The sequence below is a fragment of the Alkalihalobacillus sp. CinArs1 genome (genome assembly GCF_947387515.1).
In the GTDB taxonomy this organism is placed as follows: domain Bacteria; phylum Bacillota; class Bacilli; order Bacillales; family Guptibacillaceae; genus Guptibacillus.
Genome location: NZ_CANDOB010000004.1, coordinates 1 through 56,343, shown reverse-complemented (window position 1 = coordinate 56,343; position 56,343 = coordinate 1). Strand labels below are relative to the sequence as shown.

Sequence of the window (56,343 nt, the reverse complement as noted above, 5' to 3'; positions counted from 1 at the left end):
TCTAACCTATCCCATTGGGTTTGTCAATCACGTTATATGGGAAAAATAAAGAAGGGCCTACTATAAAACTAAAAATGCCATCGAAACACCTAGTAGGAGAAAAAAGATTGCGAACGTCCCAAACAGAAATGCGTTTCGTTTCTTTTGTATTATTTGTTCCGTATAAAACGAATATTTTCGAACCATCAACAAGCGATTCACAGTTGCCAATAATAGTAGACATCCTACTGTAATAAGAGCAAAGATAAACCCAGCCATACTTATGCCTCCTATCTACCCTTCGTGTCTTACTAAAAGATATATGTACACTTGAATCATTTGATGACCGTGATGAGAGTGATAAAAAAAGAAGGAATTCAAGAGTGTTTGGAGAACTACAGTCATAGAAGCAGAGGATTGTCAGGAAAGGATGAAAGCATCATGGGAAAAACAAAAGCGCTAGCGACAGGATTTTTATTAGGTGGAGTGATTTCCGCCGCTTCAGTTCTATTGACGACCCCGAAGTCAGGGAAGGAAATGATTACTGACGCTAAGAATAAAAGTGATGAGATAAAGGAAAGCTTTACAAGATTGAAGGAAGATTTAAATGAACTAACAACCCAAGTCAAGCAGCTTTCTTCTGAAGGGAAACAAATCATAATCGAAGTTACTTCAGACTTAAAACGTTCGATCTCTTCATTCCAAGAAGATATTGAACCGAACCTTACTCGTCTGAAGGAAGACATTGAAGAAATGCAGCAGTCTATCGAAACAGTTAAAAGTGAAGTTAACAAACCGGCTCCAAAATAGCCGGTTTTTTTACAACGTGAGAACAGTATTCTAATATAGATTTCCCAATAAGGTTGGGAATTGTTAAGGAGGCAAATATGAAAGATAGTCAGGGTATATCTATCCAAGAAGCTATGATTTTCAGCCACCGAATCGGTCAATTAAGCAAGGCGCTTTGGAAATCGGTTGAACGAGATTGGCAGGAATGGTTAAAACCCTTTGATTTAAATATTAATGAGCACCATATCTTATCGATCGCATATCACCTTGATGGCTCTTCGATTTCCGATATCGCCAAGTTCGGTGTCATGCATGTCTCAACAGCTTTTAACTTCTCGAAAAAGCTTGAATCACGTTCCCTTCTTACCTTCTCCAAAAAAGAGAATGACAAACGGAATACATATGTACAGCTAACAGATGAAGGAGAGAGACTCCTGAAACAAACTTGGAAACATTACTCCCCAAACAGAGATAGTGTTCTAAAAGCATCGATGCCACTAAGAGACCTGTATGGTAAGTTTCCGGAATTCAATGAAATGATGAGCGTAATAAAAGGCCTTTATGGTGATGACTTCTTGGAAATATTCCAGAAATCATTTACGAAGTTAGAAGAAGAATTCTCCGAAGAAGAGAAATTCGTAAATGAAGAAAAGATTTATTGATAGTTTGGAGACGCTGAGAGAAGTTCAGTCATTAAGTTTTCATACTTCTCTTCTTGAGTCTGTATCGCTTTTATCGTAGGGATCGGTTTTAATTTCATATCTAACATTCCGACAAAATGTGTGAGCAACGAAGTTCGGCTAAGAAGCCCCTCTTCCATCTGCTCATGCATTTTTTGTTGGATTTCTTCACAAAGCGAAAAAACGCCCTTCACTTCTTCTTCCGTAAGGCCATGCTCGATTACAAGAGTATAGAAAGGATACTTTCCTTCCTCTTCGTACATCCTAGCAAGTAAACGATTATGATACTCTATTTTGTCTAGTCGTGCTTCAATAGATTCCATTCAAAAATAACTCCTCACTCTGCGATCAATTGTACTTATATTTTAACGGACTGGGGTAGGAATGAAAACGTCTTTTCCAATTCAAACCAATGCGAAAAAACGAGTATTTTGTCTAAAATTTTTTGACATATTTCAATTCTAAAAAACGTATTGATTTCTTCAGAAAATCGCTGTACAGTATACGAGTATTCAACATAATTAACATCTTAGACGGAAGCAGGTGATCCTTATGAATTGCTGGAAATCAATCTATTTAAATCGCGAATTCGGAGTACACCGACTTACGATTTTCTCTACTCTATTAACACTACTCTACTTCATTGCTTTTTACCTTACGTTCAGTATGTTCTATCCTAATACAGAACACGCGATTGTGCCGATTCTTCCTTTTCTAGGGTCGTTGGCAATTCTTTTCCCTATTCATAAGCTTCTACACTGGCTTCCTTTAACATTTGCTGGGATGAAGGCGACGATGCGATTAGAAAAGGGGTTAGCAATCGTTCCGAAGATGCATTGCGAAACATGTAATCCGATTTCTCGTAATCTTTATTTGATCGCTTCTTTAAGCCCAGCCGTTATTATCACAGCTGGTGCGACTGCATGTTCGATCGCGATGCCTCAATATGTATCGTTTTTCTCAATACTCGCTGCTATCAATCTCGGTTTTAGCTTTAGCGATTTTCTCTATGCTTCACAAGTAATAAAAGCTCCAAGACATGCTTTTGTAGAAGATCGAAGCGAAGGGTTTCACATTTTGATCAAGAGAGCATCTTGATTCTCATATTAGAAATTAAACAGAGCGCTCTCGTTAAGCGCTCTGTTCTTTTACATCTAGCAAAAAGCCGGCAGTATTGAATTCTTATAAGACTTCCTTCATAATAACAATAGAGCACAGATCTAGTTAATTGGATAGTAAGCATCAAAAATAATTTGATCATTCGGTAGATCAAATGATTGAGCTCTTAATTTCATACCATTCTTTAACTCTAGATCGCTAACAGCCATATAGATTGTTCCTTCGTCGGCATCAATCGTAATTTCAGGCGGTAACGATGCCTGTTTTTTTATAAACGAAAGTACTTTGTCACTCGGCAGCTCAAGAATTCCAATTTGAAAAGCCTTTTCTTTTAATAAGAGATCGCCATTTGGTTGGACTTGAGGTTCAAATTTAAGAAAGAAATCGACTTTCCGATCAAAAATCGTAAGATAGCCTTGAAAAGTTGCAAGCTCATTTAGGTTCACACTGTACCCAAGATTTTCTTGCTTTTCACTATACTTTTCTAGCTCGTTATTGATGATTTCATTTAGTTGGTCTTTCTTCATCTGAATAGAAAAAGTCGTTTCAAAGGACTCTTCTTCTGAAGTCTGATCTGGGATTCTAGCAAACTCGCTTTCAGGGAAATAATAGTGATAGGACCCAATTAAAACCACTATTACGATCAAGACTACAGAAGCAAGTGCAATAAAAGCGGTCCGCCATTTGTTCTTTAACATTCTAACCATCTCCTTGTGGGACGAATCTTTTTCATCATACTACGAATAGACAGCTTAAGGAAATACTGTTATACATTTCTTCGCATTATCGAATTGGACTCTGGGAGGTTTTCAAATGACAATTATAGGGTTGATTTTCATCCTGTTCGCTACAATGATCTTGCTTGCATTTAACTCAATGACAAATGCATTGTGCACGAAGAAGAATATTCCAGAGGAAAAGCAGCCTAACGTCTTTCGAACGATCAATGTTTTGATCACTATTCTGCTTATTTCATCCTATGTTGAAATTCTCTTCACATAATAAAGCAAATTTGATGGGGCTTATGCCCTATCTTTTTTATTATACTGAATGATTTCGCTTTCATTGTAATATGTAAATTCTCTCATATTTCTCACGCAATTTAACTTCATCGTACAATTTGTGCTATAGTATTAATTGTGACACAAAAATGTTAAATTTAACTAACGCTTAGGAGTGTATGCTTGATGAAAAAAACGTTCATTATACTCACTGCTTTCATCACAATGCTTGCTATATCAGCATGCAGCAATGATTCAGGTGATGATTCAGAAGTAGTAGTAGAAACAAATGCCGGTAACATAACGAAAGAAGAATTTTATCAGGCTATGAAAGATCAGGCTGGTGAAACTGTACTTAGCGACCTTGTTCAAACAAAAATCCTTGAAGATAAATATGATGTTTCAGATAAAGAAGTTCAAGCTGAGCTTGATAAGATTAAGGAAAATTTCGAATCCGATGAGCAGTTAGAGCAAGCACTACAAGCTAATGGCTATAAGGATTTAGATCAGTTTAAAGTTGATGTACGTAAACAACTTCTTGCTCAAAAAGCAGCTACTGAAGGCGTAGATGTATCTGATGAGAAGCTTAAAACGTTCTATGAAGAAAATCAAAATCTATTCACAGAGCTAGAAGCAAGTCATATTCTAGTTGACGATGAAGAAACAGCAAAAGAAGTGAAAGAAAAGTTAAATGACGGTGGAGACTTCGCAGAACTTGCGAAAGAGTATTCTAAAGATGGATCTGCCCAAAATGGCGGTGATCTTGGAATCTTTAAGAAGGGTGACATGGTTGCAGAATTCGAAGAAGCTGCATTCGCTCTTAAAGAAGGAGAAGTCAGTGACATCGTTCAATCACAGTTTGGCTATCACATCATCAAGCTAAAAAGCAAAACAGTCAAACCTTTTGAAGAGTCTAAAGATGAAGTTAAAGAGCAATATCTACAGCAGAACGCAAAAGACGTTCCAACTGTAATCGACGAACTGATTAAAGAATCTGATATCAAAGTTAAAGACGATCAGTTTAAAGATCTTTTTAAAGAAAAAGAGCAAGAGCCAGAAGCAAATGAAGAAAGTGCTGAATAGCATAAAAGCCGAGAGGGAACGCTCCCTCTCGGCTTTATTTGTTCATTGTCCGCTCACACGAGCTTTTTTTCTTCTCTCCCTCTCATCTTCCATCCGCTTCACATATACCTTTCCTTCCTCTTCAATGTGGATCTGGTCGACTTTTCGATCTTCGACAGTTAATGTCATTGATTTATACCCGCTGTAGATGATCCCTGCTAAAACGAAATAAACCCACCAAGGTAAACCTGAAGCAAACGCTGTAACCGCAGAAAAGATCTCTGTAAGCTGTAGAATACTAATAATAAATAAGACACCAAGTATGACAAGAATTCCTTTTCTCACCTTTTGCCCCTCCCCTTCATTCACTTCTAAGTACAAGCTCTTCAGATTACTACACTTTATGAATGAATAGAAAGGAATATACCATTGTTTCATCATAGAACGCTTTGATGGACCACTTCTTCCTTTGCCTCTCTTAATCGAAACATCACGTAATACAATAGTGCTGCGATAATAGCTAATAAACCGATGATAGAGAATGTCCACGTAAACCCTACTAGAGCAGTTAATGGGATGGCTAGTGGGGCAATCGTTCTACCGATCGTAAACCGGAGACTAGCTGCTGCAAAGTATTGCCCTCTCATATGTTCTGGCGCTAACCTTGAAACAAACCCTTCCTGAATGCCGACAACCATAAGCTCCGCCATCGTAAACAGGAACATCGCAAAAACAAGCACCCATACGTGGGTGGTAAATCCAAACACAAGCATACTAAACGTATAAATAAAGCAAGAAGCAATGAACACCGTTTTCTCTTTGAAGTGATTCATTCTTGTAGTCATATAGACAGTTAATAGCGCAACTAGTAAGCCGTTTTCAGCAATGAGCCATCCGAAGATTTGCTTCCCATCTGCTTGAATATTGAAGAGTACAGATTGTTCTGGTACAGACTCACTAAGGTAGACCGCGATCAAGAGATCAAGTTGCATAAATGTCTGCGCAACGAAAATTCCTGCCAGAATGAAGAGTAGAAACACTCTGTCCTGAACGATAACCTTATAGTCTCGCAACTGCTCTTTCATAAACCCATACCACTTAGTAGATGAATCTTTCACGAGCTTTTTATCCATTTGCTCTGGAGCCGTTTCTCGAATGAATGTACTAATCACCACAGCAATCCCGAAGCTCACGATCGCAGCCGTGAGCAATAGTCCGAATCGATACTGGAAGAAGAAAATTCCGCCGAGTATTGGTCCCACTACAACGGATATATTCAATGCAGTATAGAAAACGGCGAACACCGTATTTCGATCCTTTTCATCCACAACGTCAGCTACCATCGCATGACTAGCAGGCCAATAGAGTGCGCCGAAAATGCCAAGTATAGAGAAACTGATGAAAGTTAGCATAGGGGAATCGAGCCAAGGAGAATTTGCATAAGCAAAGAGTAGGAACGTTATCCCTTGTCCGTACGCGGCGATTACCATCATTCGTTTACGACCATACTTATCTGCACAATAGCCTCCTACGAGATTTGCTAGGACACCAAATACTTGAGAAAGCACAAGAAGTAGTCCTGCCATCCCTTTCCCAAATGAATCAGAAAAATAGATCGCCATAAAGGGGAAGAACATCCAGAACAGAACGTTGATCATCCCTTCACCAAACAGACGAATTTTTAAATTTCGATCCCAATCTCTTAATTTCATCTTCTTTTCCTCCATACATCCATACAAATGATTAGACTTGCTCACAGTAAAATAGAGAAACGCTCCTTAGCGTTTCTCTATCGATCTACAACATTATGATTTGGCTGTTTCCTTTTGGACTGTTGCCGGAGTATTCGGTTTATAGAATGAACGATTATCAAGTGCAAACACACGATCTGTGAATTCGCCTGGCTCGACTTTATCTAACGCACGGTCGAGCATGTTCATCTTTGCATCGATGTTATCGATCATATGAAGCATTTCTGCTTCTCGAATCATAGGAGGCTTCGGACTGCCCCACTCTGCCTTTCCGTGATGGCTAAGAATCATATGTTGAAGAAGCGTCACTTCTTCTCCATCGATTTCTAGTTCTTTTGCGGCTTGTCCGATCTCGTTCACCATGATTGAAATGTGTCCGAGTAGCTTACCTTCCTTCGTGTAGCTCGCTGCTACAGAACCTGATAGCTCGACGACTTTCCCAAGATCATGCAAGATGATGCCTCCATACAATAGATCCGTATCAAGGGACGGATAGAGAGTCGCAAGTGACTTAGCGAGGTCTAACATCGAAACGACATGGTACGATAACCCTGAAACAAATTCATGATGGTTTTTTGTCGCAGCAGGAAAAGTTAGAAAATCATTTTGGTGTTTTTTTACGAGATGACGCGTTATTCGTTGAATGCGAGGGTTACGCATTTCAAATATATATTGAGTGATTTTTTCCATAATATCATTTACTTCGAGTGGAGCCGATTCAACAAAATCCCCAACTTTTACTTGATCCATTTCAGTGGCTAGACGAATGGTTTTAATTCTAAGCTGGTTTCTACCTCTATAGCTGTTCACATCCCCAGTGACTTTAATGATTTGTTGAGCATCAAAGCTCTCTTCATCTTCTGGAGAAGCGTCCCATAATTTCGCTTCGATATCACCCGTTTTATCTTGGAGAATTAGCGTAAGAAATGGCTTCCCATTACTTGCTACTCCTTTTAATGATGATTTGATCAGCACATACTGATCGACCGGTTCTCCTACTTTATAGTGCCCGATTCCTTTTGATTCCTTCATCTTTCCACCTCCGTGTCAACATCTATTTTCTTAGTATAGCATAGCAACCAACTGGTTCGATTCAATTTAGTTTCAATCGATGTTCACTTTTTTTGGTATGACGATAGAGAAGGTTACACCGTCCTCTTCATTTTCTACTTTTGCATACCCCTGATGACGTTCTGCTACCTTCTTCACGATTGCTAGGCCGATGCCAAACTGTCCTTTGTCACCCTTTTGGAATGGTTCAAACAGTCTTTCTTTTTCTCCAGATTTAAACGAGATCGGTTCACCGTTGTTACTGACGCTGATAACCGTCTTTTTTTCATCTTCTCTCGCTTCGATTTGTATGTCACTCTTTGCATATCGAAGGGCGTTCTGAACAAGGTTATCGAGCGCAGTCAGCATCTGCTCTTGAACAGCCGTTAACAGGACGTCTTCCCCAGTTATCGAAATCTCTACATCGTCTCGTTGATACATGAAACGTTCCCTAATTTCTTCAGCAAGCCCTCCAAAACGAAACGTTTCATATCTGCCTTCAGGCTCATCGATCGAATCTAGTTTTATATAGGTGAGCATCGATTTCACTCTCTGCTCCATCCGGTCAGATTCGTTCAATATAACGTCCATTGTATTCTCCATCGAATCGGGCATCACGCCGTCTTTAATGGACTGCGCGTAGCTTTTTATAACCATAATCGGCGTTTTTAACTCATGTGACGCATGTTGGATAAACGTCTTTTGAGTTTTGTCATACCGCATCAAGTTTTGTCTCATCGATTCGAATTGATTCGATAGCTTTTGGAACTCTTCATCGCCTTCCCAGACGAAAGGCTCTTTCCAATTTCGGTTTGCGATTTGATCAAATCTTTCTCCTAGTACAGTTAGTGGTCTTCTTAAGTATCGCGCGATCCACATCGCAGGGAGTAAACTTAGAACCATAGCGAACGCCAATATGATGATGAGTCTCCACCATAAACGCTCGATCATCTGATTACGATACGTATCCCACATATAGGAGATGAAGTATGCTTCCTGACTATTAACTTGAACTTTTGAGATCACGTAAAAAAGGGACGCCTGATTATTGTACGTAAGTTCATATCTCGCTTTTGGCGTCTCTTGTTCAAGAGCGTTTTTACGCATTTCAACGATTACGGCATCAGGAATTGGGTCTCCTTGTAGTGGCCCTCTATATAATCTAGTAATGAGCGTGTGTCCTACAGAGCGAGAGGCATCCCTTCGTTCGATGAAATCTTGATCTGTCTCAGGAGGGAGAGGGGCGTCCCGGTCAGGGAACGTATACCGCTGCTGTTCAGATTCAATAATCTGATACGTTTCTTCAGTAAGTGTTCCTTTGATCGACAAAGGATAAATAACCGCAATGACGACACCCACGAGTAGAACGAGTATCATAAACGACAGCCATATACGTTTCGTTAAATTCACGCGAAGCAAATTCATGTGATCAACCGGTAACCAAGCCCGTAAGAAGTCTCTAGATTCATGCGAGGCATTTTCTTCCGAACACGTCTAATCACATCATCCACCGCTCGATCTGAACCGAAATAATCTTCTCCCCAAACATGAGTTAGAATTTGTTCTCTAGATAACGTTTGATTCACGTGCTCTACTAAATATAAAATTAAATCCATTTCTTTCGTCGTTAGTTCGATCGGTTCTCCTCGATCTGTAACTTTGCGAGTAATTGGATCTACTTGATATTCGGATACTTCGTATTTCTTTTGGGATGCTTGCTGATAGACTCGATTCAATAGCTTTTTTGCTCTGATAATCAACTCTCGTGGCATGAAGGGTTTAGCGATGTAGTCATCGCTTCCAAGTTCAAGCCCTACAATTCGATCGAGATCTTCATCTCTAGCCGAAATAAAGATGACCGGAACATCCTTCTCCGCTTTAATCTTCTTAAGTAACTCATACCCATCTATTCCAGGAAGCATGATATCGAGAATCCAAAGGTGACACGAATCGTGGATGTTGTCCATCGCATCTTCACCACTCAAAAATGTCTTAACTTCAAATCCCTCTTTTTCCATATACGTTTTCAAAATTTGGACAAGGTTTTCTTCATCTTCTACTAGATTGATCTTATAGGTTTCTTCCAAATCCAATCACCTCATTTTAAAATACCTTCCTAATGGAAAACACGCTCGAGCTTTATAACATGATCATCGATGCTATCTAAAGTCGTTTGATGGCAAGTTAGCATCAACACTTGCTGTTCTTTTGAAAATTCTTTTATAAAACCTTTCGCCACTTCGGTGCGCTTTTCATCGAAATTCACGAAGATATCATCTAATATTACTGGTAATTTTATCGAAGTGACTGAAACAAGGGCAAGCCGTATACAAAGATAGAGCTGTTCCGCTGTCCCTCTGCTTAATTGCGAAGGAAGATAGACCGTACCATCTCTATGACGAATTTGAAAACCATTCTTGTCTTTAGGAGCATGAATCGCAGTGTACCTTCCATCCGTTATCGCTGAAAAATAGCGCTCAGCATGGTGTAGCACAGCTGGTAGGCGTTCTTCTTGATACTTCGCTTTCGCTTTTTGTAAAAGCTCTGAGGCGACTTTAAACACTGCCCACTTTCTCCCTAATGAATGAAGCTCGTCTTCCTTTTGCTGACTTTTTAAAAGAAGATCTTCTAACGTTCCATCTTCTGTAAGTGTACGAAGCTGTTCCTGATGCGTTGCAATATCTTGATAAAGCTTTTGTTGTTCTTTCATCAAGACACCTTCCTCTTTCTCAATCCCAGCCTTTTCTTCTTCAATCTCTTCAACTGAGGAATGGTTTATACCGGCATCTTCAGCTCCGTCCAGTTGTGAATCAACAATTACTTTTTGACTCAACAGTTCCCTCGCTTCTTTTTGCGCATTACCCTTAACGCGAAATTCTTCTTCTGTATTCACTTCAGCTTCGACGAATAATTGATCGATCTGCTTGTTATATGAACGAAGCTTTGCTTGTTCATTTTTTTCTTTTTGCTTAAGGCTTGATAGCTTATCATGCAGTTTTTCAATGTGCTGCATGGTCTCCCTTTGCTTGTCTGCTACTAACAAGAGTTGCTGAATGGCTGTCTCTACGTCGTGAAATTGGACCTCGACTTCTTCACATTTTTTCTTAATTCCATCTTCAACTACCCGCATCTCATAGTCAAGTTCCTCAATTTGCCTCTCAATAACCTTAGCGTCTTGTTTCATCTGCTTGATGACGGCAACCTTTTCAACTAACTCGCTCATCAGTTCTGGTGATAGTTCAATATGGAAGGAATAGTCTGCTTTCCATTTTTCAAACGCTTCATCCAACTGGAACCTTTCTAGCTCCCATTGATCTACTTTTTCTGCGGCTTTCGTATACGTCCTATTCAACCGCTCGACCTGCTCTTTCACACTCTCTGAACGCCTTCTCAGTTCGCGCTGTTCTGCATGTTCTTCATCACTTTTCTCACCGGTCAACCTCATGACTATGGCCCCAACTATTACAATCACTGCTGCACCGATTGCTAAAAACCAGTTTTCAATAATACCGATTCCGAGGAAAAGTATTAATGAAATGAAGAGCATGACATTTGAAGATCGATATGTTGATTTTTTTGTTGAATGCTCTTTGGGACGGTCACCCTTTCTTCGAGCGAGTAGCCTTTCGTACTCACCTTCCTCCCTTTCAAGTTCTTCACGTGCAGATAATAGTGAGTCGTTCAAATAATCATACTGTTGATCAGACCGCTGATAACGCTGAACGAGTGCTTTTAGCTCTTCTTTCGCACTAAACGACGTGACCATCTTAATTATTTGATGTTCTGATAGCTCTACTTCTTTCAAACTCGAATGAAGCTTATTGTCTCTCTCCCATTTTTCCTTTTCTAATCGCTTCTTCTCGTCTTGTTTCGTTCGGTATACAACCAATTGCTCATTCAACTGGCTCACATGATGAAGGAGATCATGACGACCTTGAAGTTCCTGAGTTGTGATCTCTTTCTCAACCTCTGCCTGCTCGGTTTGAACTTGTTCGATCTCACCGGAAGTAATGACGACTCTCTCTTTCCATTTATCTAGTTGTGAAAGCCCATCTTCCGGAAATGGAGTATGTGAAGGAAGAGACTCTAGCTGCCTATGTAACTTTGTTTGTTCTTTTACTAAAGGCAAGATTGTCTTTTCATAATCTAACTCTCGGCGTTTCTTTTGATAAGAGATCAACACTACCTTATTTTCTTCGATTCTTTTCTTCAGTGCTTCGATCTTATCTACCGTCTCGTTATACGTACGATTTCGCTTCTCTAGTTCATAAACACTTTTCTTAGTGTTTTCCCATTCCTCGAGCTTTGCATTGATAAGAGGCTTTCTTCCATTAGGCTTGAACAGTTCACTCTGACGCTTCTCCAATTCTTTCTCGATCGTAAGTAGAGATGCGCCCCCTGTCATCCCTGCTTCATAAAGGATGCTGTTCCAGCTCTCTTCACTATGATCAGTATGATCATGTAACGTGTTCAGATTACAAAAGAAAAGCTGTCTAAATGTTTTTCGATCCATCCCTTTCAACAATCGAGCAAGGTCCTCTTCACTACCTATTGTGCCGTCGAAGTAATGAATCATGACATCTCCAGATGCTTTGCCTCTCGTACGCTCGATCGTTATTGGGCTTCCATCGAGTTCAAAGTACAAACACCCACCAGTGCGAGAATACTTTTTCACAAAATAGCTCTCTTCTTTTCTACTAGAAAAACCAAATAAAACATTCTCTATAAAAGCGATTAAAGTCGACTTACCAGCTTCATTTTCTCCATATATCGTCTGGAGCTGATCTGATAAGGTGGAAACTTTGTAGTCCTCAAATTTGCCAAATCCATAAATATGCCACCCGATCAGTTTCATGATGACCGCCCCCCTTTATCATCTACTAGATATGAGAGCAGCAATTCTTCAGCCTCTTCCACGACTGTACTTTGATCTTCGATGGGAGGAAACGCTTTTTTTGCTCTTCTGTGATGATAGAGAGGAGCGATGCTTTCTGTTACATCCTCAGTGCTGTACGAGTCTGAAACGTGAAGTAAATCTTGTAAAAATCCATCCTGCTTTCTAAGCTCATTTCTATCCCAGGATGGCTGAGAATGAAGTGAAAGCTTATAAGGCCATACGAATCCATCAAGCTCTCCTTCTTTTCCAATTTGAAGAGCCTGCAATAAATCATCAAGTACGTCATCTTGTAATAAGTGATGATGAAGAGTGCTGATTCCAATGAATTCAAACTCGACTAAGTGGCCACCAGAACTGTACGTCTCATCATGAAGGCGTTCCTCACAAATCCGAAGAAGATCCTGAATCGTTTCGATCTTTGATAGATCGATGGTTTCCTTCTGCCATGTCACATCAGAAGTAGAGTGAAAGGTTGTCGTAATGTTCCCTTCGTCCATCGATACGATATAACACCCTTTTTCCCCAACTTCTTTTCGATGAGCACCTTGTATATTTCCTGGGTATACGATCGGTGGATTTTCTACTAAAATCGTTCGAACATGAATATGACCGAGCGCCCAATAATCAAAGTTTTTATCGATTAAATCGCTTAAAGTAAAAGGGGCATAAGACGCATGGTCCGTGTTTCCTTCCACGTTTCCGTGCAGCATTCCGATCTGATAACTTTCATCATCCATTCGTTCAAAATAAGTGGACATATTTTCACTAACATGCCGACGAGGATAACTAAACCCATGAATATCAGCAAGCTTCTCATTTCCTCGATAGAAAGGAACAGACTCTACTTCCGGTCCGAAAAAATAGCTGCTCTTAGGCCAATCGATCGCGTTCCACTCCCCATCGAGAGCGTCATGATTTCCATGAGAAAGAAAGCTACGAATTCCTGCTTTATCTAGACGTTGAAGTTCACGGTACAAAACCATCTGAGAGTGCAGGCTTCGATAACTGCTATCGAAAAGATCTCCTGCAAACAAAACAAAATCAACGCTGTTCTCTAAAGCTACATCGATCAGTTTATGTAACGATCGATGTGCACTATCCTTAACAAAGTTATGTATATCTGGAGGCAAGCTTTGTGCTCCAGAAAAGGGTCTGTCTAAGTGGAGATCCGCACAGTGCAGGAATGAAATTTCTTTCATTGCTTACCACCCTTTCTATTGCTATCTACCTTTAATTTTACCACATTAGGTAGAGCGCACGTTCGCATTGTATGTTTCTTCATAAAAAAACCCGTTCAAGAAGTACTTGAACGGGCAAACATCAATTATCTTTCTTAGATAATTTAAGTGCTTTTCCAATGTCTTTAATAGATGATGATTTTCCATACATCAGTACGCCACCTCTATAAACTTTTGCACCGAGGATTGCAAAGAACACCGTCGTTCCCACTAAGAGAACAAGACTAAGTGCGATTTCCCAAAACGGTACAGAAAGCATACCTATTCGTAAGAACATCACGACAGGCGTAAAGAATGGGATGTACGATGTCACTGTAATGATTGGTGCAGATGGTGTCGATAACCCAAACATTGCGATGAAGAACGCAATGATAATTAAGAATTGCACAGGCAGAATGACTTGTTGAACTTCTTCAGCCCGACTTACGAGAGATCCAACCATGGCAAGGATCGTTGCATAAAGCAAGTAACCTAATACGAAAAAAAGTACGGCATAGATAACAAGTGACGCTGATAGATTGCTAAAGTCGAGAAACGACATAAACCCACTTGTTGTAAAGTCATCATCCTTGAACTTCAGGAATAAATAACCACACAAAATGATGACAGCATACTGAGTTAATCCTAATAGCGCTACCCCTAGTATTTTTCCAAACATTTGTTTAACAGGAGATACGCTCGAAATAAGAATTTCCATCACTCTAGAAGATTTTTCTGCTGCTACTTCTACCGCAACCATGTTTCCATAAAAGATGACAGAGAAGTAGATCACAAACAAGAGGATGTATACAAATACTCTTGCTTGATTCAGTTCATCTTCGGTTTTGGCTCCTTTTTCAAGTGCTATCTTTTCAAACATTACTGGTTGATCGATCTTAAGCAGTTGCTCCTGGGTGACCCCCGCTTGTTCTGCTGCGATCGAGCTCTTTATTTGTTGAAGGGCAGACTGCAGAATTTGCGGGGTTTTTTGCTCCGCTACTGTTTCAGCCTTATAAACTCCTTGAGGATTCCCGTCCTCTGTACTTTCTAAAACAAGGTAACTATCGATCTCACCTGAATCTATTGCTTCTTGTGCTTCTTCCTCACTTCCTTCGTAGGGCATAATCTCGATATTGGACTCCATCAGAGAGAGCTGTTGGTCTAAAAGAGAATAATAAGACTCTGAGCTCATTACGCCTACACGGTCAGCTTCATCTTTATCGAACGAATCCATAATGCTTGGAAGATTTGTGATTAAGAAAATAAAGAGTATCGTTACTAATGTCGTAATAATGAACGGTTTGGATTTTAATCGGTTAAAGTAGGTTTGAAACAACACGATGAATAGCTTATTCATACGAAGCACCTACTTTCTCAATAAAGATATCATTCAGAGAAGGTTCTTCTAACGCAAAATGTCTAACAAAACCGTTCTTCATCAATTCAGTTAGTACTTCTTGTGAAACAGCTTCATTTTCAATCTGTATGATCGATTGATTGACCCCGCTCTTTATCCGAAGGACACCTGGTATGTTTTTAAGAAAAGCGAGATCAAAATCAACGTTCACAAGAAGGTTTTTCTTACCATACGATTGCTTGATCTCTTTTAAATTGCCATTCACCACTGGTTTCCCTTTATGTAAAATACACAAGTGCTCACATAATTCTTCAACATGCTCCATTCGATGACTTGAGAACAGAATCGTCGTTCCCTTCTCCTTTAGGTCGAGAACAGCGTCTTTTAGTAACTCTACATTAACAGGATCAAGACCACTGAAAGGCTCATCAAGAATAAGCAATTCTGGTTTATGGATTACTGCCGCTATGAACTGTATTTTCTGCTGATTCCCCTTCGATAAGTCCTCGACTTTTTTATTCGCATTTTCTGGCACACCAAAACGTTCGAGCCAATTTTTTATTTCGATCTCAATCTCTTCTTTCTTCATCCCCCTAAGCTTCCCAAGGTAAATCAATTGCTCTCTAACCTTCATCTTTGGATAAAGTCCTCTTTCCTCAGGTAGATATCCGATAAGATGACTTTTATTGTATGATATGTCATTATTCTTCCATGAAATCATTCCATCCGTTTGATCGATCAAACGCAGCAACATTCGAAACGTTGTCGTTTTACCCGCTCCGTTTCCCCCGAGCAACCCGAACACTTCATTTTCTGGAATCGATAAATTCAACCCATCGACTGCTGTAAACGAACCAAACTTCTTCGTTACATTCTCTAAACGAAGCATCTACTTCCCCCCTATTTCGAAAATCGATTATCCACTCATACTACTATAACGTTTCTCACTCTTAAAAGATTCGTTTTTTCTGAAAAAAGTGACAATACCAAATCGAATCGGTAGAATAATAACTATAACTAGTAGGAGGGACAACACATGGAAAAGTACATTATCACAGCATTTGAAAAAGACGGAACCACCATCCTAGACGACAGCTTCGAAGCCCAAAACGACAAAGACGCAAAAAAAATAGGCCAAGAAATCCTAAACGAAAAAGGCTTCGAATCCAAACCCGCAAGAGTCGTTTCCTCAACCGGTAAATTGATTGTATTGCAAAGATGAAAAGCGGAAGTGGGCGCTTAGGCCCGACAAGCGCTGGAACCTTTTCGAATGAACACGCTCTTTGTGTTCAATCGAAAAGGTGAAGCGATCGAGGGCCTGCCCACTGCAGCTGGACATTCGAAAAGCGGAAGTGGGCGCGTTTTAAATCCGTAGGATGTTGGAGCCCGTGAGGATGAGACGATTTTGGTCTCAACCGAGGGGGCGAAACAGCCGGAGGATTTAGCCCACTGGAGCTAGACAATGAAAAGCGAAGGCGAGCGTTTAGAAACGGAAAGAGTGAAATCTCGCAGTTTCTGCGGACGCATCAGTCCCAACAGCCTCTCGAATCTTTTAAAATGATCAAAATCAAAAAAACGCTAGTCCAATTCGGACTAGCGTTTTTGTTATTAAACTTATTTAAGGTTGATCCACACGCTCTTAACTTCAGTATAGTTATCCAACGCGTAAGAGCCCATTTCTCTTCCGATACCAGACTGCTTGTATCCTCCGAATGGAGATGCAGCATCGAATGCATTGTAGCAGTTCACCCAAACTGTACCTGCTTTAATGCGATTCGCTACGTAGTGAGCAGACTTCAAGTTCTCAGTCCATAGTCCAGCTGCAAGACCATAGTTAGAGTTGTTTGCACGCTCCACAACTTCATCTAAGTCCTCAAACGGCATAGCTGCTACAACTGGCCCAAAGATTTCTTCTTTTGCGATCGTCATCTTATCATCAACATCTGAGAAGATCGTCGGTTGAACATAGTAGCCGTTCTCATAAGGAACTTGTCCACCAGTAAGAAGCTCGGCACCTTCATCTTGACCTTTTGAGATATACTCAAGAACTTTTTTATGCTGCTCATCTGAAACAAGAGGTCCCATTTCAGTAGACGGATCAAGACCTGAACCTTGCTTAATCTTCTGGCTGTGGCTAACGAGGTCAGCCATCACATTGTCATATGCTTTCTTTTGAATAAAGAGTCTAGAACCTGCACAGCAAACCTGTCCCTGGTTAAACATAATACCGCTTAGTGCTCCAGGAATCGCTTTTGTCATGTCTGCGTCTGGCAGAATGATATTAGGTGACTTACCACCAAGCTCAAGAGTTACTCTCTTAAGGTCGTTTGACGCCTGGTTCATAATATACTTACCTACTTCAGTTGAGCCAGTGAATGCGATCTTATCAACGTCAGGATGCTTTACAAGTGCATCTCCTGCTGTTTCTCCGTAACCAGGAACGATGTTGACAACCCCTTCTGGGAAGCCTGCTTCTTCCATTAGCTCTGCAAGATAGAGCACAGATAGAGGCGTTTGCTCAGCTGGCTTAAGAACAACTGTACAACCTGTTGCAAGAGCAGCACCAAGTTTCCACGCAGCCATTAGTAACGGGAAGTTCCAAGGAATGATCTGTCCAACAACGCCAAGAGCTTCATGACGCGTGTAGTTGAAGAAAGGACCGTTTACTGGAATCGTTTGTCCCATAATTTTTGTTGCCCATCCAGCGTAGTAGCGGAAATGCTCAATCGCTAGAGGCACGTCTGCATTTTTCGTTTCACGGATCGGCTTACCGTTATCAAGCGTATCAATCATCGCTAGCTCTTCTTTGTTTTCTTCCATAAGATCAGCTAGCTTATAAATTATTCTGCTTCTCTTTGAAGCTGACATTTTAGACCAAGGGCCGCTATCGAATGCCTTTCTAGCCGCCATTACCGCTTCATCAATATCTTCTTTTACTCCTTCACTTACTGTTGCAAGCACTTCACCTGTTGAGGGGTTGAGCGTGTCGAAAGTTCTTCCTGATAACGAATCCTTAAACTGACCATTGATATAAAGTTGTTTCTTACCTTTCAAGAATTCAGCTACCTTAGGATTCATGTCGAGAATTTTTTCCATTAATAACCCTCCATAATTTCAAAATTATCAAACATTATACTTATTAGATATTTTTCTTTGAAAGCCTTTTCATTTTGCGAAAATGCGTCAAAAGTCTCATAAAAAAAGCGCTTATCTCCTCGAAATTGAGGAAACAGCGCTTATTTTTGCCAATAAGTGTTGAAAAACTACCTTTTAAGTTGAAGGCGCATTTGCTTTCTAAACACTTCTTTCACCATGTAAGAAACCCCTTGCTGGTCGTTCGATCGTGTGACCCAGTCCGCTAACCTCCTTATTTCTTTAGGAGCATTCCCCATCGCGACACCGAGCCCAGCTTGATAAATCATCTCTTTGTCGCAATCTGAGTCACCTATCACTACCATACTATCAACAGAGATTCCAAGATGATCTCCTAAAAGACGAAGGCTCTTCGCTTTAGAGACACCTTTAGGAATGATTCCGAAATTACACTTCGTAGAGCGAACAATTGAAATAGTAGGGATGAGGTCTTCCAAAATTCTTTTGGCTTCCTCGCGTTCATCTTCGTTAAAAAAGTGCGCATCGATCTTAGGTGGTGACAGCTCTTTCTTCTCTAAATACTCACTAAGCGTCTCAACAAAATTAACAGGATAGAAAAGCGGATCTCCGATTCCGAGCGTCATCTTCGCTGACAGGTAATGGTTCTGATTCACCCGGTTTCCAACCGCTAACCGTTCATGAATGATACGAATATGGCAATCAAACTTTTCGAGTATATGAATGATGTCGCGAACATCATCTTTACTGATTCTTTCTTGATAGATCGGCTCTTGTACGTTTTGAGCGATAAATGACCCGCTATGAGTCACTATGATCGAGTCATCTAACTTAACGGATTTTGCGATCTTTTTAGCAGAGGCGAAATTTCGACTAGTTATCAGCGTGACATAAACCCCTTTATCTTTCACATACTCAATGGCTTCCTTCGTTTCCTTGTCGATTTTATGATTAGACCTAAGCAACGTACCATCAATATCTAAAGCCAATAGTTTATATACCATGTCGTCCCCCCTTTTCACCTGAAAGTCGTCCCTATGTCATTTATTTTTATGAAGGGTGTAATTTGTCCTATCACAAAATTTTCTCTAGGAAAATCTCTTTAGAAAAAAGCGTTTAAGTTTTTCTTCTCGTGGGAACTTCTACTATAAATCCACTTATATTACAAAATTATTACAATAAAACTACCATGAAAGGGGTATTTGAAATGACAGAAGGCAAAGAGAGAATCAGATTTGATTGTGTAGGTACGATTACTCAACCACATATATACAAATGTACGACGTGTGATCATGAATTCAGAGGAAAAGTTCAGATTGAAAAACACGAGCTTCAGTGTCCTGAATGTGAGTTGGAAGAACGAATCATCACTCAACCGAAGCAGTTTGAAGTAGTCGGAGTAATTGAAAACGTTGCGTCATAAACATAGCTAGAGTCATGATAGTTTGCTCATTTCATGAGAGTGACGTGAGTAAACCTTCACTCAAATAAGCAAGCTATCATGATCGAATAAAAAGAACTCCCGCAATGATTTGCGGGAGTTCTTTTTGTCTTATTGTTGAACGTTGTCTTCGTCAGCTTTACCGTAAAGGTCTTCAAGTGGCTTCGTAACGATCTTGTTGATGTCTTGAATCACTTGGCTCATACGCTGCTCTTGCTGCATAAGCTGGGAAATCACTTCGTGCTGTTGAACAAGTTCTACTTGCTGTTGAGCAGTTTGCGCTTCCTCTTCAGTGATTTGCTGACCAGTCATTTGCTTCTGTTGAAGCTCCATCTGCATGTTACGGAAGTTATCGAATAACTTCTTCGCAACTTCATCCTGGTTTACTTGATCGTAAAGTTCCTTAAGTTTTGTGTAGTCCTCATGCTCGCGCATAGCACTTTCTAGCTCATAAGCTACATCATAAAGATTTTTTTCAGCCATGATATATACCTCCTTAGATTATAAGGATTATTTTCGCTCTCATAACCCCGTACCTACCCACTATAACAAAGACCGACCAAATCATCCAATAATCGTAATAATGATTCCCTGAACAACTCCGATCAATCCTCCAAGAACAGCCCCAAGGTACGTGATCATCTTAAATTCTCTTCTAGAAATTGACAGAACCATTTCTTCGATTCGTCCAACCGAGAAGCCTTCCACCTGACTCTTTACGATTTCAGCAAGCTGTAGTTGTTCCATCAACGGCTGTAATTGGTGACTTAAGTAATTTCCAGCTGCATCTACGATTCTTGGAACAAAGTCTTCAATGATTCGATCCTTAAACGGTTCGATTGCTTTCGACAGCGGCAGTTCCATGATCTGGTCGATGGGAAGCTCCTTTACAATCGCTTCAGAAAGATCGTGTACGACATCGTTCAGATTCACCTTATCTTCAAACGTCTCAACTTTACTTTCCTTTATCGAACTCCACTCTTTTTCAAGCATCGTGACGATGACTTGTTGAATATCTTTTTGTTTTAACAAACGAAGAAGTTCAGGCTGGACCTTATCAACGATCCTCGTATTGGTAAAGAACATATTGATCATGCTTCCTAGTGTTCCTCGTTCTGCAAGATAAAGATCGATCATCACCGATAATTTTTCTTTACCTTCTGGCGAAGCGATATAATCACTGACTTTCGTTAGGATCAAATCAGAAAACGGTTCGATGCCACTATCGACTTTCGAAACAAGCCTATCAGGCAGCACTTCTCCTACTTCCTGCGCCTTCAATTCGTTTACCTTCGCTTCAAGCTTTCCTTTTATATACGCTCTCGCTTTTTCCTTCGTCACAGTAGATGGTGATTCCATATGGAGACCTTTTGAAATCAGCTCCTCGATCGTATCTTCTTTATCAAGATACTTCATGACTTCTTTTTGAGCATATTCGACCATCGTTAGCTTAAAAACAGGATCATGCATTTTCTTCTGAATGCCTTCTGGTGTTAATAAATGTTCTACAACCATTCTACCGAGTTGTACCGCCAATTCATCTCGGCGCTTAGGGATAAGACCAGGAGTAAACGGAACTTTCCACTTCCCAATATATAGCGGTTTATATGGTCTGAATAGCATTTTTATCGCTAATGAATTCGTAAATCCACCTATGATCGCTCCGATAACGACCATAAATAGAATCGTAATAATAATGGACGACATAAACAATCAACCTTTCTATCTCACGTTTTCACAAAGAAAACTCCATCTTCATAGTATACGTTATCCGCAATTGCCTATCCAGTTTAAGGAAGGCAATCTATCGAAAAAAATAGTTGAACGAGGGTTTCTATGAAACATACACATAAAGTGATCTTACACCCTTTACTCGAAGAAACGGGTAAAAACCGACTAATTATTCCTGAGTACCTAGCTACTAGATGGCACATAGAGAATACAGACGTATTTTTTAAATGCGGATCTCTTCAATATCCAGTTCACCTGGAGAGCTATGAAACAAACTCTGATCAAGCAGTGTATTGTTCAGAAGAGATCTTGTCACGCCTTTTCATTCCTAAAAACGAACTACGTGTTCTACTATCCTTTTGTAAAGAAACTAGCGTGATTACGTTAGGACCGATATTCTGCCTGACTACGAATGCGCAAGGAAAGGAAGACACTCCTTTTTCTGCTTATACTGATTTTTGTTTAGAAATTGCAAAGTACTGCGAAGAACACCATATCTTCTTTTTTGTTAACACTTTAAAAAGGTGGGACAACAACTCAGTAATCGGGAAGAGATGGCAAACTGACCAATGGATTGAAGCCCCACTCCCATTACCTTCCATCATCTATAATCGCATTCACTCAAGACGGTTAGAGAATTCAAGTGAAATAGAGAGCTTGAAGGAATTATGGCGAGAGCTCAACATACCTTATTTTAATGAAGCATTCATAGATAAATGGGATGTTCACGAAAAACTACTCTTATATGAGGAGCTCGCTCCCTACCTCCCTGAATCAGACATACTCGATACGATCGATAAAGTTGAACAAATGATGAATAAGTACAACACCATCTACCTTAAGCCGATTAACGGTAGTCAAGGAAGGCACATTTATCGGATCAGTAAGAGTCAAGATTGTTATTTGCTAGGCTATTCGAGTTTTAGCGGAAACAAGGTACTAACCTCCCCTACATTATCAGGCCTCTATCCTGCTATACGAGCGAGAAGCAAAAAGGTGCCATATTTGATACAACAGGGCATCCCCCTCTTTGAGGTAGGAGATTGTCCAGTTGACTTTCGCATTCTATGTTTAAAGGGACCTGGTGATAAATGGAGGGTTGTTTCAACAGTCGCGCGAGTATCTCAGTCGAAAGATCAATTCGTTTCGAACATTGCTCGAGGTGGACTCATCAAGTCAGTAGATGACGTTCTCTCACAATTTGATAAAGTATCCCGAAAACAAATCAAACGAATTCTTCCAGAGCTCGCTCTAGAAGTCTCTAAGGTAATCGATGGTGAAACGGACGGGATGTATGGAGAACTCGGTATCGATTTAAGCATAGATAAAGATGGGCATCCATGGATAATCGAGGTAAACACAAAGCCTTCAAAAACCCCTGATCACCCTTCGAACACCAACTGCCGTCCATCTGTAAAAGCATTGATTCAATTCGTTTATTGGTTCACTTCTAACTAAGAGAGGTGAAGAAATGGCTACTCTCGGAATCATGCAAACCTCATTTCGGCATGAGAAGCGGTATATGCGTGAACTCGCAAGAGCTGGTACGACCTGTGGTTTTATGGTGTTTCGATTTCAACCAAGTGGGCATTTACGATCGACCCTTCAAGGATTACACTACGATCATGGTCATGATCGATGGAGGAAAGCGACATTTGAAGTTCCAAATTTTATCTATGACCGTTGCTTCCATACAGCTCCAACAGAGCAATCCCTTACGTTCATTAAAGAGCTCAAACAATACTCGAACACCGTTTTCCTTGGATATGGCTTGCCAGGGAAGTGGGCTGTTCATAGCGTTCTAAAAAACGACAGTGATTTGAACGAACACCTTCCTCTAACGTTTCAGCTTAACCATCGAACGGCTATGAAAGTCATTCGAAGCTTATTAGATGAGAAAGCGGAACTGTTATTAAAGCCCATTACTGGATCTCAAGGGAATGGCCTGGTCCATATCACACAGCGTGATGACGTTTTTCATTTGATAATCAATCATAAAGGAGACATTCACCGTCATAATTATGATACAACAAGGTCTTTTCATACTTTCATTGAGAACTTACTTTCAAAAAAGGAGTATATGGCACAGGAGATGCTTCATCTCCGAGATCAAAATGGTCGTCCATTTGACCGAAGAGTGGTGATGAAAAAACAAGCGGATCTATGGAAGGAGCTTGGTCGAGGAACGCGGGTTGGATTGCCTCATTCGTTCGTTTCAAACCTTCATAGTGGCGGAGTGATTAAACCATACGCTGACCTTGGCTTAAGTAAAGACCTTCTAGCAAGAGCAGATGAAAAGATTTCTGAGCTTTCCTTAAGAGCAGCTAGACTGTTAGAGCTGCATTTTCCACCTAAATTTGAGCTTGGACTCGACTTTGGTATTGATCAAACAGGACATGTTTGGCTTCTAGAAGCCAATTCAAAACCAGGACACTCTATACTTCAAAACAAACAAGATCTCCACCTCCTTCCTTTTCAATACTGTCGATACCTCCAATCTCAAAAGAAAGGGGTAAACAAATGATGACAGATCCATGTCCTTTAACAAAAGACACCACATCTTCTGGGTGTTTGTATGTTCCCCCCTCAACGTTTAAGTCGTATGTTGAAAGGGTCTCCTTTCCTAACAAGCTTTGTTTTGGCACGAGGACATCTTTTTGCGCTGTGTCTCCACACCCAGACAACAAGGAAGAATATATGATGTCTGAAGATTTGTGGAAGATACTCGGTATCCCTGAGAAAACTTCTGTTCACCTATTTCAACATGGAGACTCTCTTCATATTGGTCCTCTTATCGGAGTATTCACAGCTGGCTTTACAAAAGATAGTATGCGTCCGATCGGTGAACGAAGCATGTACTTTGCGAAGCTAATGACTGCAGCGAGGAAATGCGGTGCTTTTGCCTTTGTCTTTGGTGCGCATCAAGTGGACTTTAAGGATCAGTCGATCAAAGGACTCATGTATAACAAAAAGGGTTGGAAACAAGTGAAAGTCCCGCTTCCTGACGTGGTGTATGATCGGCTGCCGAATCGAAGCTCAGAATCCCTAGAACAAGTGGCATCTACAAGGCACAAGCTACAATCTCAGTATTTGATCCCGTGGTTCAACCCTAGCTTTTTTGATAAATGGAAGGTGTTTGAGAAATTACAGGAAGATGATGCCGTTCGTCACTATTTACCAGGAACGATACTCAATCCAAAACAAGAAACCCTCGCAAAGATGCTAGAAGAGTATGAACAGATCTATATTAAGCCAGCTAACGGTAGTCTTGGTTTAGGGATCCAGCAAATCCTTAAGCCGGCTAACGAAAATTATTACTATTGTCGCTTCCGAACTGGCAAAGAAAACAGACTAAGGAGCTATAGCTCACTATCAAGATTAATCAAACAACAGTATCCTTCTGGGAAATTAGATGGATTCATTGTTCAACAAGGAATCGACCTTCATAAAATTAATCAGAGGCCAATGGATTACCGTGTTCATACAAATAAGAACAAGGATGGGAAATGGGAAGTTAGTGCGATCGCTGCAAAAATTGCTGGAGAAGGCAGTTTAACGACTCACACGTCATCTGAAGGCACAGTAAAAACCTTAAATGAACTCGTTACAGATTACGGTTTTAGTAAAGATTATGAAAAATCATTGAGTGAAGCAGCATTAAAACTTAGTCATTCACTCGATGATAAAATACCTGGTTTCATCGGAGAGTTTGGTTTCGACCTCGGTATTACCAAAAACGATGAGATCTATCTGTTTGAGGCAAATTCAAAGCCAGGAAGAAGTATATTTGGTCATAAAAGATTGAAGGCAGAAGAAATGAGTACACGGGTTCTTCCGATGGAATACGCGATACACCTTGCTAAATCTGCAATTGAAAAAGCTCTGGTTCACCACAGATGATCACGCTATATTATGATGATGAAACGAAAAGATGGTCTCAAAGAAGTACGTATCAAACATTATATTGGGGGAATGAGCAACGTCCGCTCTTCCCCCCTTCAACTAAACTTGCTAAATCGATCATCAAGATCTACTCAAGTAAAAACGGCATTCGCCCTTTGGTTGGTATTCTTGCTGGAGATAATGCAAACCACCACTTTAGTGGAAATGCAGCGATCTTCCATTCGATTCAAAAAGAGATCACCAAACAAGGTGGTTTATCTTTCGTTTTCACTCCTAGCAGTTTTTATAAGAACGATATCCTAGGTTATATCTTTGATGAAATAACACAAAAATGGACAGGTTATCGGTTCCCTTATCCGAACATCGTCTATAACAGAATTCCAAATCGAGATGAAGAACGTTCTATGTCAGTAACCAACATACTGAATTATTTAGATAAAAAGAAGATTCCATACTTCAACAAGCGTTTTTTAAATAAAGCGGACCTATACGAGCTTCTAAAAACCCATGAAGAATTGAAACCACATTTGCCACCTACAGAAATTCTGACAAAAGACACACTAGAACCTTTCCTACAACAACACCCAATCGCATACTGCAAACCTTCTGCAGGAAGTAAAGGTCACGGCATCTTTAAGCTCGAGAAAATCACGAATGCATACAAATATAGTGACCATGAAAAGACACATTTGTTTGAAACGGTTAACGACCTTAATACCTATTTGAAACCACTCCTTAAAGAAGTGTATTTAATCCAAAAAGCTGTCTCACTTTGCACGCATGGCAGCTATCGATATGATTTCAGAGTTTTGCTCCAAAGACCTTTTGACGACTGGTCCGTGACTGGAATTGGAATACGTGCAAATCACAAAAGCCGTTTAACAACCCACGTTCCAAGAGGTGGACGCATCCTGTCTTTCACAAAAATTGCGAAACCTATGGATGAAGAAAAGATCAACCAGTTAGCTATTTCTACTGCATCACTTCTTAAGAAAGAAGGGTTTTTCGCTGAGCTTTCAATGGATATTGGAAAGGATGATAATGGACAGCTATGGATTTTTGAAGTGAATGCCAAACCTATGCGTTTTGACGAACCGACCATCCACAGAGCTTCGATGTCTTCCCTTATTTCTACGTTCCGCACGTTTTCAGCGTATTAGCTTGATGTGGTATGATAGAAAAAAGCGTTTTCAAATAGGGGGAGTTTAGATGTTATCGCATTTTCAATATAAACAAATAGGACCAAAAGTTCGTAAGACGAAATGGGAAATCTCCTTCTTTTATCAAGGGACTTATTATCGTTCACTCTACCTTCACAACGGAGAATTCGACTGGTTTGAACCATCACCTAAAGAAGAAGATAAAAAGAAACTACAATCTCAAATTCATGAACTGATGCTCTTTCACGTTTATGAAAACTCAACTAATAAATAGCTTCTTTCCAACGCATACTAACCCTATAGAACCTTTATAGGGAGTTGAAAAAGCGATGCCGAAAAAGCAAACTGAAGGATCACAGTACGAGGGTCGAGACAAGTTCGACATGGATATTGACCGGATGGTGAATGAAGGAATGGCTGGTGGAGCTGTTCATCAAAGCTATAGACAAGCCCAAATCGAAGAAGCGATACCAGTCATGGAACAAGAACCACCACATCGATGTGACGGATAGTATCTTGATGGTATAATAATGAGAACCTCTGCTATGTACAGGGGTTCTTTCTTATTGAAGGCCTTAAGGAGGTTCAGAAAATGAACAATTTATCAGAACTATATGGTGAAGATTATGCAGTTACATCTGAACAACCTGAACGATACTATTGGTACAAAACAGCTGGTGGAGAGCGCTTCGGAGTTCGAAAAGCACGCCTCTCAGATGAAGAACATATGCTTCTTTGCACCCTCTTTTATCACGAGGTTGACAGCGACATGGAAGATCCTGTTCAACAAAAGTGGGTATCTGTCCTTTTCGATGAGAATCTTGACGTTTCCACAGTAACCGAGAAACCAGTAAGATACATTCATTTTCATTTAAAAGAAGTTCCCTCCGACTTTACTGAATTTAAAGAAGCGATGATAGGTTTATTCTCCACTGAAGTCATTTTTCTTTTTAAAAATGAAAAAGAGGGTCTTATGGTCCAAGAAAATACTGAAGGCGAACAGCTCGTTGAAGAATTGGAACAAATGGCAGCAGCGTTAACCGCCGACTTTTTTATCGAGATGTCTCTTTTCGTTGGGCAGGTTATTGAAGACACTACCCCATCGAACTTACTGAATACGTATCAAACTGAGAAGAGATGGTTCACTTCTGGCATAAAACTTATACCATCTCAATTGGTGTTCACTCAACCTGCTATTGTACCGGCAATCTTATTTAGTGAAGCAAGTAAGGAAACAATTCACTATATAAAAACCTTGATTGAACCTGTGAGTGAAGACGCTGAATTACTGAAAAGCATTCGTGCTTATTTAGAAGCGAACTTAAACATCACCATGGCTTCTAAACAGCTTTACGTACATAGAAACAGCTTGCAATACCGAGTAGATAAATTCATAGAACGAACCGGGATCGACGTTAAATCCTTCAAAGGAGCCGTTATGGTTTACTTGGCTCTTCTTACTTACGAACTGCGTTAAGCGACGCAGTTTTTTTGTGCCATTCGTTCATTTTGCACAAAACAGCTATCAATTTTTGTGCAGCCTCCCAATTTACGACAGCGTTTTCATAACGTACACTTAGAACTATCAAAAGCACTTCACTTACTAGGAGGCATAACATTGGCTGAAATTAAGTTGAATCACATTTATAAAAGATATGATAACAAATTCGAAGCTGTAAAAGATTTTAACCTTGATATTCAAGACAAAGAGTTCATCGTATTCGTTGGTCCATCAGGTTGTGGTAAATCAACAACACTACGTATGATCGCAGGACTTGAAGATATCTCTGATGGAGACCTCGTTATCGGTGATAGACGCGTGAACGACGTTGCTCCAAAAGATCGAGATATCGCAATGGTTTTCCAGAACTATGCTCTTTACCCGCATATGAACGTATATGACAATATGGCATTTGGTCTAAAACTTCGTAAGTTCGACAAAAAAGAAATCGAGCGTCGCGTAATGGATGCTGCTCGTATTCTTGGGCTTGAGAACCTACTCGATCGTAAACCAAAAGCACTTTCCGGTGGACAGCGTCAGCGTGTTGCACTAGGACGAGCAATCGTACGTGATCCTCAAGTATTCTTGATGGATGAGCCTCTTTCTAACCTTGATGCAAAGTTACGAGTTCAGATGCGTGCTGAAATTTCTAAACTACACCAGCGCCTTCAAACGACTACAATTTATGTAACGCACGACCAAACGGAAGCGATGACGATGGCAACTCGAATCGTCATTATGAAAGACGGCGTTATTCAACAAGTTGGTTCACCTAAAGAAGTATATGATGCTCCTGATAACGTCTTTGTAGGTGGATTCATCGGGTCTCCGGCAATGAACTTCCTTCGTGGCCAATTAGAAGACGGCTACTTCACGATGAACGATGTTCGAGTGAAAGTGCCTGAAGGAAAAATGAAGACGTTACGTGACAACGGCTATACGAATAAGGAAGTCCTTCTTGGTATCCGTCCAGAAGATATTCATGACGAGCCTGTTTTCATCGAATCTTCTCAAGATACAAAGATCAAAGCAGCAATCGATGTTGCAGAATTAATGGGTGCCGAAACTTACCTCTACTCAAAAGTAGCTGACCAAGATTTCATCGCACGTGTCGATTCTCGTTCTGATATTCATAGTGGTCAACACATCGACCTTGCCCTAAACATGAATAAATGTCATTTCTTCGATACAGAAACAGAACAGCGTATTTATTAATTTAAAATCGAAAGCACCCCTCTGAGGGTGCTTTTTTGTTTTCCATAAATTGCATGAACTTAAGGTTTAAAGTTAATAATGGTTCATGATTGACTTTAGAGCAAATGCTCACTAAAATAAAACCTGTAATTCATATCAATTTTGTAGGGATTTAAGGAGGAATTAAGTTTGAAAAAGACATGGTTAGGAATTGTTTTGGTATTAACTCTAGGCGTACTTGCTGCATGCGGTGCAAATAGTGAGAATAAAGAAACGTCAGAAGAGAGTGGTGAAAAGGAAACACTATTAATCGGTACTGAAGCGACTTACCCACCTTTCAGCTACCGTGATGAAAACAATGAGATCACTGGATATGATGTAGAAGTAGCTCGTGAAGTTGCGAAGCGTATCGACATGGAAGCTGAATTTAAGGCGATCGAGTGGAAAGGGCTTCTTTCTTCTCTAGAAACAGAACGAATCGATATGGTCGCAAACCAAGTCACGATCACCGAAGAACGTAAAGAGAAATTTGACTTTACGACACCATATACCATTTCAGGTGGACAGGTCATCGTTCATAACGATAACGAAGACATCAAGAGCATCGACGACTTAGAAGGAAAGACGGTTGGAACAACCCAGGGTAGTAACTATGAAAAAGCAGCAATTGATGCTGGAGCAGAAACAAAGATTTACAAAGGTGCGAATCAAGCTTTAACTGATCTAAGTAACAAACGTGGAATCGATGCAGCTATGAATGATCGTCTGTTCATCCTTACTGAGCTTCCAAAAACCGAATTTAATGTAAAAGGTGTAGGCGAGACGTTTAATGAAACAGAAATGGCCTTTGCATTACCTAAAGGAAAAGAAGACTTGGCTGAAAAAATTAATGGTGCACTTGAAGAAATGAAAGAAGATGGAACACTTGCAGACATATCCGCTAAGTATTTTGACGGAGAGAACGTAAGTGAGTGAACTAGCTAACGTATTATGGGACGCTTTGCCCTTTCTATTAGATGGGGCAAAGAATACCCTTTTGCTGAGCTTCTTCTCGATTTTCGGTGCACTCATCGTCGGGTTAATCATCGCACTTCTTAGAATCTCAAAAATAAAGATTGCAATCGGATTTGCTAAACTATATGTATCGTTCTTTAGAGGCACACCATTGCTAATCCAACTATTTATTTTGTACTTCGGACTCGTATCCGTCGACATTCAATTAACTGCATGGCAAGCAGCGTATACTGGACTCATTTTACACTTCGGTGCTTATATATCGGAATCATTGCGTGCAGCTATTCTATCGCTATCAAAAGGACAATGGGAAGCAGCGATGTCACTTGGAATGAATAAGTCCTTGATCTATAGAGAAATCATCATTCCTCAAGCTTGGAGAAGAGCCATCCCTCCCGTGTGGAATTCTTTGATCGACATCGTGAAGGCATCTTCTCTTGCCTCTGTTATTACAATATCTGAGCTTACCTATAACTCTGACCAGATAGCAGCATCTAGTTATGAAGTATTACCGATCATGCTTACGGCGGCATGCATCTACTGGTTCTTTACAACGGTGCTCAATCTCATACAAGGCTTTCTTGAGAAACGCCTATACATCCCATCCTCATAAAAGGAGCTGTCATCACGACAGCTCCTTTTTAGATCATCCATTCTTCAATTAGATAGACGACAGAAGTTCTACATTCTGGACATGATAAAACATGGGGACACTCATGGTCCTTTTCATCTAATCCATACCCGTCCGTCATCTTCACTGATTCAAACGATTCATACGGACTATAGTCATCATAATAATCCGCTTCCCTTCCCTTATCTAAAAGCGCACTACCGCAAGTTGAACAAGCAAGCTGGATAGATGTATAACTATTACAAAGAGGACACTCGAACGCCATTTGATCACTCCTCATTCTATATGTAGCAATCAAAAGAAGGGATGGACTCGTCCACCCCTTCACAGCCATGGTATACAATTATTTTTGGTATCCACCAAGTTGTTGTTCAGCCATCTGAACTAGACGCTTAGTGATTTCTCCACCAACAGATCCGTTAGCGCGAGCAGTAGAATCTGGACCAAGTTGCACTCCAAATTCAGAAGCGATTTCATACTTCATCTGGTCGATAGCTTGAGCTACACCAGGTACTACAAGTTGATTTGAGCTTTGTTGTTGTTGAGCCATGTCAATCACCTCCTTTGTACAACTAGTTTGTGATTTCTCGTTTTTTATATACTATATTTTTTTGGTAAATGTTTCTTGAAAAGCGGAGGTGGGCGGTTAGAAACGGAGATATTGGAACTCTTGAACTTGAACACGCTTTTTGTGTTCAGGTGAAAGAGTGAAATATCGCAGTTTCTGCCCACCGCAGCTGGACATCTTGAAAAGCGAAGGTAGCCGTTTAGGACCGACAAGCGCTGGAGCCTTTAGGAAAGAACACGATCTTTGTGTTCATTCCTAAAGGTGAAGCGATCGAGGACCTGGTCACTGCAGCTGGACATACGAAAAGCGGAGACGAGCGTTTAGAAACGGAGATATTGGAGCTCTTGAAATAGAACACGCCTTTTGTGTTCTGTTGAAAGAGTGAAATATCGCAGTTTCTGCGAGTCGCAGCTGGACATACAAAAAGCGGAGGTGGGCGTTTAGACCCTGACTAGACATCTTGAAAAACGAAGACGAGCATTATGGAGATATTGAAACTCTTGAGGAACTCTCAAAGAACTATTGAACCTCTCAACCCCAAATCCTCCCCAAACAAAAAAAGCACGAGGGTCTCCCCTCATGCTTCCTAACCAATGATCACTCGTTCAGTTGGATAATGATATCTTTCTCGTAATACAGTCCCTCTGATTAAGAACAAGAAGGATAATATCCCGATCCGTCCGATAAACATCAAACAGATAGTAACGATCTTTCCGAAGGTACTGAGCCCCGGTGTGATTCCCATCGAAAGGCCTGTAGTTCCGAATGCAGATGAAACCTCAAAGACAATCGCCACGAGCGGATAAGGTTCAGAGAATGAAAGCATGATGATTCCCGTGCTCCAAACCATAACAGCAACGGCAAATACGACAAAGGCCTTATGAACATCTTCTGGGTGAAGCTCTCTACCGAATACTTTAATCGAGCTTCCACCCTTTGCGAAAGAATAAATAGCGATAAGCACGATAGCAAAGGTGGTCGTACGCACACCGCCCCCTACACTACTTGGTGATGCACCAATAAACATCAGTGCAGACATCAATAATTGAGTAGGTTCTTGAAACTCGTTAACATCCATTGTCGATAGTCCACCGCTTCGAGTCGTGACAGATTGAAACATCGCATAGAAGAACGACTCATGCCATGACTTATCAGCAAAAAATGTTGTCGCTTCAAACGCCCAGATCAATATGGCTCCTAGCACAACTAGAACAAAAAATGTCATCGTTGTAAGCTTCGTAAATAAAGAGAATTTATAACGATACGTATTCTGCCGAGAAAATAAGAAATTTTTAACTTCGATTAAAACAGGAAACCCAATCGCTCCTGTAATAATCAAAAGGATATGAATAAATTGAACAAAATAATCTTGAGCAAAGGGCTGTAGTGATTTACCCGTGATATCGAAACCTCCGTTAGTCGTTGCACTAACTGAGGCAAAGAACCCTTGTAGATATGCCTCTTGCCAAGTTTCAAAGAAACGAAGATAATACGTTCCTAGCACGACGGCTCCAACTAATTCAATAATAAAAATCAGTGCTAATATTTGTTTCATCAATTGTACTAGTCCAGATAATGTCGATTGGTTTTGATCCGTCATGATGAGCTGTCTTTCTTTTAACCCAATCTTCTTACCCATTACTAGCCATACGAACGTCCCAAGCGTCATGATACCGATCCCACCGATTTGTAGCACAAATGCAATGATGATGATACCTGTGACACTAAACGTATCAGCAGTCGTGACCACCGTAAGACCGGTTACGCTAACAGCACTTACGGCTGTGAACAGCGCATCAATGAATGAAAGTTCTTTCCCTGGCTGATGAGCGACGGGCAAACTTATTAATATTGTGGATATAGTCACTGCTAGTAAATAAAACAAAACGATTAATTGTACGGATGTTAATCGTATGCGTCTAAAACGAGATCTTAACAAAGCACCCACAGCCTTTTCATATAATTACATTCCCTATCATAAACCAAATGAATGATCTGTCAACGTTTGGCACAATCATCCTCATTATTGAGAATCTTCATTCGTTCTCTTTCTTATACCCATTTTGTCATAGTGGATGTTCATTTTACACACAACAAAAAAGAACCGTAGTGATACGGTCCCGTCCAGTATGCTATTAAAATGCCCTTTGTTTCCCTTTGTTGATCAATGCTTTCATTTCAAATTGACACACTTTTGCTTCTTTATGACTGATCGCATCTCCCACTCTTGACTGTAGATCCATCAACCTCTGCATTTCATCTTTCGTTAAATAAACGGGTAGTGGACCATTGGTCGTCATGACTCCCTTAACTGCTGTATCTCCAGTATTTTTAACTTCCTCATCGTAGTACTGTAGGTTCTCAGTTTGTAAAAGCGCTGTGCTTTGTTCTTGAATAGCATTGATTTTTGAGTCGATGTAACGTTTTAAAAACGCACTGCTTCCGAAGCCAGTCAAAATCGATATATACAATAGATTTTCTACGTTTTTATATGTCTCAAAAAACATGAGCGTCATTAATAACGCTCCAATTCCTCCTATTAGAGGTTCTTTTAAAGAACCGATACTATAATAAACGCCTTGGCCTTCGCTTTTTACTTTACGCCACAGTCTGAATTCACCGGAGAGGAGAATATTGCCTAAACCACCTAATACTCCAGCAGAAACCACAAACAGAACATAAGTCCAGAAGCCCGGGAATGGCGCTCCTAACGCAATGTCGCTCATCACAGATACCTGCGATGCATCTTCTTTCCATCGTATGAGAATACAACTTCTTTTTCTTCTACCATCGTTTCCATATGAACAGGGCGGCCCCATACTTGATGAATGTAAGGCAGAACGCGCTCTAAATATTGAAGATCGAGCTCAGTATCTTCGTAAGAGTGTTTGATGTACATCTCTCCAGCCCTCATGTAGTCCCCATCAACTACTGTTAAATATGGAAAGCCTCCGTTTACTCGCATTGTTACGAGCTGATCACGGATCATTTCCCACTCTTTATCAACAATTTTATAATCTCTACCTTTTTTCTGGAATAAGTACAAATCTTCTCTATGAACAAGATCTTTTGTTAAATAATTTCGAATGAACGAGATATCAGCCTCTACCTCTCGAACTTCAAACATCTTCTCTCTCCCACTACCAGGCTTTACTCCTCTCATTAACATCTCTTCCGTAGGGTTATCATGGACCTCTTCAATGTTTTCAAAAATCTTCAGTCCTAAGTAGTATGGGTTTATTCTTGTTCTTGAAGGTTGAACAACATTCGCATTTAAGGAAGCAAACTCGATTGATTCTTCAGTTGTTAAATCCATTTCACGTAAGATTCTCTGATGCCAATAACTCGCCCATCCTTCATTCATGATCTTTGTCTCAAGCTGTGGCCAGAAATAGAGCATCTCTTCTCTCATCATCGTCATGATGTCACGCTGCCAATCTTCGAGCTCTTTACTGTATTCCTGTATAAACAATAAGAGGTCCTTCTCAGGTTGAGGAGGGAATTTTTTTCTTTGTTTCGGACGCTGCTCGTCCTTCGTGTCGTCACCATCTAACGACCATAGATCGTTATAAGGTGAATCGTCTTTTACCACCTTCACCTCTTCATCATCTTCACTAAGGTCATAAGCTAACTTCGCACGCATGATGGAAGGGTCGATGTGCTCTTGTATCGAAAGCACTGCATCTAGGAAATTCTCAACTTCTTCTTTTCCATACTGATGCTCATAATTCGCAATTCGTTCTGCAGTCGCAGTCATGCTTTCCACCATATCCCGACGTGTGTTTGAAAATCGGACGTTGTTTTTAAAGAAATCACAGTGTGCAAGGACGTGCGCAATAATCAACTTATTCTGAATCAACGTATTTGTATCTAACAAAAATGCATAACATGGATCTGAATTAATAACGAGTTCATAAATTTTGCTTAATCCTAAATCATACTGCAGCTTCATTTTGTGAAATTGTTTCCCGAAACTCCAGTGCGAAAACCTTGTTGGCATACCATATGCCCCGAACGTATAAATAATATCTGCCGGGCAGATCTCATAACGCATTGGATAGAAATCAAGGCCGAACCCCTTGGCTATTTCTGTAATCTCTTCGATAGCGTAAAAAATCTCTTTCTCAGCACTCATTTCCTTCCCTCCTAAAATATTGCTTATTAATATGTATGTGAGGACAAACCACTTCATGATTAAGGCAAGGAAATAGAGGTTTTTAGAAAAAAACATAAAAAACTGCCGGAAATCCAGCAGCTTTCCATCTTCCACATTCAATTGTACAGTTGAGTGATTCCCGATGTAACTAGATAGCCCACTAGTAAGCCTAAAACGATCGATGTAACGATATAGGACCTTGTCGAGCTAAATTCGATCGCTGGTCCATGTGTAGGTTCATAGAACCAGCTGTACTGAACGAACCCTAACATGATAAAAAATATGATTCCATAAAGAAAACTCGTCAATCGATCCCCTCCTTTTTCATTCCAAGTACCAGACCATTCAATAAAACGAACGACTCAGCGAACGAAACCCCTAATAATTAGCTGGTACCTATTGCACTGAAGATACCAGCTCTTCCATTTTGTCTTTACTCATTGGTCCAACTAATCTCTGTTTAATTATACCATTTCTGTCAATGATATAGGTGGTTGGAATTGTAATTGTTGCAAATTTTTCTGCTTGTTCTCCTTCAACATCTAAAAGAACGGGGAACGTTACATCATATTCTTTTACGAATTCTTCAACTGAATCAACGGAATCATTTGAAGTGAGGTTGACCGCTACAATTTCTACTTCCTCAGAATTTTCTTCATAGAAATCTTGCATATGAGGCATTTCAGCCTTACATGGAGGACACCAGGTAGCCCAGAAATTCAAGAATACGACTTTACCTCTATAATCAGATAGATTTGTTTTTTCACCTGAAAGGGTCTCTAATGAAAAGTCAGGTGCAAAGTTCCCATTTTGGATACCTTCCTCAACTTGAGCTAACGCCTGTTGACCAGCATCCCTTTGTGGAGACGTTCCGGAACCATCCGTAAAAGAGGATACTGCCGCATAAATGACTAAACTAACTACGACGATAATGCCGGGGATCAAACGCTTCATCTAGCTTTCCTCCTAAACACATCATATTGTGCCCAAACAGTATAAACGGCCACGAAAAGATACAACCATTGCTGCTTTGATAGGTGAAACATCACATCTTGCCTTATCATACCCACGATGAAGATAAGAATACTGCCCCACAACATTAAATCGAGGAAGCGCCATTCGTACGATTTCCAATAAACCATCAATAACACCATCGATAGTAATAGCACGATGAGGAGCAACGAGCTCTTAGTAGGAAAGTGAAAAGCTTCATAGCCTATCGTTCCAATCAGTAACCCGAATCCAAGTAGGTATAGATTATTTTTGCGGTTATCGCCCTTTAGCTTCCAATGAAGGTAGACCATACTAATAAAAAGCCCAATAATATAGCCCGTCTCACCACCCGTAAAATATAAGAGCGATAGAGGAGACTCAACAACCAGCAGCGGACTCACTATGATTAGACTCGCCTTCCAAGCGATAATAAAGGTAACGACCGTTTCGAAAGCTAGATCGGTAGCATTGGATGATAAGCTTAGGATTTTACGAATAATAGCGATACTAAAAAGTGCGAGGGCTATACTTGCCCCCATCAAAACGAGATGTTCTGGTACTGATACGTTTCCTATTTGCACAACTTAACTCCTTAGCGTACTTTGAATAGTGTAATGACGAAACTTAACGACTCTTAACAAGGAGATTCACTGCTTCTTTTACAACTTCTTCAGTCGACTCCCCTTTATCGAGCTGCATTCGAATGCACTCCTCTAAGTTAGACCCTACGATTAACCCGATTGTACGATCGATCGCTGTTCTGCTTGCGGATAGCTGGGTAATGACATCTTTACAATCTTTTTCTTCCTCCAACATGCGCAAAACGCCGCGTATTTGTCCTTCTACTCGTTTAAGTCGGTTCTTCATCTCATTTGTATATTCCATACTCCGAACTCCTTTCCATTAGGCTAAATCTATTTTAAAAGCATATACTTTTTTATAAAAGATTAAACACTTGCGCCTTCTCTTCATATATTGTAAAATAAATCTTAATTTAAGGATAGGAAAAAGGGTTATTTCATTTAAAGGAGGCAGGACCTTTTGGAGTTATCCGAAGATGATAAACGATTATCTAAGATTTACAGAAAAATTGTAACTTCAAATGAATACAAAGCAGGAAAGATTCTGGAAAAATTGGATAATGAGACGAAAGATAAAGTATTTAAGCTCATTCGAATGAACAAAGCTGAATACGAGGCACAATTAAACAAACAACATTTACATCAATAATAGAAAACCGGCCTTTAAGCCGGTTTTCTTTTGTTTTTCATGAAATAACCAGGACGAATATCGTCCTGGTTATTTTCTGTTATAGTCGTTCGTTAACTTTTGACATAACGGAAGATCTCAGCGCGTCTAGTTTTCTTTCGCTGTCTTCAAGGCTTGTACTGTTTACTCCAAAATAGAACTTAACTTTTGGTTCAGTGCCTGATGGTCGTAAACAAAACCATGAGCCATCTTCAAGCTTGTATTTCAATACGTTTGATTTAGGTAGATCGATTGTTTCACTACGGTTATCCTTCATATACGTACGTGTACTCGTTTGGTAGTCTTCTACAATCGCAACGTTTAATTCTGCAGTTTCTGATGGTGGCTCTTCACGGAATTGAGTGAGGAGTGAATTGATTTTCTCCGCACCTTCCTTCCCTTTAAGCGTTAGGGATTCTAGGCCTTCTTGATAATAGCCATATTGCTCGAAAACTTCTAGTAATCCTTCATACAACGTCATCCCTTTTGATTTGTAGTATGCCGCTACTTCTGCCGCTACTAAACATGCTTGAACCGCATCCTTATCGCGAACAAAGTCTCCGATCAAGTAGCCATAGCTTTCTTCATAGCCAAATAGGAAGGTGTGTTCACCAGAAGTTTCATATTCTTTAATTCTTTCCCCGATAAACTTAAAACCTGTAAGAGTATCATACGATGTAAGTCCGTTATCTTCTGCGATTACTCTACCGATTTCAGAAGTTACGATCGTTTTCAGCACAGCACCGTTTTCAGGAAGTTCACCTTTTTCCTTCTTTTGAGTAATGATGTAATCCAATAATAGTGCACCTGTCTGATTGCCTGTAAGCACAACATATTGACCTTCTTTATTCTTAACCGCAACACCTACACGGTCTGCATCCGGATCAGTTGCAAGTAAAACATCAGCATCTTCTTTCTCGCCATATTGAATGGCAAGTTCAAATGCAGCATGTTCTTCAGGGTTTGGTGATGATACTGTTGAGAAGTTCGGGTCTGGTAATTCTTGTTCTTTAACGACAGTGACATGCTTGAACCCATATGCTTTAAGTCCATCACGAACAGGATGGTTAGCAGTTCCATGCAATGGCGTGAAAACGATTTTAAGCTGATCTCCCATCTCTTCTAAGAGAGATTCATTCACGCGTAGCGTCTTTAACTGTTCAATGTATTGATCATCAATTTCAGAACCGATCATTTTGATGAGTCCCTGACTTTTTAAATCAGCTTCTGAAGAAACGTTCACCGCTAATTCGTTTTCTACACTGTTAACATATGAGATGACTTCCTCTGCTACTTTAGGAGGCAGTTGTCCACCATCTTCACCATACACTTTGTAGCCGTTATACTCAGGAGGGTTATGACTAGCTGTGATAACGATTCCCGCGAAAGCATTCAGCTTCCTTACAGCAAACGAAAGCTCCGGTGTTGGCCTTAGTTCTTCAAATACGTATGTTTGGATACCATGACTAGCCAATGCTTTTGCAGATTCCATCGCAAACTCTGGTGATTTATGACGAGAATCATAGGCGATCGCTACTCCTCGTTTCTTAGCACTTTCGCCATTCTTCAATATGTATTGAGCAAGGCCTTCTGAAGCTTTTCTTACCGTGTACGTGTTCATTCTGTTAATACCAGGACCAATTTCTCCACGCATGCCACCTGTACCAAACTCAAGGTTCTTATAAAATGCATCTTCTAGTGATTTCTCATCACCCTCAAGCATCGTAAGGTCGCGTTTTAACTCCTCATCAAGGTCAGTTGCTGTATTCCATCGTTTGTATTCGTTTTTCCAGTTCATCTCTGCCTCCTGTGTTGTGTCTAGCTTCTTTTAGCATATATTTGTCTTCTATGTAATGAACAAAATTCCTTCTCTCTATAGAAGAAAACCCTGCTCTTAGAGTTTATAATAATATGGATTCCAACGAATTCCAATAAAAAAGTGAAAGGTAATAAAAAAAGAAGCAAGCCCTGGAAGGCTTACTTCTTGTAATGAATCTCATATAAGTCTTTTCTTCTGTCTCTTAATTGACGAACAGTACCAGATTGGCGCTGTCTTCTTAATATTTCGAGGTCGACATCACCTACAACGACCGTTTCGATGTTAGGGTGACACTCTCCAACAATACCATCTCTTGAAAACGCAAAATCAGATGGCGTAAAGATGCCAGATTGCGCATACTGTACGTCCATATTCTCTACCTGTGAAAGGTTTCCGATCGTTCCTGCTATAACGGTATAGATTTGGTTCTCAACCGCACGGGCTTGAGCACAATAGCGTACTCTTAAGTACCCTTGTCGATCATCCGTACAGAACGGTGTGAAGATAATGTTTGCGCCCTTGTCTGTCGCAATACGACCAAGTTCAGGGAATTCGATATCATAACAGATTTGGATTGCGATTTTACCGCAATCTGTATCGAACACTTCGATTCCATCTGAACCGTGTATCCCCCACCAACGTCTTTCGTTTGGGGTCACATGTATTTTATATTGCTTCTCAATCGTACCGTCTCTTCTGAAAAGATACGCGATATTATAGATCTTCTCATCTTCTAAAACGAAGTGAGAGCCTCCGATAATGTTCACATTGTATTTGACGGCAAGGTCTGTAAATAGTTCGATGTATGGTTCAGTATAGTCCGTTAAACGTCTCACAGCTTTACTAGGAATGTCTTCATCCATAAACGACATGAGCTGTGTCGTGAAAATTTCAGGGAACACTGCGAAATCCGATCCGAAATCAGCTGCAACATCCACATAATATTCAACTTGATTAGCAAATTCATCAAATGAGGAAATTTTCTTCATCGCGTATTGGATCGCACAAATTCGAACTGGGAATGAAGATCTGAAATGACGTCTCGTCTTCGCTTTGTATTCAACGTTATTCCATTCCATAAGCGTGGCATAACGTCTTGAAGCTTTATCATCTGGTAAGTAGTTAGGATTGATCCGCATCACATTAAATCCATTCATAAGCTGGAATGTAAGGACAGGATCATAAATGTTTTGGAATTTAACTTCCTCCACATATTCAGATGGTTTCATCTGATCGGCATACTTATGATAGTTAGGAATGCGTCCGCCGATGATGATACTCTTTACATTTAATTCTCTTGCTAAATCTTTTCTGGCATCATAGAGACGTTTACCAATTTTCATTCGTCTATACTCAGGATGAACCATTACCTCGATTCCATATAAGTTATAACCATCTGGGTTATGGTTTGTAATATAGCCTTCGTCCGTGATGTCATCCCACGTATGTTGATCGTCATACTCATCGAAATTCACCATTAAGCTCGAGCAGGTACCGATGATTTTCCCTTCATATTCAACACAAAATTGACCTTCGGGGAAAACAGCTAGATGACTTTCTAAGTGCTCTCGCTTCCATGGATCCATACCTGGAAAACACTCATTTTGTAAAGCGAGTATTTCGTCGATATCTTCTTTTCTGATTCCTCTTAGTTCCATCTTTTTTTCGAATTTAGAAACATCTAATTCAGACATCTTATCAACCTCCACGTAACTGCCTATCTTACTATGTACCCGACTTTATCTTCATTTTATCATAGAGGTAACAATTTTCAGAATAAGAAGAGGCTGACATCAGCCAGCCTCCACATCGTTATGCTCGAGTTGTACCGTTTTGAGAAATGCTGGATAAAGCTGGGCCAGCTTCCTGTTGATCCGGTGTTTTCGTAGCAAAGTCCCCAAGCGAAACCATTCCGACTACCTGGTTGTTTTCAACGACTGGCAGTCGACGGATTTGATTTTGTGCCATTAATGCTGCTGCTTCATCTGCTGACATGTTAGGGTTCGCTGATACACAGTTGTTCGACATACACTGTCCAACCTGTGAAGTTGCTGCCCCGCCACTAGCAGTCGAACGCGTCGTAATATCTCTATCGGTAATGATTCCACACAGTTGCCCATCCTTCATTACAGGAAGGGCACCGATATTATGCTGACTCATCAATGCGGCTGCTTCCTGAACAGATTGTTCTGGTGTAACAGATACGACATTTCTGGACATGACGCCTTGCAGATTATTATGCACAAACATTCCTCCCAGTTGATAAATGGTAAAGACTCAAAAGACGAGGTCTTACACAAACTAGTCTGAGCTTCGTTTGCTCAAATTATTTTTCCTTTTTTTGACCCGTATGAAAAACGATCCTTTCCCCATCGCTTTTTGCGATAATTGTCCCAAGTTGGTCTGTCCTGAAAATGGGGATCTTCATCGTACTAAGCGTTTTTAAAACAGATTTATCTGGATAATGATAAGGATTGTTTTTGCCAACTGAGATAACGGCTGCTTGAGGAGCTACAGCTTTTATAAATGGTTTGGTTGAAGCAGAATCAGCTCCATGATGACCGATCTTAATCACATCTGAAGGGAGTTTTTTCTTTGCATCTGCTAATATCTCCTTTTCAGCTTGTTCACCAGCGTCTCCCATCAGCAAAAATGAATTATTGTGATGCCTTAATTGAACGACTGCGCTGTAGTCATTAAAATCCTCATATTCCGCATGTCGGATGGGCGAAAAAAAATGAAGCGTGATTCCCTTCCCAAACCTTGCTTTCTTTCCGCTCTCAGCAACACTAACCGGTATCTCTCTCTTTTTGATCACCTTCATTAAAGAGCGGTAATGACGAGTGGGGTAAGATACATCAGGCATGATCACTTTTCCTATTTTGAAGTCGTTAACGATTTGATCCATTCCCCCAATATGATCGTGGTGCGGATGGGTCGCGATCAGGTAATCTAATCGTTTGATACCAAGATTCTTTAAATAACTCGAAACTTTGTCACCATCCTTATTATCTCCAGCATCGATGAGCATTGCTTTTCCTGCTTGCAGTACAAGGATACTGTCAGCTTGTCCGACATCAATGAAATGAAGCTCTGCGCTAGCTTCATCAGCAACCGCAATGAAAGGTTGAAATAGGATAAGGATGAAGAAAATAAATGCTAAGGAAGCACTCTTCATAAGCAATCCTCCATTTTTGTTGTTGATTTTAGTATGAAGCTTCCTTTTCTTTTCATGCTTCCAAAACAAAAAAATGGTTCCCCTGGTGGGAAACCATTACGAATGAACTTCTTCCTTTTTGAAAAAACTCTTCATTGCGTGGTAAACATCCTTCTTCTCTTTCAAAATATAGTGTCTAAACATTGGATCATGGATATTCTTATAGGCACTCATCAATGTTGAGTGGCGATTGTAGGCATTAACTTCCCCGTACCCAAACATATTCGATACTTTCATGATCTGATTCACAAGCTTCACACAGCGTGAATTGTCGGAAGTAAGGTTATCACCGTCTGAGAAATGAAATGGATAGATATTATAGCGAGCTGGTGAATACTTTTCTTCAATCAGTTCTAAAGCTTTACGATAGGCAGATGAACAAATGGTTCCACCGCTTTCACCTTTTGAAAAAAAATCGTCCTCAGAGACGACTTTCGCTTCGGTATGGTGAGCAATGAACTCGATCTCCACAGTTTCGTATTTCGAACGTAAGAAGCGTGTCATCCAAAAGAAGAAGCTTCTCGCCATATATTTCTCCCATTTACCCATTGATCCACTCGTATCCATCATAGCAAGTACAACAGCTTTTGATTCTCGTTTTATTTCTTCGTTCCACGTTTTAAAGCGAAGATCATCTTGATAAATCGGTGCTATTCCTGGCCTTCCTTCGATTGCATTTCGTTTGTAAGCAGAAAGAATTGTTCGCTTCTTATCGATGTTACCCATCAAGCCAGTTTTACGAATATCATTAAACTCAACTTTCTTCTTCACAACTTCAGCTGTCTCTTTTTCACGTAAATTAGGTAGTTCTAGTTCTTTAAAGAGAATTTCCTGCAGCTCCATCAATGAGACTTCAGCTTCATAAAAATCATCGCCAGGTTTATCCCCAGCTCCTTCGCCTTTACCTCCACCAGGCTTCTTCTCACCTGATCCGTCACGGGCGATAACATCTCCAACCTGACTATCCCCGTCACCCTGGCCAACATGCTTCGATTTGTCATAGTTATACCGAATTTTATATTCATCAAGAGAGCGAATTGGTATTTTAATTACGTCACGACCGTTAGATAGTATAATGTTCTCCTCACTAATTAGATCTGGTAAATTATTTTTGATAGCATCTTGAACCTTCTCGGAATGTCGCACTTGATCCTGATAGCCTTTTCGGTGGAGGGACCAATTCTCCTGAGAGACAACAAAGTTTTTGGTGTTCCTGTCTTTCATGCCATATTCCCCTCCTTAAAAAATAATATTTCTATCGGATATTTATTCAATGATCGATGATCGCTCATGGTGATTGTTCAAAAGCGGAATACTAATTTTGACTCCCTGAATCTAAAAGGTAGTATACTTTATCCTATGCAAATACAAGCGATAATTGACAATTAATTCTGACAAATCAAGCTCGGAACGTACGAATTGTAAAACTATTGATAGATTGTATAAGAAATGCATTAAGAATATTCTCTTTTCGTTAATTGCCCATGCTGCCTAGACACTTTTTTTACAAAAAGAAGGCTGCCGAGAACATCTCGACAGCCTCCAAGCATGGGCTTTACTCTTTCTTACCTTTTTCGTTTTGAACAGGGTCAGGGCGTCGCCCATTTTTCTTTAATTCCTGGTTGGTTTCAAGCTCTTCCATCTCTTTACCAAGCTCTTTCATCTCTTTCTCATCCATTGCCATTGAACTGTTTGCAGGTTTATCTTTTCGTTCTGACACAATGAACTACCTCCTTAAGAAGAGAATACCCCTGCTTCACCTTTTTGGAACCTGAAAATTCATTTCTTGAAAGTGAAATCAAATTCTTCGATCGGCCAGTAACGCAGGTTCACCTCACCGACGACTTGGTCGATCGGGACGAGACCTATATGTCTGCTATCATAGCTATGGCGTCTATTATCACCCATTAAGAACAAGTACCCCTCGGGCACTACAGCTTTCTCCGTTTTATCTTCGAGTTTAAAGTTCTCAGTCAAATTCCCATTAAAGACCTCACTTTTAAAATGAGTTAGATACGGTTCTTTCATCTTCTTGCCATTTATATAAAGTTGGTCATCTTTATACTCAAGCGTATCACCAGGAAGTCCTATCACTCTTTTGATATAGTCTTCATTCTCGTTCGCATGAAACACGACGAGATCAAAACGATCTGGCTCAGAGACTTCATACCCTATTTTATTGATGATCAGCCGATTTCCATCCTGAATGGTAGGCATCATGGATTCTCCGTGAACAACATAGTTCGTTATGATAAATTCACGAATTACAATCGCCAAGACAACGGCTATTGAAAATGCTTTTAGCCATTCCCAAAGCGGACTGCGTTCCTTTTTCATGTCAAACCTCTCTTCAATACGTCTTTACGTATAATCTATCACTCATACTAAAAAGGCACAAGCACCCGGTTAATCTCACTATAGGATATACAAACTTTTTACAAATTAGACGCTGTTCAAGAAAAAAAGCACACCTGTTAGGCATGCTTTTTCACCAGTTATCGATTCAATAAGCTTCCTACATAACGAAGAAGTTCATTGGCAGAGATTGAATTGTATCCATGCTCATCGATCAATCGAGCGATAACATCATTAATTTTCTTCAACTGATTCTCGTTCGGCGTTTTAGAAGAAGTCGTGATCTTCACAACATCCTTAAGGTCAGCGAACAATTTCTTTTGAATCGCTTCTCTTAAACGCTCATGCGAATTGTAATCGAATTTCTTTCCTTTTCTTGCGTATGCCGAAATTCTGATCAAGATTTCTTCACGGAAAGCTTTCTTTGCGTTCTCTGAAATACCGATCTGTTCTTCAATGGAACGCATCAACTTATCATCTGGACTCATTTCCTCACCAGTAAGAGGGTCGCGAAGCTTATTCTTGTTACAGTACGCCTCTACGTTATCAAGGTAGTTATCCATGAGCGTCTTAGCACTTTCTTCATAAGAATACACGAATGCTTTTTGAACTTCTTTCTTAGCAATCTCATCGTACTCTTTTCGAGCAACCGAGATAAAGTTCATATAGCGCTCTTTATCTTCCTTTGAAATGGAAGCGTGCTGATCCAAGCCGTCTTTCAACGAACGAAGCACATCCAGTGCATTAATTGAAGGTACTTCTTTTCTGATGATCGTAGAAGATATTCGATTGATGACGTAACGTGGATCAATACCACTCATTCCTTCATCAGAATGCTCTTTCTGCATCTCATCAACATCTACCTGATTGAATCCTTCAACAATTTCCCCGTCATACAAACGCATCTTCTTGACGAGGTCTACTCCCTGACGCTTTGAATCCTTCAATCTTGTGAGGATAGAGAAAATTGCAGCGACTCGAAGTGCATGTGGCGCGATGTGGACATCAGCAACATCACTTTCTCGAATCATTTTCTCGTAAATGCGCTCTTCCTGGCTTACTTTTAAGTTGTACGGTACAGGCATCACGATGATACGGGAATGGAGAGCTTCGTTCTTTTTATTTGAGATGAACGAGCGATACTCCGCTTCGTTCGTATGAGCTACTACTAATTCATCTGCTGATATCAATGCAAAGCGACCGGCTTTGAAGTTTCCTTCCTGTGTTAACGATAGCAAATGCCATAAAAACTTTTCATCACACTTCAGCATCTCTTGGAATTCCATCATACCTCGGTTCGCTTTGTTTAATTCACCGTCGAATCGATATGCTCTTGGATCAGATTCAGACCCAAACTCTGCGATCGTCGAGAAATCGATGCTACCAGTGAGGTCTGCTATATCTTGTGACTTCGGATCAGAAGGACTGAATGTTCCAATTCCTGTCCGTTTGTCTTCATTGAAGAAAATTCGTTCGATCATAACTTCTTCGATTCTGCCACCGTATTCTTGTTCGAGACGCATAAGGTTTAATGGCGATAGGCTACCTTCGACTCGAACACCGTATTCTTTGTAGAACTCCTCTCGCATGTGGTGAGGAATTAAGTGAAGCGGATCTTCATGCATCGGGCAGCCCTTGATTGCATAAACCGCTCCTGCATCTTCGTGTGAATATTTCTCTAAGCCTCTTTTTAAAATGGTAACGAGCGTGGATTTACCTCCACTTACAGGACCCATAAGCAATAAGATACGCTTTCTGACGTCTAATCGCTTTGCAGCTGGGTGAAAGTATTCTTCGACTAACCTTTCGATTGCTTCCTCAAGACCATAAAGTTCTTCAGCGAAGAAGTTGTAGCTTTTCTTGCCATCTACCTCGTTAATACCAGCATCTTTTATCATATTATAAACGCGTGAATGAGCTGACTGCGCTACTTCAGGTCGTTCTTTGATAATTTCTAAGTACTCGCCAAAGGTTCCTTCCCACTTCAGCCGCCTCTCTTCATCTCGATGCTGCTGGATTTTACGTAAGATATCCATTACGAGCCCCCTCCAAATTTGATTCATCGGATTTAATACATGGTATGCGGGGATGTCCTATAACATTCTGTTTTCTTTCTTACGTAAAAAAAGGCTGTTCTTCTGTATAGCCATAACGTCTACTACAAACAAAAAAACCGGCATAGCCGGTTTTACGTGTGGTAAACAACATTAAATTCACTTAGCTCGTTTCCAGATGCAGGAGACTTTTCTTTTGATTCACGCTTTTCTTTGTGTGCATTTTTGAATGAGTCAGAATGAATCCATTTTTGATAGGCATCTTCATCTTCCCATTTCGTAAACACGATCAGCTTTCCATTTTCAGATGGCTGTTCAAGAAAAAGAAACTCAAGACAACCTTCAACGTTCTTCATGCTTTCTGCACTTTTTCCAAAGCGTTCTTTCATTACAGCTTTGTGTTCATCAGGTACTTTCAATTCGTTCATAACAACATACATAAACAAAAGCCTCCTTTTAATAATCTCCTTCTATCGTATAGGAATGTGGCAAATTTTCCAACTCATTCATCCCGAAGAGTATCGAATTACCTTCAAAACATTCACAACACCTTCAACATCGTTTATAATCATAGATAGACTTGGACATAATTTTACCTGAGGAGGATGAAACCATGAGTTTCCTGGGTATTTTAGTAGTAATACTTGCTTTTCTAGCAGCCATCTTTACGGCTGGGTACAATGATCGACCTCAAAAAACCAAAAAAGGTAGTCGATAAAAAAGAACGACCGTTACGGTCGTTCTTTTTTATTTCATGTTAGGATATCCTTGTTGTCTAAGTGCCTCATACACCATGATTGCCGCTGTATTCGATAAGTTAAGCGCACGCACGTGTTCTGTCATAGGTAAGCGTAGACAGCGCTCCTTATTATTCTCGATCAGCTCATCTGGCAAACCGTTTGTTTCTCTTCCAAAAACAAAGAACGTATCTTTACTAACATCCGAATAGTCGAAGTCAGTATGAGTATTCGTACCATACTTCGTAATATAATAAAATTCTCCGCCTTCATTCTGATTAAAGAATATTTCTAGAGAATCGTAATAATGAACGTCAGCATATTTCCAGTAATCTAGACCTGCACGTTTTAGCATCTTATCATCTGTAGAGAAACCTAATGGACGAATAAGATGAAGACTTGTATTCGTAGCAGCACATGTACGAGCAATATTCCCAGTGTTTGCAGGAATTTCTGGCTGAAATAACACGATATTTAAAGACATAATGATTCACCTCCGCTTCAAAACATATCTATTATAGCATGTTTTCCACGGAGAGAAAGAATATGCTATTCATCTTCAATATGAAAAAATTTATACTGGATATTCGGTGTCCATGCCGTTGAGTCTTCATAATCCCAATAACGCATTCTACAGTTCGTATTATGCCCATTTACAAGCGGCTGCCCTTTTCCATCTTGATCGACCACAATCGTCGTATGTTGCCAGTTCCCATCTCCAGTAAAATCATAGCTGATCACATCGCCCGGTACTAAATCATCAGGCTGATAGACTTCTCTTGCTTTAAGCCCACTCTTTGAACCACTAAGATACCACCGTAATGCATGAGCGACTGACCACGAATAGCTCCAGCTGTTTTTCCGCACCCACCATCCTCTCGTTCGATCAGGATAACCCCTCATAGGTGCTTTACCTGCATGGATACATTGAGAGACATAGTTCGTACAGTCTCCATCAAATATTGGATAAGCAGGATTATAATCATCCCACCAGTTTTCAGCATATTTCACAGCAGATAAGCGATCATAATACGATCCCTTCAACCTTTCATCTCCCCTGCCTGCCCGAACAGGATTATCACAGTGTACACCTTCTTGCTCAACGGAACGATCATGGACTAGCTCTCCATCGATTAACTCTGCAAGCCTTTTTTCAAAACGCTCTTCTTGATACATCTTCTTACCATGCTTGATCACAAATTGCTGGTGAAGATAGTAATCAAAGATTCGAGTTTTGGATAACTTCTTTTTGCCGAGGAGTACACCTTTATTCAGTACTCTCACAACTGTAGCTTCTCGAGCGTTGCATTTCTTAATAAACCTGTTAACAGCTTCTTCTTCCGTAGCTGGACGTTTTCCATTGCTTCTAAAGGATAGCGATCCGTTCATTAAGTATGACGCTTGTTCTTCCCAAAAGGGTTTAAGCTGCTCTTCCCAACCCATTTTGCGTTCCCCCCTCTTCGCACTTTATGTTGGTGAATGGTTACACATACCACTTAGTGCAGGGTGAAACGTTGAATAGAACAAAAAAGCTCGGAAGTTCGTCTATGAACTCCGAGCTCGATAATACTTATGAAGTTACTGCTGTTTGAATTGCGGTCTGCTGTTCGAGTGACAGCAAGTATTCCTTCTTATCCATTCCTCCACCGTATCCAACAAGAGCACCATTGCTTCCAATCACACGATGACAAGGAATAATGATCGGAAGTGGATTCCGGTTGTTGGCAGAACCGATCGCACGTACTGCTCGAGGAGCAGAAATATCAACAGCAACGTCTTTATATGAGCGGGTCTCACCGTATGGAATCGTACTAAGACTATTCCATACTTTCTTTTGAAAAGGTGTTCCAATCAAATTCAGTTTTAAATCAAACATCCTTCTTTTTCCGCTAAAAAACTCTTCTAATTGAACAATAATCGGGTCGATGATTTCGTAATTCATAACGAAATCTGGTTTTACATGATTTTTCTTAAACCATGCTTCAGCCGCGGGTAGCATATCCTCAGCAAATCCGAAATCAAGTCTGTAAACTCCTTCAGAACCCGCAAATAATGTCAGCGTTCCAATCGGTGATTGGAACTCCCCATAACTGATCACTTGTTTCTCCATGCTATCCCTTCTTTTATTCAACATTTTTCATTATCTTACAAGACATTATATTATTTGACCAATACCATTAAGACTTATTTTGAAGCATAGACAGCCCTTTTTCAATCTCATCTGCCGCTTCCTGGTCTTTTTCTTTCATTTGCTCATTTATTAGGGCATCATACGCCTTGTTTCCACCGATCTTTCCGAGGGCCCAAGCGGATGTCCCTCTAATGACAGGTCGTGGGTCATTTCTCATCAAATCGATCAGTGTATCCACCGCTGCTTCGTCTTTGTAATGCGCTAGAGCAAGAATGGCGTTTCGTTGAATTGGCTTCTTCCCTCGCCATGAACCAGCCGCTTTTCCAAACTTCTCTTTAAATTCTCTATTACTCATCGTAAGCAGTGGAATCAACTTTGGTTTCACCACTTCTGGATCTGGTTCAAGTTCAGGATGATGGTGAAAGTCGATCCCCTTGTTTTTGGGACACACCAGCTGACATGTATCACATCCATAAAGTCTGTTGCCTAACTTTGAGCGATACTCATCAGGAAGGAAACCTTTAGTTTGAGTTAAGAAAGCAATGCATTTACTTGCGTTTAGCTGACCACCTTCAACTAGTGCTCCAGTTGGACAAGCATCTACACAAATATTACAATCTCCACAACCTTCTTCCACTGGTTCATCCGGCTCTATAAAGACATCTGTGATCATCTCACCAAGATAGACCCAAGAACCGAACTCTTCCGTAATCAGCATCGTATTCTTCCCAGTAAATCCAAGTCCAGCTCGTTCGGCTACTGCTCGATCAGATAATTCGCCTGTATCAACCATTGAGCTTGTTTGAGCAGTTGGAACTTTCGATTTTATAAATGATTCAAGAAGGGAGAGCTTTTCTCTTAACACGTGATGATAATCGACGCCCCACGACGCTCTACAAAATAGACCTCTCCGTTCGCCTCTTTTACTTCTTGGACTATCCTTCATTTTTGATGGGTATGCAATGGCGATCGAAACGATCGTAGTCGCGCCACGTAACAAGAGCTCAGGCTCCGTTCGTTTCTCAATATCAGGTTCTTCAAACCCTGATTGATAACCTAACTGCTGCTGTTGCTTCAACCGCTCTTTGAGCGATTTGAAAGGATCAGCTGCAGCAAAACCTATCTTATCGATTCCGATTGATTTACTGTATGCAACGATCTCTTCCTTTAACTGGGCGTTTGTCACTTTACTCCCTCCCTTCTTCATGAAAATTAATGTTATTAGACGATCTTCAATGTTCTAAGTCGATTTAATACTGCTGCCAACTCTGTTCTTCTAATACGAGCGAGATCACCTGGATGTTGATTGGCAAACATAGAGAATGATCCGATTCCCTCATCATTCATTTGTTTTTCAACTGCATCCAAAAGCTCCGACACGGATACGTCTCCAAGTTTGTTCTTCCTTTCAAGAAAATGAAGAATTTCCGCAGCTAATCGCGTCTGACTCGGATCGATCAGCTGCTCGACTTGAAGGAGTGAAATATCAGTATTGCCATATAGAATGTGGTGAAGTCCTTTCGCAGAAACCTTCGCCTTTTTCCCTTTTTGACTATTTAAACTAGATTTATGAGGAAGGCGACGGTCTACCTCTCCGAAAAGCTCGCCACCTTCTTTATTTCGAGCTGTAGTAGACTCGGCTGAAATCCTTTTAGCCTCATTCGTTACATCATATGGAAGGTAATTCTCCATCAAAATAACCGTATCGGCTACATCGAAATAATCGCCTGACCCTCCCATGACGAGTACTGTTGAAACACTATGTTGGTTATATAGTTGTTGTACACGGTCAATAAAAGGTGTGATCGGCTCTTTGTCTTTTGAGACGAGTTGCTGCATCCGAACATCTCGAATCATAAAATTCGTTGCACTTGTATCTTCGTCGATCAACAGTGCATGACAGCCTGCCTCAACTGCTTCTATTATATTAGCTGCCTGAGATGTACTTCCACTAGCATTTTCTGTTGTGAAGGAACGAGTATCTTTCCCAAAAGGTAAATTCTCAATAAACGGTGAGATATTTACCCCTGTCACCTTTCTTCCATCTTCAGATCGAATTTTCATAGCTAGTTCATCAGTGATCACATACTCTCTTCCATCACCTGCAATATGATCATAAACGCCGTGCTCGAGTGCATGCAAGAGGGTACTTTTGCCATGATACCCGCCCCCTACTATGAGGGATATCCCTTTCTCGATCGCCATCCCTTTTATCGGTTCTTCTTTATGGGGGATCGAGATCGAGACTTCTTTGCTAGACGGAGACTTGAATGGAACAGCTTTATTCTGTAACGGCCGATCGCTAATACCACTCTCTCGAGGCAGTATGGCACCGTTCGCGATAAACGCTACGTACCCTCTATCTTTTAAGAACATTCTAATCGTTTCTTGTTGATCCGCTAAATGAATGGCTTCAATTACCTCACCCTCATTTAGAGAAAAAATAGATGCTTTTAGAATCTCTCGTAAATAGGTCGTTAACATTTGCTGGGCTTGTCTACCAAGCACACGTCTACCTTGTGCTGGTAAGCCCACTGATAAACAGATCGTGATGTCGGTTTTTGTTACTGACACGGCTGTACGTTCTAATACTTTTTGTTTAGGAGCATCAATGATAAAGGTACCACTCTTACCGGAACCCTTGATATTTCCTTTGTGTTTATAAATGGACTTCGCTACCTTCCTTGCGATAAAATCCTCTAACCTGATCCGCCTTTGGTCACCATCAAACCACTCAGTCTTCACCTTAGCTTTGTTACGAGGAATGATAGCTCTTATTCTAGATGGGCTTGCGAATGGATCTCCTTGTACATAATCGATCGAAAGAGTGTAATTCTCGAAATCATAGCTCCCTCTTATATCTTTATAAGCTTTATAACTTTTTCCATCTATACGTTGTAAATGATCGATCAAATTCTTCATATGAGGTGAGCCTCCTTTTGAGCTTCTAGTAGTCGCTTATGATAAAATGAACGGAAATAAACATTAAGGAGAACGGTAACATGACTAACATTTCTCTCTCAACATCTATTACCGAAATACTTCCTGACTTTAAGATTGGATGGATCACTTATCATGATATCGTGGTTGAAAACTCGCCGCAAATGGTGCGCGGAAGATATCAGTTCTACCTTGAAACTATGATGATGGATCTAGAAGATGCAGAGATCACATCTTTTCAACCAGTTAAAGAATGGCGAACAGTATTTAAAAAGCTCGGAACCGATCCTTCACGCTATCGCCCTTCGTCAGAAGCATTATTAAGAAGGCTTAAGAAAGGTTCTGACCTTCCTAGGATTCATTCTGCTGCAGATATAAACAACCTTCTCTCATTGCAGTATAAGATTCCGATCGGTATCTATGATCTAGATAAGGTAGAAGGATCGATCACCATCCTTCTTGGCGATGAGTCTACAACGTATCAAGGATTGAATGGTCGAGAAGTGAACTTCACTAACAAGCTAGTCTCTCTAGACGAAAAAGGGCCATTCGGAAGTCCGATTGTGGACTCAGAGCGTACTGCTGTTACTGAGGAAACTACAAATGCTATACAGCTATATTATATTCAACCTTCCCTCTCTAATGAGGAGGCAAATAAACTTTTACAAGCTTCTGGGGAAATGTTTAATCAGATTCATGGCGGAGACTTTAATTACGGATTAGCAAACTGAACGATAGTAGAGCAAACATAAAAAAACGCAACGCTTCGTTAATCATAACGAAACACTGCGTTGGGTAAATGGTGAAAATTCGAGGTTTTTCTACAAACCTCGCTGATGTAGTTAGAATAACACAAAGTATAATAGCAAAACAATAGGTAATTTTAATTTTCTTTAGATTTGCTTTACAATATTTCAATATAGAATCTACAAGTGTATGATAGTGACTGAAACCAATGTGAAAGGAATGAGCATATGGAACCTTTTTCAATACCATTCTTTGAAGAAAACTTTAGACAGTACATAAAGAAAAACGATGATGTGTTCTCAAAGCAAGAAGCGATGAACAGCTACTACCGGTCAGTTGTGTCGTCTATGATTTACGACAATCTTAACAAAAATTCTGAGATCGTTCGTAGAATTCGAAACCTGGATACTGCATACAAGACGATTAAAGAAGAAAAGACGGAAGAATAACAAAAAGCTCTCTTACAACTGTAAGAGAGCCTTTTTATTTGTTTACTTGATGTCACATGAATCAGTACCACAAGCGTCACCTTCACTGGTGATTACCTGAAGCTGCTTATCCTCTTCCCAGGCTTTGTTTAACGCCTGTTGGAACATCTCTGGAGGCTGGGCCCCTGAAACAGCATACTTTTCATTAAAGACGTAGAATGGAACGCCTTGAATGCCTAATTGGCTGCCAAGAGACTCATCAAAGCGTACTTCTTTTGAAAACTCTTCACTACTAAGGACATCATTCACTTCTGCCCTATCAAGTCCTACCTCTTCAGCTAGGTTACAAAGCGTGTCAAGATCAGAGATGTCTTCCGTTTCAGTAAAGTAGGCATAGAAAAGTCTTTCTGCCATCTTTTCCATTAAATCGTGTTTTGCAGCAAACTGAAGCAGTCGGTGAGAATCAAAAGAATTAGTAGGCTTCATATTCTTAAAATCAAACGTTAAGCCTTCGTTTTCTGCTTGTTGCCTCATGTTCTCACACATACCTTCAGCCTGTTCAAGGCTGACATTATACTTACTCGCTAAAAGCTCAGCTTTGCCTTTTCCAGTTGCTTTCTCTGCGTTCGGATCAAGTTCAAAGCTTCTATAAGCGACCGTAACCTCGTCACGTTGTGGAAAGGATTGTAGCGCGGTTTCTAAGCGTCTTTTTCCTATATAGCAAAAAGGACATACAAAATCAGACCATATTTCTATTTTCATGATTATCACTCTTTCATAGTAAACGATTTACAGTCAGTGTACCATTTTTCGCATATACAGCGATAATGTTACGCTCATTGTAAGTTATTGTGTTCATCATTCGGAGAAGAGGACATCGATGCCTCAACTTCAGAAAACAATTTAGAATTCATTGGGCCTGTCGTTGTCGCTGAATTGGATAAACTGCTACCTAATAACCGTTGAATCGCCATGAGATCCTGACGTAATGAATCGACATCGCCTTTTGTCGCTGCTTGCATGTGAGGCTTTAGTGTATAACCCAGTTGGCCATTCGCTTCCATTGTAGCTTCCTGAACGTCTTCGATCGAGGAGATTTGAGAGTGTCTTAATTTCATTTCTAATTGATCAACAGTTAACCTCAGCTTTTTTAGTTCTTTCTCTTGCAATGTACCGTCCTTAATAACCATCTTAGACCGCCCAGAAACCAATCCTTCGATCCAGTCGACTTTCAGCTCTCCAAGTTCGATTAAAACCAGAGTAAGTACGAGTACTAAAGCAATTACCAACGTTACTAGCACGTTTTCCCCAGCAATCGGCTGTACGATCAAGGAACCCATTCCAATCATAATAACGACCTGAGCGATCGTCATCTGATTAATCGATTTTCGTCCTGCAATCCGCAAGATGAACGTTCCTCCAACAACGAGTAATACAGCTTTCCATAACAATGAATAATCCAACACACCCTCTCCTCCTTCTCATGAAGTCGATCTCGGCTATCACACATTCTAGTTTTCACTGAAAGATGAGACATTATGAAGAAGTGGTTGTTTCTATCGAAGGTTTAAGACAATAAAAAAAGACTTCTACACTGTAGAAATCCTGACGTTTAAGTATCAAATATGTAACTGGTACCGGTGGTCGGGTTCGAACCGACACTCCTCACGGAACACGATTTTGAGTCGTGCGCGTCTGCCAATTCCGCCACACCGGCATAAAGACAATTTTTTAATTTCGGAAAGTAAATGGTGCCGGAGGCCGGGCTCGAACCGGCACGGAGGTACACCCTCCGCAGGATTTTAAGTCCTGTGCGTCTGCCAATTCCGCCACTCCGGCAGGACTTTTTAAAAAAATATGAAGATTGGAGGCGGCACCCGGATTCGAACCGGGGCGTAAGGGTTTTGCAGACCCGTGCCTTACCACTTGGCTATGCCGCCGTTATAAAAATGGAGCGGAAGACGGGATTCGAACCCGCGACCCCCACCTTGGCAAGGTGGTGTTCTACCACTGAACTACTTCCGCAACTAATATGGCTGGGCTAGCTGGATTCGAACCAGCGCATGACGGAATCAAAATCCGTTGCCTTACCGCTTGGCTATAGCCCAACATAATGGGGCGACTGATGGGAATCGAACCCACGAATGCCGGAACCACAATCCGGTGCGTTAACCACTTCGCCACAATCGCCATTATTTTAAATCTTAATTGGCAGGGGTAGTAGGAATCGAACCCACACCGGAGGTTTTGGAGACCTCTGTTCTACCTTTAAACTATACCCCTATCAAAATGGTGGAGGGGGACGGATTCGAACCGCCGAACCCTGAGGGAGCGGATTTACAGTCCGCCGCGTTTAGCCACT

At 40.5% G+C, this 56,343-nt stretch carries 61 protein-coding genes and 7 tRNA genes; 20 read left to right on the top strand and 48 right to left on the bottom strand.

Annotated features, from left to right (window positions below; all coding sequences use genetic code 11):
• Window positions 1-60: 60 nt before the first annotated feature.
• Window positions 61-258, bottom strand: a complete 198-nt coding sequence (locus tag PFZ69_RS17745; RefSeq protein ID WP_270182438.1) for a hypothetical protein — start codon at window positions 256-258, stop codon at window positions 61-63.
• Window positions 259-420: 162 nt separating this feature from the next.
• On the opposite strand from PFZ69_RS17745, the gene PFZ69_RS17740 reads away from it, so the two are divergent.
• Together PFZ69_RS17740 and PFZ69_RS17735 are read left to right on the top strand one after the other, a co-directional pair.
• Window positions 421-789 (top strand): YtxH domain-containing protein, encoded by a 369-nt coding sequence (locus tag PFZ69_RS17740; protein WP_270182437.1) that lies wholly within the window; start codon window positions 421-423, stop codon window positions 787-789.
• A 77-nt stretch (window positions 790-866) separates the two neighbouring features.
• Window positions 867-1,430, top strand: a complete 564-nt coding sequence (locus PFZ69_RS17735) for an HTH-type transcriptional regulator Hpr (RefSeq protein ID WP_270182436.1) — start codon at window positions 867-869, stop codon at window positions 1,428-1,430.
• On the opposite strand, the gene PFZ69_RS17730 is transcribed toward PFZ69_RS17735, so the two are convergent.
• On the bottom strand, window positions 1,424-1,771 hold the full coding sequence (locus PFZ69_RS17730; RefSeq protein WP_270182435.1) for a DUF1878 family protein: 348 nt from the start codon (window positions 1,769-1,771) through the stop codon (window positions 1,424-1,426). The genes PFZ69_RS17735 and PFZ69_RS17730 overlap by 7 nt on opposite strands.
• A 229-nt stretch (window positions 1,772-2,000) precedes the next feature.
• On the opposite strand from PFZ69_RS17730, the gene PFZ69_RS17725 reads away from it, so the two are divergent.
• A complete protein-coding gene (locus PFZ69_RS17725; protein ID WP_270182434.1) occupies window positions 2,001-2,546 on the top strand; it encodes a DUF3267 domain-containing protein in 546 nt (181 codons plus the stop codon).
• 122 nt (window positions 2,547-2,668) lie between these two features.
• On the opposite strand, the gene PFZ69_RS17720 is transcribed toward PFZ69_RS17725, so the two are convergent.
• Window positions 2,669-3,265: a YpmS family protein gene (locus tag PFZ69_RS17720; protein WP_270182433.1), complete on the bottom strand. Its 597-nt coding sequence runs from the start codon at window positions 3,263-3,265 to the stop codon at window positions 2,669-2,671.
• Window positions 3,266-3,389: 124 nt separating this feature from the next.
• On the opposite strand from PFZ69_RS17720, the gene PFZ69_RS17715 reads away from it, so the two are divergent.
• Window positions 3,390-3,569, top strand: a complete 180-nt coding sequence (locus tag PFZ69_RS17715) for a hypothetical protein (protein WP_224884855.1) — start codon at window positions 3,390-3,392, stop codon at window positions 3,567-3,569.
• A 185-nt stretch (window positions 3,570-3,754) separates the two neighbouring features.
• Window positions 3,755-4,651 carry a peptidylprolyl isomerase gene (locus PFZ69_RS17710; RefSeq protein ID WP_270182432.1) on the top strand — a complete coding sequence of 299 codons (897 nt, stop codon included), beginning with the start codon at window positions 3,755-3,757 and terminating at the stop codon, window positions 4,649-4,651.
• A gap of 42 nt (window positions 4,652-4,693) precedes the next feature.
• Here PFZ69_RS17710 and PFZ69_RS17705 read toward each other — a convergent pair whose 3' ends face one another.
• The 9 genes from PFZ69_RS17705 to PFZ69_RS17665 all read right to left on the bottom strand — a co-directional run bounded on the left by PFZ69_RS17705 (window position 4,694) and on the right by PFZ69_RS17665 (window position 15,791).
• The gene (locus PFZ69_RS17705; RefSeq protein WP_270182431.1) at window positions 4,694-4,975 is read right to left on the bottom strand and encodes a sporulation YhaL family protein; all 282 of its coding nucleotides are present in this window, start codon (window positions 4,973-4,975) and stop codon (window positions 4,694-4,696) included.
• A gap of 92 nt (window positions 4,976-5,067) precedes the next feature.
• The gene (locus tag PFZ69_RS17700) at window positions 5,068-6,342 is read right to left on the bottom strand and encodes an MDR family MFS transporter (protein ID WP_270182430.1); all 1,275 of its coding nucleotides are present in this window, start codon (window positions 6,340-6,342) and stop codon (window positions 5,068-5,070) included.
• A 93-nt stretch (window positions 6,343-6,435) separates the two neighbouring features.
• A complete protein-coding gene (gene yhaM / locus PFZ69_RS17695; protein WP_270182429.1) occupies window positions 6,436-7,413 on the bottom strand; it encodes a 3'-5' exoribonuclease YhaM in 978 nt (325 codons plus the stop codon).
• 72 nt (window positions 7,414-7,485) lie between these two features.
• Window positions 7,486-8,856, bottom strand: coding sequence for a sensor histidine kinase (locus PFZ69_RS17690; protein ID WP_333489748.1), 1,371 nt, complete (start codon window positions 8,854-8,856; stop codon window positions 7,486-7,488).
• Complete coding sequence (locus PFZ69_RS17685; protein WP_270182428.1) at window positions 8,853-9,518, bottom strand: response regulator transcription factor; 666 nt, start codon at window positions 9,516-9,518, stop codon at window positions 8,853-8,855. The genes PFZ69_RS17690 and PFZ69_RS17685 overlap by 4 nt, the downstream gene beginning before the upstream one ends.
• 29 nt (window positions 9,519-9,547) lie before the next feature.
• Entirely contained in the window at window positions 9,548-12,286 is a 2,739-nt protein-coding gene (locus PFZ69_RS17680) for an ATP-binding protein (RefSeq protein ID WP_270182427.1), read from the bottom strand.
• Window positions 12,283-13,527: a metallophosphoesterase family protein gene (locus PFZ69_RS17675; protein WP_270182426.1), complete on the bottom strand. Its 1,245-nt coding sequence runs from the start codon at window positions 13,525-13,527 to the stop codon at window positions 12,283-12,285. The genes PFZ69_RS17680 and PFZ69_RS17675 overlap by 4 nt, the downstream gene beginning before the upstream one ends.
• Before the next feature lie 121 nt (window positions 13,528-13,648).
• Window positions 13,649-14,902 (bottom strand): ABC transporter permease, encoded by a 1,254-nt coding sequence (locus PFZ69_RS17670; protein ID WP_270182425.1) that lies wholly within the window; start codon window positions 14,900-14,902, stop codon window positions 13,649-13,651.
• Window positions 14,895-15,791: an ABC transporter ATP-binding protein gene (locus PFZ69_RS17665; RefSeq protein WP_270182424.1), complete on the bottom strand. Its 897-nt coding sequence runs from the start codon at window positions 15,789-15,791 to the stop codon at window positions 14,895-14,897. The genes PFZ69_RS17670 and PFZ69_RS17665 overlap by 8 nt, the downstream gene beginning before the upstream one ends.
• 147 nt (window positions 15,792-15,938) lie before the next feature.
• Here PFZ69_RS17665 and PFZ69_RS17660 point away from each other — a divergent pair, with 147 nt between their 5' ends.
• On the top strand, window positions 15,939-16,124 hold the full coding sequence (locus PFZ69_RS17660) for a YhzD family protein (RefSeq protein ID WP_270182423.1): 186 nt from the start codon (window positions 15,939-15,941) through the stop codon (window positions 16,122-16,124).
• A gap of 392 nt (window positions 16,125-16,516) precedes the next feature.
• Here the strand turns inward: PFZ69_RS17660 and PFZ69_RS17655 are convergent, their stop codons facing one another.
• Both PFZ69_RS17655 and PFZ69_RS17650 read right to left on the bottom strand, forming a co-directional pair.
• Entirely contained in the window at window positions 16,517-17,998 is a 1,482-nt protein-coding gene (locus tag PFZ69_RS17655; RefSeq protein ID WP_270182422.1) for an aldehyde dehydrogenase family protein, read from the bottom strand.
• 167 nt (window positions 17,999-18,165) lie between these two features.
• Window positions 18,166-19,017 carry a Cof-type HAD-IIB family hydrolase gene (locus tag PFZ69_RS17650; protein WP_270182421.1) on the bottom strand — a complete coding sequence of 284 codons (852 nt, stop codon included), beginning with the start codon at window positions 19,015-19,017 and terminating at the stop codon, window positions 18,166-18,168.
• 203 nt (window positions 19,018-19,220) lie between these two features.
• Between PFZ69_RS17650 and PFZ69_RS17645 the strand changes: the two genes are divergently transcribed.
• Window positions 19,221-19,436, top strand: coding sequence for a hypothetical protein (locus PFZ69_RS17645; RefSeq protein ID WP_270182420.1), 216 nt, complete (start codon window positions 19,221-19,223; stop codon window positions 19,434-19,436).
• Window positions 19,437-19,565: 129 nt separating this feature from the next.
• On the opposite strand, the gene PFZ69_RS17640 is transcribed toward PFZ69_RS17645, so the two are convergent.
• Both PFZ69_RS17640 and PFZ69_RS17635 read right to left on the bottom strand, forming a co-directional pair.
• Window positions 19,566-19,937 carry a YlbF family regulator gene (locus PFZ69_RS17640; protein WP_270182419.1) on the bottom strand — a complete coding sequence of 124 codons (372 nt, stop codon included), beginning with the start codon at window positions 19,935-19,937 and terminating at the stop codon, window positions 19,566-19,568.
• Between the two features lie 81 nt (window positions 19,938-20,018).
• On the bottom strand, window positions 20,019-21,161 hold the full coding sequence (locus PFZ69_RS17635) for a DUF445 domain-containing protein (protein WP_270182418.1): 1,143 nt from the start codon (window positions 21,159-21,161) through the stop codon (window positions 20,019-20,021).
• A 129-nt stretch (window positions 21,162-21,290) separates the two neighbouring features.
• Here PFZ69_RS17635 and PFZ69_RS17630 point away from each other — a divergent pair, with 129 nt between their 5' ends.
• The 10 genes from PFZ69_RS17630 (at window position 21,291) to PFZ69_RS17585 (ending at window position 30,570) form a co-directional block, all read left to right on the top strand.
• Window positions 21,291-22,643, top strand: coding sequence for a YheC/YheD family endospore coat-associated protein (locus PFZ69_RS17630; protein ID WP_270182417.1), 1,353 nt, complete (start codon window positions 21,291-21,293; stop codon window positions 22,641-22,643).
• A gap of 13 nt (window positions 22,644-22,656) precedes the next feature.
• A complete protein-coding gene (locus tag PFZ69_RS17625) occupies window positions 22,657-23,709 on the top strand; it encodes a YheC/YheD family endospore coat-associated protein (RefSeq protein WP_270182416.1) in 1,053 nt (350 codons plus the stop codon).
• 173 nt (window positions 23,710-23,882) lie between these two features.
• Window positions 23,883-25,085 (top strand): YheC/YheD family endospore coat-associated protein, encoded by a 1,203-nt coding sequence (locus tag PFZ69_RS17620; protein WP_270182415.1) that lies wholly within the window; start codon window positions 23,883-23,885, stop codon window positions 25,083-25,085.
• Window positions 25,082-26,248: a YheC/YheD family endospore coat-associated protein gene (locus tag PFZ69_RS17615; RefSeq protein WP_270182414.1), complete on the top strand. Its 1,167-nt coding sequence runs from the start codon at window positions 25,082-25,084 to the stop codon at window positions 26,246-26,248. Before PFZ69_RS17620 ends, PFZ69_RS17615 begins: the two co-directional genes overlap by 4 nt.
• A gap of 49 nt (window positions 26,249-26,297) precedes the next feature.
• Window positions 26,298-26,522, top strand: a complete 225-nt coding sequence (locus PFZ69_RS17610) for a DUF5342 family protein (protein WP_270182413.1) — start codon at window positions 26,298-26,300, stop codon at window positions 26,520-26,522.
• 55 nt (window positions 26,523-26,577) lie between these two features.
• Window positions 26,578-26,760, top strand: a complete 183-nt coding sequence (locus tag PFZ69_RS17605; protein WP_270182412.1) for a hypothetical protein — start codon at window positions 26,578-26,580, stop codon at window positions 26,758-26,760.
• A gap of 80 nt (window positions 26,761-26,840) precedes the next feature.
• On the top strand, window positions 26,841-27,725 hold the full coding sequence (locus PFZ69_RS17600; RefSeq protein WP_270182411.1) for a PucR family transcriptional regulator: 885 nt from the start codon (window positions 26,841-26,843) through the stop codon (window positions 27,723-27,725).
• Between the two features lie 141 nt (window positions 27,726-27,866).
• On the top strand, window positions 27,867-28,964 hold the full coding sequence (locus PFZ69_RS17595; protein ID WP_270182410.1) for an ABC transporter ATP-binding protein: 1,098 nt from the start codon (window positions 27,867-27,869) through the stop codon (window positions 28,962-28,964).
• Between the two features lie 168 nt (window positions 28,965-29,132).
• Window positions 29,133-29,918, top strand: coding sequence for a transporter substrate-binding domain-containing protein (locus PFZ69_RS17590; protein ID WP_270182409.1), 786 nt, complete (start codon window positions 29,133-29,135; stop codon window positions 29,916-29,918).
• The gene (locus tag PFZ69_RS17585) at window positions 29,911-30,570 is read left to right on the top strand and encodes an amino acid ABC transporter permease (RefSeq protein WP_270182408.1); all 660 of its coding nucleotides are present in this window, start codon (window positions 29,911-29,913) and stop codon (window positions 30,568-30,570) included. The genes PFZ69_RS17590 and PFZ69_RS17585 overlap by 8 nt, the downstream gene beginning before the upstream one ends.
• Before the next feature lie 28 nt (window positions 30,571-30,598).
• Here PFZ69_RS17585 and PFZ69_RS17580 read toward each other — a convergent pair whose 3' ends face one another.
• The 9 genes from PFZ69_RS17580 to PFZ69_RS17540 form a co-directional block, all read right to left on the bottom strand.
• On the bottom strand, window positions 30,599-30,853 hold the full coding sequence (locus tag PFZ69_RS17580) for a hypothetical protein (RefSeq protein WP_270182407.1): 255 nt from the start codon (window positions 30,851-30,853) through the stop codon (window positions 30,599-30,601).
• 78 nt (window positions 30,854-30,931) lie between these two features.
• Window positions 30,932-31,138, bottom strand: a complete 207-nt coding sequence (locus tag PFZ69_RS17575; protein ID WP_270182406.1) for an alpha/beta-type small acid-soluble spore protein — start codon at window positions 31,136-31,138, stop codon at window positions 30,932-30,934.
• A gap of 604 nt (window positions 31,139-31,742) precedes the next feature.
• The gene (locus PFZ69_RS17570; protein ID WP_442865211.1) at window positions 31,743-33,095 is read right to left on the bottom strand and encodes a TrkH family potassium uptake protein; all 1,353 of its coding nucleotides are present in this window, start codon (window positions 33,093-33,095) and stop codon (window positions 31,743-31,745) included.
• 196 nt (window positions 33,096-33,291) lie between these two features.
• Window positions 33,292-33,882 (bottom strand): hypothetical protein, encoded by a 591-nt coding sequence (locus tag PFZ69_RS17565; protein ID WP_270182404.1) that lies wholly within the window; start codon window positions 33,880-33,882, stop codon window positions 33,292-33,294.
• Window positions 33,882-35,291: a SpoVR family protein gene (locus tag PFZ69_RS17560; RefSeq protein WP_270182403.1), complete on the bottom strand. Its 1,410-nt coding sequence runs from the start codon at window positions 35,289-35,291 to the stop codon at window positions 33,882-33,884. Before PFZ69_RS17560 ends, PFZ69_RS17565 begins: the two co-directional genes overlap by 1 nt.
• A gap of 137 nt (window positions 35,292-35,428) precedes the next feature.
• Entirely contained in the window at window positions 35,429-35,620 is a 192-nt protein-coding gene (locus tag PFZ69_RS17555) for a hypothetical protein (protein WP_270182402.1), read from the bottom strand.
• A gap of 88 nt (window positions 35,621-35,708) precedes the next feature.
• Window positions 35,709-36,266, bottom strand: a complete 558-nt coding sequence (locus PFZ69_RS17550) for a redoxin domain-containing protein (RefSeq protein ID WP_270182401.1) — start codon at window positions 36,264-36,266, stop codon at window positions 35,709-35,711.
• Window positions 36,263-36,886, bottom strand: coding sequence for a hypothetical protein (locus PFZ69_RS17545; RefSeq protein ID WP_270182400.1), 624 nt, complete (start codon window positions 36,884-36,886; stop codon window positions 36,263-36,265). Before PFZ69_RS17545 ends, PFZ69_RS17550 begins: the two co-directional genes overlap by 4 nt.
• A 43-nt stretch (window positions 36,887-36,929) precedes the next feature.
• Window positions 36,930-37,190 (bottom strand): metal-sensitive transcriptional regulator, encoded by a 261-nt coding sequence (locus tag PFZ69_RS17540; RefSeq protein WP_270182399.1) that lies wholly within the window; start codon window positions 37,188-37,190, stop codon window positions 36,930-36,932.
• A 156-nt stretch (window positions 37,191-37,346) separates the two neighbouring features.
• Between PFZ69_RS17540 and PFZ69_RS17535 the strand changes: the two genes are divergently transcribed.
• On the top strand, window positions 37,347-37,535 hold the full coding sequence (locus PFZ69_RS17535; RefSeq protein WP_270182398.1) for a hypothetical protein: 189 nt from the start codon (window positions 37,347-37,349) through the stop codon (window positions 37,533-37,535).
• Window positions 37,536-37,614: 79 nt separating this feature from the next.
• Here PFZ69_RS17535 and PFZ69_RS17530 read toward each other — a convergent pair whose 3' ends face one another.
• From PFZ69_RS17530 to PFZ69_RS17465, 14 genes are all read right to left on the bottom strand, one after another.
• The gene (locus PFZ69_RS17530) at window positions 37,615-39,351 is read right to left on the bottom strand and encodes a phospho-sugar mutase (protein WP_270182397.1); all 1,737 of its coding nucleotides are present in this window, start codon (window positions 39,349-39,351) and stop codon (window positions 37,615-37,617) included.
• A 179-nt stretch (window positions 39,352-39,530) separates the two neighbouring features.
• Window positions 39,531-41,066 (bottom strand): GNAT family N-acetyltransferase, encoded by a 1,536-nt coding sequence (locus tag PFZ69_RS17525; RefSeq protein WP_270182396.1) that lies wholly within the window; start codon window positions 41,064-41,066, stop codon window positions 39,531-39,533.
• A gap of 118 nt (window positions 41,067-41,184) precedes the next feature.
• Window positions 41,185-41,622 (bottom strand): CBS domain-containing protein, encoded by a 438-nt coding sequence (locus PFZ69_RS17520; protein ID WP_270182395.1) that lies wholly within the window; start codon window positions 41,620-41,622, stop codon window positions 41,185-41,187.
• 76 nt (window positions 41,623-41,698) lie between these two features.
• Window positions 41,699-42,550, bottom strand: coding sequence for a ComEC/Rec2 family competence protein (locus tag PFZ69_RS17515; protein ID WP_270182394.1), 852 nt, complete (start codon window positions 42,548-42,550; stop codon window positions 41,699-41,701).
• Between the two features lie 96 nt (window positions 42,551-42,646).
• Window positions 42,647-43,813 (bottom strand): sporulation protein YhbH, encoded by a 1,167-nt coding sequence (gene yhbH, locus PFZ69_RS17510; protein WP_270182393.1) that lies wholly within the window; start codon window positions 43,811-43,813, stop codon window positions 42,647-42,649.
• A gap of 331 nt (window positions 43,814-44,144) precedes the next feature.
• Window positions 44,145-44,309 carry a hypothetical protein gene (locus tag PFZ69_RS17505; protein WP_270182392.1) on the bottom strand — a complete coding sequence of 55 codons (165 nt, stop codon included), beginning with the start codon at window positions 44,307-44,309 and terminating at the stop codon, window positions 44,145-44,147.
• 59 nt (window positions 44,310-44,368) lie between these two features.
• A complete protein-coding gene (gene lepB / locus PFZ69_RS17500) occupies window positions 44,369-44,926 on the bottom strand; it encodes a signal peptidase I (RefSeq protein WP_270182391.1) in 558 nt (185 codons plus the stop codon).
• A 158-nt stretch (window positions 44,927-45,084) separates the two neighbouring features.
• Window positions 45,085-46,980, bottom strand: a complete 1,896-nt coding sequence (locus PFZ69_RS17495; RefSeq protein ID WP_270182390.1) for a PrkA family serine protein kinase — start codon at window positions 46,978-46,980, stop codon at window positions 45,085-45,087.
• A gap of 152 nt (window positions 46,981-47,132) precedes the next feature.
• The gene (locus tag PFZ69_RS17490; RefSeq protein WP_270182389.1) at window positions 47,133-47,438 is read right to left on the bottom strand and encodes an antibiotic biosynthesis monooxygenase family protein; all 306 of its coding nucleotides are present in this window, start codon (window positions 47,436-47,438) and stop codon (window positions 47,133-47,135) included.
• A gap of 307 nt (window positions 47,439-47,745) precedes the next feature.
• Window positions 47,746-48,219, bottom strand: a complete 474-nt coding sequence (gene trmL / locus PFZ69_RS17485) for a tRNA (uridine(34)/cytosine(34)/5-carboxymethylaminomethyluridine(34)-2'-O)-methyltransferase TrmL (protein WP_270182388.1) — start codon at window positions 48,217-48,219, stop codon at window positions 47,746-47,748.
• Window positions 48,220-48,284: 65 nt separating this feature from the next.
• Window positions 48,285-49,178, bottom strand: coding sequence for an amidase domain-containing protein (locus tag PFZ69_RS17480; protein WP_270182387.1), 894 nt, complete (start codon window positions 49,176-49,178; stop codon window positions 48,285-48,287).
• A gap of 127 nt (window positions 49,179-49,305) precedes the next feature.
• Window positions 49,306-49,845, bottom strand: a complete 540-nt coding sequence (locus PFZ69_RS17475) for a methylated-DNA--[protein]-cysteine S-methyltransferase (RefSeq protein WP_270182386.1) — start codon at window positions 49,843-49,845, stop codon at window positions 49,306-49,308.
• 67 nt (window positions 49,846-49,912) lie between these two features.
• Window positions 49,913-51,073, bottom strand: a complete 1,161-nt coding sequence (queG, locus tag PFZ69_RS17470) for a tRNA epoxyqueuosine(34) reductase QueG (RefSeq protein ID WP_442865209.1) — start codon at window positions 51,071-51,073, stop codon at window positions 49,913-49,915.
• Between the two features lie 14 nt (window positions 51,074-51,087).
• Window positions 51,088-52,788, bottom strand: coding sequence for an ABC-ATPase domain-containing protein (locus tag PFZ69_RS17465; RefSeq protein WP_270182384.1), 1,701 nt, complete (start codon window positions 52,786-52,788; stop codon window positions 51,088-51,090).
• A gap of 80 nt (window positions 52,789-52,868) precedes the next feature.
• Here PFZ69_RS17465 and PFZ69_RS17460 point away from each other — a divergent pair, with 80 nt between their 5' ends.
• The gene (locus PFZ69_RS17460; protein ID WP_270182383.1) at window positions 52,869-53,537 is read left to right on the top strand and encodes a B3/B4 domain-containing protein; all 669 of its coding nucleotides are present in this window, start codon (window positions 52,869-52,871) and stop codon (window positions 53,535-53,537) included.
• A gap of 243 nt (window positions 53,538-53,780) precedes the next feature.
• Entirely contained in the window at window positions 53,781-54,002 is a 222-nt protein-coding gene (gene yvfG, locus PFZ69_RS17455) for a protein YvfG (RefSeq protein ID WP_270182382.1), read from the top strand.
• A gap of 42 nt (window positions 54,003-54,044) precedes the next feature.
• Here the strand turns inward: yvfG and PFZ69_RS17450 are convergent, their stop codons facing one another.
• The 9 genes from PFZ69_RS17450 to PFZ69_RS17410 all read right to left on the bottom strand — a co-directional run bounded on the left by PFZ69_RS17450 (window position 54,045) and on the right by PFZ69_RS17410 (window position 56,264).
• Window positions 54,045-54,743, bottom strand: a complete 699-nt coding sequence (locus PFZ69_RS17450; RefSeq protein WP_270182381.1) for a DsbA family oxidoreductase — start codon at window positions 54,741-54,743, stop codon at window positions 54,045-54,047.
• 74 nt (window positions 54,744-54,817) lie between these two features.
• Entirely contained in the window at window positions 54,818-55,447 is a 630-nt protein-coding gene (locus PFZ69_RS17445) for a DUF421 domain-containing protein (RefSeq protein WP_270182380.1), read from the bottom strand.
• A 166-nt stretch (window positions 55,448-55,613) separates the two neighbouring features.
• Window positions 55,614-55,698 (bottom strand) — tRNA-Leu (locus tag PFZ69_RS17440).
• Between the two features lie 32 nt (window positions 55,699-55,730).
• Window positions 55,731-55,820 (bottom strand) — tRNA-Leu (locus PFZ69_RS17435).
• 26 nt (window positions 55,821-55,846) lie between these two features.
• Window positions 55,847-55,921 (bottom strand) — tRNA-Cys (locus PFZ69_RS17430).
• A gap of 10 nt (window positions 55,922-55,931) precedes the next feature.
• A tRNA-Gly gene (locus PFZ69_RS17425) sits at window positions 55,932-56,006 on the bottom strand.
• 8 nt (window positions 56,007-56,014) lie between these two features.
• Window positions 56,015-56,089 (bottom strand) — tRNA-Gln (locus PFZ69_RS17420).
• 6 nt (window positions 56,090-56,095) lie between these two features.
• Window positions 56,096-56,171 (bottom strand) — tRNA-His (locus PFZ69_RS17415).
• 19 nt (window positions 56,172-56,190) lie between these two features.
• Window positions 56,191-56,264, bottom strand: a tRNA-Trp gene (locus PFZ69_RS17410).
• Window positions 56,265-56,343: the final 79 nt, after the last annotated feature.

Excerpts from the sequence above, each read along its gene's own strand:
- PFZ69_RS17745 (WP_270182438.1), bottom strand. The coding sequence starts at position 258 with ATGGCTGGGTTTATCTTTGCTCTTATTACAGTAGGATGTCTACTATTA.
- PFZ69_RS17740 (WP_270182437.1), top strand. The coding sequence starts at position 421 with ATGGGAAAAACAAAAGCGCTAGCGACAGGATTTTTATTAGGTGGAGTG.
- PFZ69_RS17735 (WP_270182436.1), top strand. The coding sequence starts at position 867 with ATGAAAGATAGTCAGGGTATATCTATCCAAGAAGCTATGATTTTCAGC.
- PFZ69_RS17730 (WP_270182435.1), bottom strand. The coding sequence starts at position 1,771 with ATGGAATCTATTGAAGCACGACTAGACAAAATAGAGTATCATAATCGT.
- PFZ69_RS17725 (WP_270182434.1), top strand. The coding sequence starts at position 2,001 with ATGAATTGCTGGAAATCAATCTATTTAAATCGCGAATTCGGAGTACAC.
- PFZ69_RS17720 (WP_270182433.1), bottom strand. The coding sequence starts at position 3,265 with ATGTTAAAGAACAAATGGCGGACCGCTTTTATTGCACTTGCTTCTGTA.
- PFZ69_RS17710 (WP_270182432.1), top strand. The coding sequence starts at position 3,755 with ATGAAAAAAACGTTCATTATACTCACTGCTTTCATCACAATGCTTGCT.
- PFZ69_RS17700 (WP_270182430.1), bottom strand. The coding sequence starts at position 6,342 with ATGAAATTAAGAGATTGGGATCGAAATTTAAAAATTCGTCTGTTTGGT.
- yhaM (WP_270182429.1), bottom strand. The coding sequence starts at position 7,413 with ATGAAGGAATCAAAAGGAATCGGGCACTATAAAGTAGGAGAACCGGTC.
- PFZ69_RS17690 (WP_333489748.1), bottom strand. The coding sequence starts at position 8,856 with ATGAATTTGCTTCGCGTGAATTTAACGAAACGTATATGGCTGTCGTTT.
- PFZ69_RS17680 (WP_270182427.1), bottom strand. The coding sequence starts at position 12,286 with ATGAAACTGATCGGGTGGCATATTTATGGATTTGGCAAATTTGAGGAC.
- PFZ69_RS17675 (WP_270182426.1), bottom strand. The coding sequence starts at position 13,527 with ATGAAAGAAATTTCATTCCTGCACTGTGCGGATCTCCACTTAGACAGA.
- PFZ69_RS17670 (WP_270182425.1), bottom strand. The coding sequence starts at position 14,902 with ATGAATAAGCTATTCATCGTGTTGTTTCAAACCTACTTTAACCGATTA.
- PFZ69_RS17665 (WP_270182424.1), bottom strand. The coding sequence starts at position 15,791 with ATGCTTCGTTTAGAGAATGTAACGAAGAAGTTTGGTTCGTTTACAGCA.
- PFZ69_RS17660 (WP_270182423.1), top strand. The coding sequence starts at position 15,939 with ATGGAAAAGTACATTATCACAGCATTTGAAAAAGACGGAACCACCATC.
- PFZ69_RS17655 (WP_270182422.1), bottom strand. The coding sequence starts at position 17,998 with ATGGAAAAAATTCTCGACATGAATCCTAAGGTAGCTGAATTCTTGAAA.
- PFZ69_RS17650 (WP_270182421.1), bottom strand. The coding sequence starts at position 19,017 with ATGGTATATAAACTATTGGCTTTAGATATTGATGGTACGTTGCTTAGG.
- PFZ69_RS17645 (WP_270182420.1), top strand. The coding sequence starts at position 19,221 with ATGACAGAAGGCAAAGAGAGAATCAGATTTGATTGTGTAGGTACGATT.
- PFZ69_RS17640 (WP_270182419.1), bottom strand. The coding sequence starts at position 19,937 with ATGGCTGAAAAAAATCTTTATGATGTAGCTTATGAGCTAGAAAGTGCT.
- PFZ69_RS17635 (WP_270182418.1), bottom strand. The coding sequence starts at position 21,161 with ATGTCGTCCATTATTATTACGATTCTATTTATGGTCGTTATCGGAGCG.
- PFZ69_RS17630 (WP_270182417.1), top strand. The coding sequence starts at position 21,291 with ATGAAACATACACATAAAGTGATCTTACACCCTTTACTCGAAGAAACG.
- PFZ69_RS17625 (WP_270182416.1), top strand. The coding sequence starts at position 22,657 with ATGGCTACTCTCGGAATCATGCAAACCTCATTTCGGCATGAGAAGCGG.
- PFZ69_RS17620 (WP_270182415.1), top strand. The coding sequence starts at position 23,883 with ATGATGTCTGAAGATTTGTGGAAGATACTCGGTATCCCTGAGAAAACT.
- PFZ69_RS17615 (WP_270182414.1), top strand. The coding sequence starts at position 25,082 with ATGATCACGCTATATTATGATGATGAAACGAAAAGATGGTCTCAAAGA.
- PFZ69_RS17610 (WP_270182413.1), top strand. The coding sequence starts at position 26,298 with ATGTTATCGCATTTTCAATATAAACAAATAGGACCAAAAGTTCGTAAG.
- PFZ69_RS17605 (WP_270182412.1), top strand. The coding sequence starts at position 26,578 with ATGCCGAAAAAGCAAACTGAAGGATCACAGTACGAGGGTCGAGACAAG.
- PFZ69_RS17600 (WP_270182411.1), top strand. The coding sequence starts at position 26,841 with ATGAACAATTTATCAGAACTATATGGTGAAGATTATGCAGTTACATCT.
- PFZ69_RS17580 (WP_270182407.1), bottom strand. The coding sequence starts at position 30,853 with ATGGCGTTCGAGTGTCCTCTTTGTAATAGTTATACATCTATCCAGCTT.
- PFZ69_RS17575 (WP_270182406.1), bottom strand. The coding sequence starts at position 31,138 with ATGGCTCAACAACAACAAAGCTCAAATCAACTTGTAGTACCTGGTGTA.
- PFZ69_RS17565 (WP_270182404.1), bottom strand. The coding sequence starts at position 33,882 with ATGAGCGACATTGCGTTAGGAGCGCCATTCCCGGGCTTCTGGACTTAT.
- PFZ69_RS17560 (WP_270182403.1), bottom strand. The coding sequence starts at position 35,291 with ATGAGTGCTGAGAAAGAGATTTTTTACGCTATCGAAGAGATTACAGAA.
- PFZ69_RS17550 (WP_270182401.1), bottom strand. The coding sequence starts at position 36,266 with ATGAAGCGTTTGATCCCCGGCATTATCGTCGTAGTTAGTTTAGTCATT.
- PFZ69_RS17540 (WP_270182399.1), bottom strand. The coding sequence starts at position 37,190 with ATGGAATATACAAATGAGATGAAGAACCGACTTAAACGAGTAGAAGGA.
- PFZ69_RS17530 (WP_270182397.1), bottom strand. The coding sequence starts at position 39,351 with ATGAACTGGAAAAACGAATACAAACGATGGAATACAGCAACTGACCTT.
- PFZ69_RS17525 (WP_270182396.1), bottom strand. The coding sequence starts at position 41,066 with ATGTCTGAATTAGATGTTTCTAAATTCGAAAAAAAGATGGAACTAAGA.
- PFZ69_RS17520 (WP_270182395.1), bottom strand. The coding sequence starts at position 41,622 with ATGTTTGTGCATAATAATCTGCAAGGCGTCATGTCCAGAAATGTCGTA.
- PFZ69_RS17515 (WP_270182394.1), bottom strand. The coding sequence starts at position 42,550 with ATGAAGAGTGCTTCCTTAGCATTTATTTTCTTCATCCTTATCCTATTT.
- yhbH (WP_270182393.1), bottom strand. The coding sequence starts at position 43,813 with ATGAAAGACAGGAACACCAAAAACTTTGTTGTCTCTCAGGAGAATTGG.
- lepB (WP_270182391.1), bottom strand. The coding sequence starts at position 44,926 with ATGAAAAAGGAACGCAGTCCGCTTTGGGAATGGCTAAAAGCATTTTCA.
- PFZ69_RS17495 (WP_270182390.1), bottom strand. The coding sequence starts at position 46,980 with ATGGATATCTTACGTAAAATCCAGCAGCATCGAGATGAAGAGAGGCGG.
- PFZ69_RS17490 (WP_270182389.1), bottom strand. The coding sequence starts at position 47,438 with ATGTATGTTGTTATGAACGAATTGAAAGTACCTGATGAACACAAAGCT.
- trmL (WP_270182388.1), bottom strand. The coding sequence starts at position 48,219 with ATGTCTTTAAATATCGTGTTATTTCAGCCAGAAATTCCTGCAAACACT.
- PFZ69_RS17480 (WP_270182387.1), bottom strand. The coding sequence starts at position 49,178 with ATGGGTTGGGAAGAGCAGCTTAAACCCTTTTGGGAAGAACAAGCGTCA.
- PFZ69_RS17475 (WP_270182386.1), bottom strand. The coding sequence starts at position 49,845 with ATGGAGAAACAAGTGATCAGTTATGGGGAGTTCCAATCACCGATTGGA.
- queG (WP_442865209.1), bottom strand. The coding sequence starts at position 51,073 with ATGAAGAAGGGAGGGAGTAAAGTGACAAACGCCCAGTTAAAGGAAGAG.
- PFZ69_RS17465 (WP_270182384.1), bottom strand. The coding sequence starts at position 52,788 with ATGAAGAATTTGATCGATCATTTACAACGTATAGATGGAAAAAGTTAT.
- PFZ69_RS17460 (WP_270182383.1), top strand. The coding sequence starts at position 52,869 with ATGACTAACATTTCTCTCTCAACATCTATTACCGAAATACTTCCTGAC.
- yvfG (WP_270182382.1), top strand. The coding sequence starts at position 53,781 with ATGGAACCTTTTTCAATACCATTCTTTGAAGAAAACTTTAGACAGTAC.
- PFZ69_RS17450 (WP_270182381.1), bottom strand. The coding sequence starts at position 54,743 with ATGAAAATAGAAATATGGTCTGATTTTGTATGTCCTTTTTGCTATATA.